This is a genomic window from Streptomyces sp. NPDC086766, from assembly GCF_044746005.1.
Classification (GTDB): Bacteria; Actinomycetota; Actinomycetes; order Streptomycetales; family Streptomycetaceae; genus Streptomyces.
On sequence record NZ_JBIVBI010000001.1, the window covers coordinates 621,716 to 678,447 of the forward strand.

The window sequence follows — 56,732 nt, forward strand, 5'->3', positions numbered from 1 at the left end:
CGTCGACGACACCGCCTCCGCCATGGTCAACTTCGACGGCATCTCCTACGCCAAGGGCGCCTCCGCGCTGCGCCAACTGGTCGCCTGGCTCGGCGAGAAGGACTTCCTCGCCGGCATCAACACCCACTTCACCCGCCACAGGTTCGCCAACGCCGCCCTCGCCGACTTCATCGACTCCCTCGCCCACCACACCGACCGGGACGTCCACGCCTGGGCCGACTCCTGGCTGCGCACCTCCGGCGTCGACACCCTCACCGCCGCCGTCGGCACCCGCCCCGGCGAATGGACCCTCGACCTCGGCCACCAGGGCAACCGCCCCCACCGCGTCACCGTCGGCGTCTACGACCGCGACCTGAGCGACGGCCGCGCCCTCGTCCTGCGCGAGCGCTACGACACCGACGTCCCTCAGGGCGCCGGCCCCGCGGCGCGCCCCGGCGCCCGGCCCGCCCTCGTCGTCCCCAACGACCTCGACCTCACCTACGCCAAGATCCGCCTCGACGAGGACTCCCTGGAGACCGCGCTGCGCGGCCTGTCCGGCCTCCCCGACGGACTGACCCGCGCCGTCGTCTGGAACAGCCTGCGCGACATGGTGCGCGACGGCGACCTCGCCCCCGCCGACTACCTGGCCGCCGCCGCCGCCCACCTGCCCGAGGAGAAGGACCTCGCCATCGTGCAGGGCGTGCTGTCCTTCGCCACCGCGCACATCACGGACCGCTTCCTGCCCGCCGGCCGGCGGACCGCCGCCCTGGACACCCTCACCGACCTGTGCCGCGACCTCATCCGCCGCACCGAGGACGGCGACAACCCCGGCCTGCGCCTGACCGCCGTACGCCACCTCATCGACGTCTCCGCCCGCCCCGGCACGATCGCCGCCTGGCTCTCCGAGGGCACCGTCTCCGGCGGCCCCGAACTCGACCCGGAGCTGCGCTGGCGCATCCTGGCCCGGCTCGCCGTGCTCGGCGCCACCGACGAGGACACCATCGCCGCCGAACTGGCCCGCGACCCCAGCGCCACCGGCCAGGAGGGCGCCGCCCGCTGCCGCGCCGCCCTGCCCGACCCGGACGCCAAACGCGTGGCCTGGGAGGCGATGTTCGCCACCGACGAGCTGTCGAACTACCTGTTCACCGCCACCGCCCAGGGCTTCTGGCAGCCCGAACAGGCCGACCTCGTACGGGAGTACGTGCCCCGCTACTACGAGGACGCGGTCGCCGTCGCCGCCCGCCGCGGCCCCGCCATCGCCGACGCCGCCGGCCGCTACGCCTTCCCCGCGCACGCCGTCGACGCCGACACCCTGGACCTCGGCCAGACCTGCCTGCGCGAGGCCGACCCCATCCCGGCCCTGCGGCGCAAACTCGTCGACCAGCTCGACGACCTGGCACGCGCGCTCCGCGTCCGAGCGGCATAGAACCCCCGGCGCGGCGGCCGCCCCCGAGCCCACGCCCGGCCCAGCCTGCCGTGCCGTACTCGTATCCGGTCCGGACCGCCGTTCCTGCGGTTGCTCAGCCCGCCGTGCCCGACCCCCGGCTCAGCCCGCCCTCACCTGTCCCGGTTCGGCCCTTGGCGACGCGCCCGGCTCAACTGCGCCCGCCATAGAGCCCCTTCGCGCGGTCCGCGTCCCGTGCGGTGGCCGGTTGCCGCTTCCGGCGACCCGTGCGGGCGGCTCCGCCAGGGTGAGGCCCAGGCGCCGCGAGAAGCGTTCCCCCGGCTCCCGGCCGGGCGGGACGCTCGCGTCACCCGGATCACCCCACCGCGCACGCCGGCAGCGACTGAGCCCCCGCACGTCCCACACCCCGGCCCGGGCAGCAGCCCCGCCGCCACGAACCAGTCCTCACACGCCCGGAAAGGGGGCCGGGAGAGCCTCCCGCGTCCCACGGCCCGCCCCCGGACCACAACCCGGCCGCCCGGCACCTGGAGCGCCCCCCGGTCCATCCGACCGAAGACGACGCACCCACCGGCGGGCCCGACACGCTTTCCCCGCACGGCAGTTCCCCCTTTCGGGTTCCGATCGCCGGACTTTCCGGGCGCGTCGGACCCGCCTGCGTACAAGCTGGAAGTCCCTGCCCCCGCGCCACGGAGGACAGTCCATGAGCGCTCCGCCCCTCGCCTCGGGACCCGAAGGCCCCGCTGCCCTGCGGCCGTTGCTCGACACCGTGCTCGACGCCCTGGACAGCGGCCGGCGCGCACGCGGGGGACCGCTGCCCACCGGCGGCCCGGCGGCGGTCGCCGCCCGACTCCGGGAAGCCGTCGGGGAGGTCCTGCCCGACCACGGCGACCCCGAAGCCCTGCGCACCCTCGTGCACGCCCTCGCCGAGGGCGCCGCCGACCCCGCCGACCCCCTGTGCGCGGCCCACCTGCACTGCCCGCCGCTCGCCGTTGCCACCGCCGCCGACCTCGCCGTCAGCGCCCTCAACCCCTCCCTCGACTCCTGGGACCAGGCCCCCGCGGCCTCCGCGCTCGAAGCCCTCCTCACCCGCGAACTCGCCCACGAGACCGGCCTGGCCGACGCCGTCGTCACCACCGGCGGCACCGAGTCCAACCAGCTCGCCCTGCTCCTCGCCCGCGAGGCCCACGACGGCGTCCGGCTCGTCTGCGGCGCCAACGCCCACCACTCCCTGGCCCGCGCCGCCTGGCTGCTCGGCCTGCCCGAACCCGTGACCGTCCCCGCCCCCACCGGCACCCTCGACCTCGGCGCCCTGCACAGCGCCCTCAGCGACCTCGCCGGCCCGCGCGGCTCCCTCCTCGTCGCCGCCACCGCCGGCACCACCGACGCCGGCCTCATCGACCCGCTGCCCGAGATCGCCGGCCTGTGCGCCGCCCACGGCGCCCGCCTCCACATCGACGCCGCCCACGGCGGCGGCCTCCTCTTCAGCGAACGGCACCGCGACAAGCTCACCGGCCTCGAAGCCGCCCACACCGTCACCCTCGACCTGCACAAACTCGGCTGGCAACCCGTCCCCGCCGGCCTCCTCGCCGTCCGCCACCCCCGCGACCTGGCCGTCCTCAACCAGCACACCGACTACCTCAACGCCGACGACGACACCGCGGCGGGCCTGCCCGACCTCCTCGGCCGCTCCCTGCGCACCACCCGCCGCCCCGACATCCTCAAGATCGCCGTCACCCTCAAGACCCTCGGCCGGTCCGGACTCGGCGCCCTCGTCGACCAGGTCTGCGCCCGCGCCCGCGAGTTCGCCGACCTCGTCCGCGACCACCCCGGCTTCGAACTCCACGACCGGCCCACCATCAGCACGGTCCTCTTCCGGCCCACCGGCGCATCCGACGACGCCGTGGCCGCCGTACGCCGCGGACTCCTCACCGACGGCCGCGCCGTCCTCGGCCGCGCCCGCCTCGCCGACCGCCTCTGGCTCAAGGCCACCCTCCTCAACCCCGACACCCGGCCCGACGACCTCGCCGCCCTCCTGAAACTGGTGGAAGGAAGCACCCCCCGATGAGACCGACCCCCTTTCCCCCGGGCCACACCCCCGCCGCCCCCCGCGACCTGGTCGGCATCGGCATCGGACCGTTCAACCTCTCCCTCGCCGCCCTCGCCCACCCGCTCCCCGGCCTCGACACCGCCTTCTACGAACAGCGCCCCGCCTTCGAATGGCACCCCGGCCTGCTCATCGAGGGCGCCCGCATCCAGGTCCCCTTCCTCGCCGACCTCGTCACCCTCGCCGACCCCGCCAGCGACTGGTCCTTCCTCAACTACCTCAAGGCCCGCGACCGGCTCTTCCCCTTCTACTTCGCCGAGCGCTTCCACATCCAGCGCGCCGAATACGACGCCTACTGCCGCTGGGTCTCCCAGAACCTCCCCGCACTCCACTTCGGCCACCAGATCGACGCCGTCCGCTGGAACCCCGAACGCGCCCTGTTCGACATCGACTTCACCCGCCTCGGCACGAACGGCGAAGCCGAGGCCCTCGGCCGCACCCACACCCGCAACGTCGTCCTCGGCATCGGCACCGAACCCCACGTGCCCGAACCGCTCCGCCCCCTCACCAAAGCCCCCGGCGTACCCGTCCTGCACGCCGCCGACTACCTCCACCACCGCGACGCCCTGCTCACCGCAGGCCACATCACCGTCGTCGGATCAGGACAGTCCGGCGCCGAGATCTTCCTCGACCTCCTCCGCCGCCGCCCACCCGGCCGCGAACGACTCCACTGGATCGGCCGCACCGCCGCCTTCGCCCCCATGGAGTACTCCAAGCTGGGCCTGGAACACTTCACCCCCGACTACACCCGCTACTTCCACGCCCTCGCCGAACCCGTCCGCGACCAGCTCATCACCTCCCAGTGGCAGCTCCACAAAGGCATCGACGCCGACACCCTGGCCGCCATCCACGACGAGCTCTACCGCCGCTCCCTGCACAGCGGCTGGCCCGACGCCGTCCTCACCCCCGGCGTCCGCGTCCGCACCGCCGGCCGCGTCGCCGCCACCAAGGTCGAACTCCACCTCGAACACGTCGAACAGGGCACCCGCTCCCGCCTCACCACCGACGCCGTCGTCCTCGCCACCGGCTACCGAGAACGCCCCCTCACCGCACTCCTCGCCGGCCTGGACCCCTACCTGCGCCGCGACAGCCACGAACGGCCCCGCGTCGACGAACATTTCCGCCTCGTCCTCGACCCGTCCGTCACCGCCACCGGCTGCCACGTCTACGTACAGAACGCCGAACTCCACACCCACGGCGTCGGCACCCCCGACCTCGGCCTCGCCGCCTGGCGCAGCGCGACCATCCTCAACGCCGTGACCGGCACCGAGCCCTACCCGCTCCCCGCCCGCACCGCCTTCACCACCTTCGGCCTCACCCCCCAGCCGCAGGTACCGCCCCCGGGACGCCGCGTCACCCTCACCCCCCTCGTCGACCAGCGCTGAGACACCCCCGACGCCGAAGACCGACGCCGCGCGGACACGGCGACGGCGCCGACGCACACCCCGCGCCGACGCCGCCACCCGCACATCCACCGTCACCACGACGGCGACCGCACTAGAACACCGGAGTGCCGTCGCGCGTGAGCCTCCAGTCCACCGACGCGAAGTCCTTCGGGTCCAGCACACCCTTCGCGGTCACCCACTCCGCGATCCGCGTGCGGATCTCCGTCGACTCCGACCACAGCTCCTTCGCCGAGGCGACGTACGGGAAGGCGCCACCGCCGTTGGCCCGGTAGTTGTTCACCGCCAGCACGAACTGCTGCGCGTCGTCCAGCGCCGCACCCGCGTACGTCAGGTTCTTGATCCGCGAACCCGCCGGCTGCGCGATGTCGATGTCGTACCGGAACCCCGACACATAGTCGTAGTTGTAGTCCGGACGGCCGTTCGCGTTCGTCATCTTGTCCACGTCGACCGGCGCACCGGCCGCCGTCTGCACGTAGTACTCCGCCGAGTACTCCAGGTACGCCCGCACCTGCGCGCCCGTCATCAGCTTCGCGACCAGCGTGTTGTCGTACACGTACAGGCTCGACAGGTCCCGGATCGTCACCTCGCCCGCCGGGATCTCCGACGTCCTGGAGAACGGCGAGGCCTGCGCGATCACCGGCAGAGCGGCGTACTCGGTGCCGGCCATCGCGGCCTTCACCACGTCCTCCTGCACCTTGGTGATCAGGTCGATGATCGGGGCGTCCTTGTAGCGCGCCTCGACCGTGGTCAGCGTCTCCGTCGCCCTGCCGACCACCTGGTTGACGTACTTCACCACCGCCTCGTGCTCGTCGGTGAGCAGCTTGGTGATCTTCGGGTCGTCCGCGACCGAGTTGGAGTTGCGCAGCGAGGCCGAGACCGACTCCACCTCCCACCGACCCTTGGCGAACACCAGCTCGATGTCGAACAGGGTCAGCCGCTCCGCGTAGCACAGCGGCTCCGACAGCACGACCGTCTTCCCCGTCTGCTCGTTGACGACCTTCAGCTCCGGGATCTCCACATGCGCGTGGCCCACCAGGATCGCGTCGATCCCCGGCACCTGCCGCGCCACGTTCGCCGCCGAGTTCTCCACGTACGGCAGCTGGTCACCCCACGACGACGTACCCGACGCACCCGAGTGCGCCGACACGATCACCACGTCCGCGCCCATCGACCGCAGCTTCGGCACCCACTTGGCCGCCTGCTCCTCCAGCCCCGGGAACGTCAGCTTCCCCTGCACATAGGCCTTGTCCCAGATGGCGATACCCGGGTTCGTCAGGCCCAGCACGGCCACCTTCACCGGCCGCGCGCCCGGCACCCGGAACGTCTTCATGAAGTACGGCGGGAAGGCCGGAAGCTGCGTCTTCGCGTCCAGCGCGTTCGCACCGAGCAGCGGGAAGTCGCACTGCGACTCGAACTTCCGCAGCGTCTCGATACCGTAGTTGAACTCGTGGTTGCCGATCGCCACCGCGTCGTACCCGATCGCGTTCATCGCCTGCGCCATCGGGTGCACCGGGCCACCCTCGGCGGTGATCGGGTCCACTCTCGCGTAGTAGTACGTCAGCGGAGTGCCCTGGATCGTGTCACCCGCGTCGATCAGCAGCGTGTTGCAATGGCCCTTCTCCTCACGGATCTCGTTCACCAGCGTCGAGATCCGGGACAGACCCAGCGCGTTGCCCGCCTTGTCGACGTACTCCGCGTCCTTGAAGTAGTCCCAGTTGAAGACGTGCCCGTGCAGGTCGGTGGTGCCCATGACGGTCAGGGAGTACCGCTTCGCGGGCCTCCCCGGCTGCTGCGCCTCCTCGGCCTCGGCAGCCCGCGCCGCCGGAGCCGCCGTACCGGCCAGCGCGACCCCAGCCCCCGTCACGGCGGACTTCTTCAGAAACTTCCGACGGTCCAACGGCATGTCTGGCTCTCCTCGTAGAAGGGTCAAGGGCGTCCGAAAGGGTCAACGACGCGCGTAGATTCTGACCCGTCCATGACTAGCCGCAACAGGTCCAGGAGGTTTCGATCTGATGACCGGCAGGAGCGGAAAACCGGTCACCGGTGACAGAGTGGGACGTATGACCACACCCGCACCGGAGGAACCCCCGCTCCCCGCCCCCTACGGCACCCCCGACACCCCCCGCATCGCCGTCCGCGGCGAAGCCCACCTCGAAACCGACCCCGACCTCGCCCGCATCGGCATCACCGTCAGCGCCCGCGGCAAGGACCGCCGTTCCACCCTCGACGACCTCACCCGACGCAACACCGAGGTCCTCGACCTCCTCAAAAGCTACGGACCGGCCGTCGAACGCATCGAGACCGGCCACCTCACCCTCACCCCCGAACTCGCCCAGCGCGGCCGCGGCGAACGCGTCCGCACCCACCACGGCCTCGTCCACCTCACCGCCGAACTCACCGACTTCACCGCCCTCGGCGAACTCACCACCCGCCTGGCCGACTTGGAACTCACCCGAGTGGACGGCCCCTGGTGGACCCTGCGCCCCGACTCACCCGTCCACCGCGACGCCCGCCGGCAAGCCGTCCGCGAAGCCCTCCAGCGCGCCCGCGACTACGCCGAAGCCCTCGGCGCCACCCTCACCGCCCTCGTGGAACTCGCCGACACCGGCGCGGAGAACCCCGAACCCCTCCCGCGGGCCACCACCCGTATGCGCTCCATGGCCGCCTACGCGGGCGCCGGCGAGGACACGCCCGCCCCACCCCTCGACCTCGAACCCCAGAAGCAGCACGTCCACGCGGCCGTCAACGCCCGCTTCACCATGACACCGCCCCGGCTGCCCTGACAGACCACCGACATGCTCATCGGAGCAGGTCCACGCACACTTCAATACTTGTCAACAACCCTTCATTCAAAGGTTGTTGAGCAGTCACCCCACACCAATTCACTACCGACCGGTAAGGCCTAGGCTCAACCCATGCGCCGAGCGAAAATCGTCTGCACACTGGGGCCCGCCACCGACACGTACGACCAGATCAAAGCCCTGGTCGACGCCGGAATGGACGTCGCCCGATTCAACCTCAGCCACGGCAGCCACGCCGAACACGAGGAGCGCTACCAACACGTCCGCAAAGCCGCCGACGAGACCGGCCGCAGCGTCGGCCTCCTCGCCGACCTTCAGGGCCCGAAGATCCGCCTCGGCCGCTTCCGCGAAGGACCCGTACTCCTTGAACGCGGCGACACCTTCACCATCACCGTCGAAGACGGCGCCGAAGGCGACCGCCACACCTGCGGCACCACCTACGCCGGCCTCGCCACCGACGTCGCCCCCGGCGAACGCATCCTCGTCGACGACGGAAAAGTCGCCCTCGAAGTCACCGCCGTCGACGGACCCCGCGTCCGCACCACCGTCGTCGAAGGCGGCGTGATCTCCGACCACAAGGGCCTCAACCTGCCCGGCGTCGCCGTCTCCGTCCCCGCCCTGTCCAAAAAGGACGAGGACGACCTGCGCTGGGCGCTGCGCACCGGCTTCGACGTCATCGCCCTCTCCTTCGTCCGCAGCGGCCGCGACATCAAGGACGTCCACCGCATCATGGACGACGAGGGCCGCCGCCTCCCCGTCATCGCCAAGGTCGAGAAACCCCAGGCCGTCGACGCGATCGACGACATCGTCGCCGCCTTCGACGGCATCATGGTCGCCCGCGGCGACCTCGGCGTCGAAATGCCCCTCGAACAGGTCCCGATCGTCCAGAAGCGCGCGATCAAACTCGCCAGGCGCAACGCCAAACCCGTGATCGTGGCGACCCAGATGCTCGACTCCATGATCGACAACTCGCGCCCCACCCGCGCCGAGGCCAGCGACGTCGCCAACGCCGTCATCGACGGCACCGACGCCGTCATGCTGTCCGGCGAGACCAGCGTCGGCAAATATGCCGTCGAAACCGTCCGCACCATGTCCCGCATCGTCGAAGCCGCCGAAGAGGACATCCTCGCCCAGGGCCTGCCACCCCTCACCGAGAGCAGGAAGCCCCGCACCCAGGGCGGCGCCGTCGCCCGCGCCGCCGCCGAAATGGGCGACTTCCTCGGCGCCAGGTTCCTCGTCGCCTTCACCCAGTCCGGCGACACCGCCCGCCGCCTCTCCCGCTACCGTTCCCCGATCCCGCTCCTGGCCTTCACCCCCGAGCCGGCCACCCGCTCCCAGCTCAGCGCCTCGTGGGGCGTGGAGACGTTCCTGGGCCCGCACGTCGACTCCACGGACGCGATGGTCGACCAGGTGGACGAGCTGCTGCTCAAGTACGGCCGCTGCCGGCGCGGCGACATCGTGGTCATCACGGCGGGCTCGCCCCCCGGCGTCTCCGGCTCCACGAACATGGTCCGCGTCCACCACATCGGCGAGGACGACAGCCCGAAGTAGGGGATCGGCGGCGGTCAGTGCTTGGGACCGACGTGCAGATCCATGAGGGCCACGGAGGCTTTGCGGGCGACGGAGATGTTGTACGGGGTCCCGTTGCGTGTGCACGGGGTCCACTCGACGCCGAGACGGTCGAGTGTGTCTGTGTAGAGCCGCCGGATATCGCCCGAGACGTTGGTGAAGAAGTACCGGGGATATTCGTAGCGCTTGCGTTCACCGCCGACTAGGCGGGTCGTCCAGTTGGTGATCCGGCAGCCGTCGGAGTGGATGAGACCTCGGATTAACTCCCAGGGATGGTCGTCGACGATCTCCTGTTGCCAGGGGTCCAGAGCGATGGTGCGCTCGTGCTTCCTTCCGGGGCCGTGCTGCGGGAAGAGGCACCAGATGTGTTTGGAGTAGAGCTTGACCTCGCGGCAGCCTTTTCGGCGTACGCGGCAGACTGAGTTGTTGGGGAAGACGGACCGCATGGCGTTTTCACAAGCGTCCATGAGGCCGGGCCACGCCTCACCGCATGCGACCGAGAGACTCGGCGATCGCATGGCTCGGTTCTGGATGATGTGTCCGTCGCCGAGGTAGAGGCCCAACAGGTACGCATACGCCGGACGGTTCAGGTCGCCCTCGCAGCGAGGACAAGCCGACTGGTGCGCTCCTGGGCACTCACCGCGCTTGGCGCGATCGATGTGCTTCCAGTAGCTGATCGTTCCAGTGGGGATGTTCAGGGTTCGGGCGACGTCCGCGTTCTTCGCGCCGTTGCGCAGCAGGGTCAGGGCCTTCTGTCGTACTCGTGTTCCGTGGTACATGTGAACACGGTCGGTCGCCCACTGTCACGACATGCAGCGAAAAGCGGATGTTCACCAGAGCGTGGATATCCGCTTTCCAGATCTGACCTTGGAAACTTAGGAAAAGTGCCCCGGGTCGGACTCGAACCGACACTGTATGGGTTTTGAATCCATTGCCTGCTGCCAATTGGGCTACCGGGGCCCAACGAATCGAAGGTTACCCCTGACCCGCTGCCCGACCACCTTACCGCAGCTAGGTAGGCTCTTGGGAGCAGTACCTGCCTGCCCAGGAACCAAGGAGCGCCCCCGTGACCGCCGAGTCGCCCCAGCCCGTTGACGTGCCCGACGAGGACAAGTCGCACGTGCCTCCGCTGACGACCCGTGTCGTCATCGCCGAGGACGAGGCGCTGATCCGGCTGGACCTCAAAGAGATGCTGGAGGAGGAGGGCTACTCGGTCGTCGGGGAGGCCGGTGACGGTGAGCAGGCCGTGGAGCTGGCCCGTGAGCACCGCCCGGACCTGGTGATCCTCGATGTGAAGATGCCGAAGCTCGACGGTATCTCGGCGGCGGAGAAGATCGCTGGGGAGAGTATCGCCCCGGTGCTGATGCTGACCGCGTTCTCGCAGCGTGACCTGGTCGAGCGTGCCCGGGACGCCGGTGCGATGGCGTATCTGGTGAAGCCGTTCAGCAAGAGCGACGTGGTGCCGGCGATCGAGATGGCGGTGTCGCGTTTCACGGAGCTGAAGGCGCTGGAGAAGGAGGTCGCGGACCTCTCCCAGCGTCTGGAGACGCGGAAGCTGGTGGACCGGGCGAAGTCGATCCTGCAGACGGAGTACGGGCTGACGGAGCCGGCGGCGTTCCGCTGGGTCCAGAAGACGTCGATGGACCGCCGTATGTCGATGCAGCAGGTCGCGGAGGCGGTCATCCAGGATTCCGAGGAGAAGAAGGCTTCGAAGGGCGCGAAGGCCGACAAGGACTGAACGTTCCGTTGTGCGAGGAGGCCCGCTTCCCCGGCCGGGGGAAGCGGGCCTCCTCGTTCTCGCCCTGGGTGGGGTCAGTCCTCGCCCAGGTAGGCCTTGCGGACGGATTCGTCGTGCAGCAGGTCCTGTCCGGTGCCGGAGAGGGCGATGCTGCCGACCTCCATGACGTGGCCCTGGTCGGCGAGGGAGAGGGCGGCCTGGGCGTTCTGCTCGACGAGCAGGATGGTGGTGCCCTCGGACTTCAGCTCGGCGATGGTGGCCATGATCTTCTGCATCATGATCGGGGAGAGGCCCATGGAGGGTTCGTCGAGCATGAGCAGTTTGGGCTGGGACATGAGGGCCCGGCCCATGGCGAGCATCTGCTGTTCTCCGCCGGAGAGGGTTCCGGCGGCCTGCTTCCTGCGTTCTCCGAGGATGGGGAAGAGGTCGTAGGCGCGCTGGATGTCCTTCTCGATGCCTGCCTTGTCCTTGCGGAGGAAGGCGCCGAGCTGGAGGTTCTCGGCGATGGTGAGGCGGGGGAAGATGTGCCGGCCTTCGGGGGAGTGGGCGAGCCCGAGGGCGACGATCTTGTGGGCGGCGACGCCGTTGAGGGGCTTGCCGTCGAACATGATCTTGCCGGCGGTGGGCTTGAGGAGGCCGGAGAGGGTGCGCAGGGTCGTGGTCTTGCCGGCGCCGTTGGTGCCGATGAGGGTGACGACCTGTCCGGCTTCGACGCTGAAGGAGATGCCCTTGACGGCTTCGATCTTGCCGTAGGCGACCCTGAGGTCCTCGACCTCGAGCAGTGCGGTCACTGGGTTTCTCCCTTGGTGCTGGCGGGGCCCTCCGTGTCCGCGGCGGGCGTCGCGGTCCCGGCGTCCGCGGTCTCGGTTGGTGCGGCCTCGGTGTCCTCGGCGGCGTTGTCGGCGGTGGCCTCGGTGGGGACGGCGTCGGTGACGGTCTCCGTCGCGGGGGCGTCCTCCGGCTCGGTCTGCGCGGGGTCGCCCTCGAAGGGTTCGCCGAGGTAGGCGGCGACGACGCGTTCGTCGGCCTGGACGACCTCGGAGGTGCCTTCGACGAGCTTCTCGCCCTGGACGAGGACGGCGACGCGGTCGCAGAGGTTGAAGATGAACCGCATGTCGTGCTCGATGACGAGGACGGCGACGCCCTTGTCGCGGATGGCGAAGACCAGTTCTTCGGTGGCCCGTGTCTCCTGCGGGTTCATGCCGGCCGTGGGTTCGTCGAGGAGCAGCAGGCCGGGTTCGCTGGCGAGGGCGCGGGCGATCTCCAGCTTGCGCTGTTCGCCGTAGGGGAGGTTGCGGGCGAGGTGGTCGCGCTTGTGGGCGAGGCCGATGAACTCCAGGAGTTCCATGGCCCGTTCTTCGCTGGCCTTTTCGGCTTTCTTGAAGCCGGGGCCGCGCAGGAGGGCGGACCAGAGGCCTTCCTTGGTGCGGGTGTGGCGGCCGACGAGGACGTTCTCCAGGACGGTCATGTTGGCGAAGAGCCGGATGTTCTGGAAGGTGCGGGCGATGCCGGCCTTGGTGACGAGGTGGGGCTTGGGCGGGAGGACCTGTCCCTGGTAGGAGACGGTGCCTTCGGTGGGGACGTAGAGACCGGTGAGGCAGTTGAAGAAGGTGGTCTTGCCGGCGCCGTTGGGGCCGATGAGGCCGACGATCTCGCCGCTGTTGACGGTGAAGTCCACGGAGCGTACGGCGGTGAGGCCGCCGAAGCGCATGGTGACGTCGCGGGCTTCGAGTACGGGTGTCGTCATGGTTCGTTACGCCCCTGCCTTGGTGACGGCCGGTTCGTCGGTCAGCGTCGTTTGTTCTGGTACGTCGAGTTGGCCGGTCTCGTGGAATTCGAGCTGGCGGCGGCGGTTGGCGATGATGCCTTCCGGGCGGAAGCGCATGAGCAGGATGAGTGCGATGCCGAAGGCGAGCAGCGACTTGTCCTGGAGGAAGACGAGCTTCTCGGGGAGGAGGTAGAGCAGGGCGGCGCCGAGGAGGGGGCCGGCGACGGTGCCCATGCCGCCGAGGACGACGGCGGCGAGGAGGAAGGCGGAGTTGGGCGGTGCGGCGCCGGCGAACTGGTAGGGGTTGGGTACGACGCTGTAGGTGACGTGGGCGCTGACGGTGCCGGCGAGGCCGGCGAGGGTGGCGCCGAGGGCGAAGGCGATGAGCTTGACGCGGAAGCCGTTGATGCCCATGGCGGTGGCGGCGGTCTCGTCCTCGCGGATGGCGATCCAGGAGCGGCCGATGCGGGAGTCGGCGGCGCGGGTGTAGACGAGGACGACGATGGCCATGATGAGGACCATCAGCAGGTAGTAGTTGGCGAACCGGCCGAGGGAGAAGCCGCCGAGGTCGTGTGCTTCCCCGAAGTTGAATCCGAAGAAGTTGAGGTCGGGGATGGACGGGATGCCGTTGGGGCCGTTGGTGATGTCGGGGCCGGAGACGCCGTCCATGTTGTTGACGGCGATGCGGAAGATCTCTCCGAAGCCGAGGGTGACGATGGCGAGGTAGTCGCCGCGCAGTCGCAGGGTCGGGGCGCCGATGAGGACGCCGAAGACGAGGGAGGCGGCGGCGCCGGTGAGGGCGGCGGCCCAGAAGGGGAACTGGACGCCGGAGAACTTGGAGAACTCGGAGCCGGAGACGAGGGCGGCGGTGTAGGCGCCGACGCCGAGGAAGGCGACGTAGCCGAGGTCGAGGAGGCCGGCGAGGCCGACGACGATGTTCAGGCCCAGGGCGACGGTGCCGAAGATGAGGATGTTGACGCCGATGTTGGCGTAGTGGTCGTCGGTCTGGGTGAAGGGGAAGAGGATGGCCGCGACGAAGCCCATGGCGAGGGTGAAGCTGCGGTTGGCGGCGACGAGGCGGGAGAACCGGTCGAGGAGGCCGGCGCTGTGCAGGGCCCACATCGCGAAGACGACGACGATGAGGTAGCCGATGAAGAGTTCGCCGTATTCGGTGTCGATGCCGTAGGTGAAGATGCCGAGGCCGGCGAGGGTGACGGCGGTGATGGCGAGCCGCTGGATCCAGGGGGCGGTCGGCTGGGCGGGGCGGATGTGCTCGGGCTTGCCGATGTACGCGTTCAGGAACTTGACGCCGCCGATGGCGAGTCGGAGCCTGGAGCGTCCGTGGGTGTTGAGGTAGGCGGTGAAGGTCTCCTTCGCCCTGCGGGTCTCGTCGGCGCCGGCCGGCAGGCCGAATGCGCCGATGACGGTGGCGAGGGAGGCGAGGGCCGCTACGTAGCCGCCCGGTTCGAGGTTGACGAGCCCGCCGAGTTTCACGGCGATGGCGATGACGGTGTACCAGGTGACGCCGAGGGCGCCCAGCGCGGTCAGGACGGTGGGGCCGGTGGGCCCGGCGGGTGCGAGCCAGTCGAGGCCGCGGATGCCGTATCCGGCGAGGGCGAAGAGGGCCACCAGAGCTCCGCCTACGAAGGTGAGCCACTGCAGGCCGCCGGGGTAGCCGTAGACGGTCAGGTCGCCGGGGAAGTCGGCGGTCCAGGTCCAGGCGAGGAACGCGGAGGCGGCGGTGGCGATGCCGCCGACGAGTGTGAGGGCGCGGGCTGCCGCGGTCGGGAGGGGGATGAGGCCCTGGGGGGCCGGCGAGGTCGCGGCGTCCGCGGGCGGGGTGGCGGGGGTCTTGGTCGTCTCGGTCATGTGATCACGCCCTGTCCGCGACGCGCTCGCCGAGCAGGCCCTGTGGCCTGAACAGCAGTACGAGGATGAGGAGGCAGAAGGCCCAGACGTTGGCCCAGCTCTGGCCGCCGAGTTGGTTCATGCCGGGGATCTCGTCGATGTAGGCGGAGGCGAGGGTTTCGGCGATGCCGAGGACGAGTCCGCCGAGCATGGCGCCGTAGATGTTGCCGATGCCGCCGAGGACGGCCGCGGTGAAGGCCTTGAGGCCCATCAGGAAGCCCATGCGGTAGTCGATGTTGCCGTACTTGAGGCCGTAGGAGACGGCGGCGACGGCGGCGAAGAATCCGCCGATGGCGAAGGCGACGACGATGATGCGGTTGGTGTCGATGCCCATGAGCTGGGCGGTGTCGGGGTCCTGCGCGGTGGCCTGCATGGCGCGGCCGGTGCGGCTTTTGCGGACGAACCAGGCCAGGGCGGACATGCACACGATGGCGGCGAGGATGAGGAAGATGTCCGCGTCCTTGATGGTGACCGAGCCGAGGTCGTGGGTGGTGTCGAGGCTCGGGAAGGAGCGGGCCTTGTCGGCGCCGGGGTAGAAGTTGCGGACGACCTCCTGGAGGGCCAGGGAGAGGCCGATGGCCGTGATGAGGGGGGCCAGTCGTGGCGCCTGCCGCAGGGGCCGGTAGGCGAATCGTTCCGCTCCCACCGCTACGAGGACGGCGACGATCCCGCCGCCGACGAGCATCAGGGGCACCGCCGCCCACATCGTGGTGCCGTCGGGGAGGATGTAGAAGTAGACCGTGAGCGCGCCGAAGGCGCCGGTCATGAAGATCTCGCCGTGTGCGAAGTTGATGAGCTGGACGATGCCGTACACCATCGTGTAGCCGATGGCGATCAGCCCGTACATCGAGCCTAGGAGCAGCCCGTTGGCCAGCTGCTGCGGCAGGGTGTTCACCGCGTGGCCTCCATGTCACTGGTGGTCGTGTGCACTGTCGTGTGCGGGGTCTGGGTGTGGAAAGGGCCGCGCGGTCGGGGTCCTCCTTCCGCGCGGCCCGTGCTGCGTGTTGCTGGCGGCTGGCGATCAGCCGTTGAAGGTGCCGGTCTTCACAGCCTTCCACTTGCCGTTCTCGACCTGGTAGACCGTCAGCTGCTTGTTGGTGGTGTCACCGAACTCGTCGAAGGCGACCTTGCCGGTGATGCCCTCGAAGTCGGACTTCTGGACGGCGTCGACGACCTTGCTGCGCAGGTCGTTCTTGATGTCGCTGGGGAGCTTGCCGCCGTTGGCGTCCGTGGCGGCCTTCACGGCCTTGATGATGGCGGTGGCGGCGTCGTAGGCGTAGGCGCCGTAGGCGGCGTAGTCGCCCTTGTAGCCCTTGGACTTGTAGGTCTCGATGAACTGCTTGGCGGCGGGCAGGGTGTCCGCGGGGACGCCGACGGAGGTGGCGAGGTCGCCCTCGGAGGCCTTGCCGGCGGTGTCGATGTAGGTGGAGGCGAACATGCCGTCGCCGCCGAACAGCGGGATCTTGACGCCGGCGTCCTTGAGCTGCTTGGTGATCAGCGCGGACTCGTCGTACTGACCGCCGTAGTAGAGGATGTCGGCGCCCGAGTTCTTGATCTTGGTGACCAGGGAGCCGAAGTCCTTGTCGCCGGTGTTGACGTGGTCGGTGCCGGCCACCTTGCCGCCGAGCTTCTTGAAGGACGCGTTGAAGATCTTGGCCAGGCCGGCGCCGTAGGTCTGCTTGTCGTCGACGACGAAGGCCTTCTTCTTCTTGAGGCCGTTGTAGGCGTAGTCGGCGGCGAAGCCACCCTGCAGGGCGTCGGTGGTGGCGGTGCGGAAGTACGACTTGTACGGCCGCTTCTTGCTGGTCTGCCAGTCCTTGCCCTGGGTCAGCTCGGGGTTGGTGTTCGAGGGGGAGATCTCGACCATGTTGGCCGAGTTGAACACCTGCTGCATCGACTGGGCGACGCCCGAGTTCAGCGGGCCGACGGCGCCGACGGTGGTGTTGTCGCCGACGAGGGCGGTGGCGTTGGACTGGCCGGTGGCGGGCTGCGCCTTGTCGTCCAGGGCCTTGACCTTGAATTTCACGCCGGGGACCCAGTTGTTCTTGTTGGCGTCGTCCACCGCGATCTGGACGCCGTACTGGATGCCGAGGCCGGTGGTGGAGTTCTCACCGGACAGGGGCGCGTCGACGCCGATCGTCAGCGTGGTGCCGGACCCGCTGTCGCCGCTCTTGCCGTTGTCGCGGGAGCCGCAGGCGGTGAGAGTCAGAGCTCCGGTGGTGAGAACGGAGGTAAGAATCACCAGAGAACGCTGTCGCACAATCAGTCCTTTCAGCAGGCAACGTCGGCCCCTGTGGGGGGACGGCAGGTGCTGCGCTGGTACCGAACTCCCGATGGAGCGGTGACTGGCCGTGACTCTAAGCCCGGTATGCGGACATGGGCAGCGCCGCGAGCTCCCTTGTGACTTTCTTGTTATGACGTGCCCCGGGATGCGCCGGATCGAAGGAGGCTCTCGGCCGGTTTGGCGGAATTTCCCCTCGGTCCACATTTTGAGAATCCGCACTTCCGGTTGGGCGCGGGCCGGGAGGGGCCGATGGCTGGTCGCAGGCGGCGTGAAGCACCCGAAAAGGGGCGGCGGGACGGGTGCCGTCGGAGGGGAGGTCAGGGGGCCGCATTGCGCCCGTGTTACGCAGCGTTACGTGCAGAAAGGGAAGGTCCGCATTCAGGGGCAGTCCCGAACAGTCGGATACGGATATCTCCACGGTGATCTTGTGGGTTCTCCCCGCTTTGACGGGAAGTCGGGCCGGGGGAGGTCCGGTCCGTGAGACGCGTGAATGCGGCACCCGCGGCGTTCCGGGGGACTTTTCTGCCGTCGTCGACGGTGACCGTGGAGTGGAAAAGACCTTGCGCGGTAGGGGAGTTGACGGGTCGGCCGGTCCGGTTCCGCCCGTGGCCGCAGTCTCCTGGGGAGACGGTGGGGGAGGGGTACGAATCGGGGCAAATGGCGCGGAGGGGAACGGAGAAGGGGCGGGGGTGGCGGGCCGGCGCGGTGCCGCGGACCGCCACCCCCGCCCCGTCCCCGGAGGGGGTGTGTGTCGTGGGCGCGGCTCAGTCGGCGGTGCGCACGTGGGCCTCGTCGCCCGGCCGCACGTCCCGCAGCATGCAGGTCAGCCGCGCGGTGCAGACCCGGCGGCCCTCCTCGTCGCTGATCACGATCTCGTACGTCGCCGTGGAGCGGCCCTGGTGCACGGGAGTGGCGACGCCGGTGACCAGGCCCGAGCGCACCCCGCGGTGGTGCGTGCAGTTCAGGTCGACGCCGACGGCGATCTTCGAGGTGCCGCCGTGCAGCATCGACCCCACCGATCCCAGGGTCTCGGCGAGCACTGCGGAGGCGCCCCCGTGCAGCAGCCCGTACGGCTGGGTGTTGCCCTCCACCGGCATCGTCCCGACCACGCGCTGGGCCGACGCCTCCAGGATCTGCACACCCATCCGCGTGCCCAGGTGGCCCGCCGAGAACAGAGCCTGCAGGTCGACGCCGAGCGTGGCGTACTCGTCGACGACTTCCTGCGGGAACTTCACGTGCTGCTGCTCGCCCATGGACAGGCTCCGTTCGTCGGCATCGGCCACTCGTCACTGAGCAAACGCTCAGTCGGCCGCCGATTGTTCCAGACGCACCACCACGGACTTGCTGGCCGGGGTGTTGCTGGTGTCCGCGGTGGCGTCCAGCGGTACCAGCACATTGGTCTCCGGGTAGTACGCCGCCGCGCACCCCCGCGCCGTCGGGTAGTGCACGACCCGGAAGCCGGGCGCCCGCCGCTCCACGCCGTCCTTCCACTCGCTGACGAGATCCACGTACGACCCGTCGGCGACGCCGAGCGCGGCGGCGTCCTCGGGGCTGACGAGCACCACCCGGCGGCCGCCCCGGATGCCGCGGTAGCGGTCGTCGAGACCGTAGATCGTGGTGTTGTACTGGTCGTGCGAGCGCAGCGTCTGCAACAGCAGCCGCCCCTCGGGCAGTTCGGGGTGCTCGACCGGCGCGGCGGTGAAGTTGGCCTTGCCGGTGGCGGTCGGGAAGCGGCGCTCGTCGCGCGGGGCGTGCGGCAGGGCGAACCCGCCGGGCCGGGCCACGCGCGCGTTGAAGTCCTCGAAGCCGGGGACCACCCGGGCGATCCGGTCGCGGATCGCGGCGTAGTCCTTCTCGAACTCCTCCCACGGCACCGCGCTGCCCTCGCCGAGCACCCGGCGCGCCAGCCGGCACACGATGGCCGGCTCGGACAGCAGGTGCGCGCTCGCCGGCTCCAGCCGGCCCCGGGAGGCGTGCACCATGCCCATGGAGTCCTCGACGGTGACGAACTGCTCGCCGCCGCCCCGCAGATCGCGCTCGGTGCGGCCGAGCGTGGGCAGGATCAGGGCCCGCGCGCCAGTGACGACGTGCGAGCGGTTGAGCTTGGTCGACACGTGCACGGTCAGCCGGGCCCGGCGCATGGCCGCCTCGGTGACGTCGGTGTCGGGCGAGGCGGAGACGAAGTTGCCGCCCATGGCGAAGAAGACCTTCGCCTCTCCGTCGCGCAGCGCGCGGATGGCCCGTACGACGTCGTAGCCGTGCTCGCGCGGCGGGGCGAAGCCGAACTCCCGCTCCAGGGCGTCCAGGAAGGCCGGGGCGGGGCGCTCGAAGATGCCCATCGTGCGGTCGCCCTGCACGTTGGAGTGGCCGCGCACCGGGCACACGCCCGCGCCCGGGCGGCCGATGTTGCCGCGCAGCAGGAGGAAGTTGACGACCTCGCGGATGGTGGGCACGGAGTGCTTGTGCTGGGTGAGGCCCATCGCCCAGCACACGATGGTGCGCTCGGAGGCGAGCACCATGCGCAGGGCCTGCTCGATCTCGGCGCGGGTCAGTCCGGTCGCCGCGAGCGTCGCGTCCCAGTCGGCGGCTCGGGCGGCCTCGGCGAACTCCTCGTACCCGTGGGTGTGTTCGCGGACGAACTCCTCGTCGACCGCGCCCCGCGTCTCCAGGATCAGCTTGTTGAGCAGGCGGAAGAGGGCCTGGTCGCCGCCGATGCGGATCTGCAGGAACAGGTCGGTGAGCGCGGCGCCGGCGGTCAGGCCCTTGGGCGTCTGCGGGTTCTTGAACCGCTCCAGGCCCGCCTCGGGCAGCGGGTTGACGCTGATGATCCTCGCGCCGCCCGCCTTCGCCTTCTCCAGGGCCGAGAGCATGCGCGGATGGTTCGTCCCCGGGTTCTGCCCGGCGACGATGATCAGGTCCGCCCGGTGGAGGTCCTCCAGCAGCACGCTGCCCTTGCCGACGCCGATCGTCTCGGACAGGGCCGAGCCGGAGGACTCGTGGCACATGTTCGAGCAGTCGGGCAGGTTGTTGGTGCCGAGTTCGCGCGCGAACAACTGGTACAGGAACGCGGCCTCGTTGCTGGTGCGGCCGGAGGTGTAGAAGACGGCCTCGTCGGGGGAGTCGAGGGCGGCGATCTCCTCGGCGACGATGTCGAAGGCGCGCTCCCAGGTGACCGGTTCGTAGCGGTCCCCGCCCTCGGGCAGGTACATGGGGTGCGTCAACCGCCCCTGCTGCCCCAGCCAGTAGCCGCTGCGGGTGGCGAGGTCGGCGACGGTGTGCGCGGCGAAGAACTCGGGGGTGACCCGGCGCAGGGTGGCCTCTTCGGCCACCGCCTTGGCGCCGTTCTCGCAGAACTCCGCCGTGTGCCGGTGCTCCGGCTCCGGCCAGGCGCAGCCCGGGCAGTCGAAGCCGTCCTTCTGGTTGACCCGCAGCAGGGTCAGCGCGGTGCGCTTCACCCCCATCTGCTGCTGCGCGATGCGCAACGTGTGCCCGATCGCGGGCAGTCCCGCCGCAGCGTGCTGCGGCGCGGCGACCTGCGGCGCGTCCTGAACCGGATCGGCCTTGGGCGGCCTCGTTGCCATCGCGCGCTCTCCTTCGCCGGCACGTGTGAAGTACGTCTCCGCATACTCCCACGTGGTACTGACACCTATCCCGGCCGGGCCGGGGGCCCGGGCGTCGGGGCTTGCGGTGCCGGGGCGTTGCCGTTGCCGTTGCCGTGCCGGCGTCGCAGTCGCCCGGCTCGCGTCGCCGGCGCCCGCGCCGCCGGCGTCCGGACCCGCGTCGGGGGCCGCGCCGGGGTCGCCCGCGCCGTGCCGGCGGGGCGCCCGCCCTGGGCCGGGTGCCCGGGTGGGGCCGCCGGAGCACCCGCCCCGGGCCGGGCACCCGAGCGGGGCCGGGCGGCCCCGGCCGGTGCGTGGGGTCGGCTGTCAGTGGAGCGTGGCAGGATCGGGGGCGTGGCAGAAACAGCATCGAAGACGACCGACAAGACCCCCGGCGGCGCCCGCCCCCGGCTGATGCTCATGGACGGGCACTCGCTGGCCTACCGCGCGTTCTTCGCGCTGCCCGCGGAGAACTTCACGACCGCGACGGGCCAGCCGACGAACGCGATCTACGGCTTCGCGTCGATGCTGGCCAACACCCTCCGTGACGAGGCGCCCACGCACTTCGCGGTCGCGTTCGACGTCTCGCGCAAGACGTGGCGCTCGGAGCAGTTCACGGAGTACAAGGCGAACCGCTCCAAGGCCCCGGACGAGTTCAAGGGGCAGGTCGAGCTGATCGGCGAGCTGCTCGACGCGATGCAGGCCCCGCGCTTCGCCGTCGAGGGGTTCGAGGCGGACGACGTCATCGCCACCCTCGCCACCCAGGCCGAGGCCGAGGGCTTCGAGGTGCTGATCGTCACCGGCGACCGCGACTCCTTCCAGCTGGTCTCCGAGCACACCACGGTGCTGTATCCCACCAAGGGCGTCTCCGAGCTGACCCGGTTCACCCCGGAGAAGGTCGTGGAGAAGTACGGGTTGACCCCGGCCCAGTACCCGGACTTCGCGGCGCTGCGCGGCGACCCCTCCGACAACCTCCCGGGCATCCCCGGCGTCGGCGAGAAGACCGCCGCGAAGTGGATCAACCAGTTCGGCTCCTTCGCGGAACTGGTCGAGCGGGTCGAGGAGGTCAAGGGCAAGGCCGGGCAGAACCTGCGCGACCACCTGGAGGCGGTCAAGCTGAACCGCCTGCTCACCGAGCTGGAGCGGCACGTCGAGCTGCCGAAGACGGTCACGGACCTCGCGCGCCTCCCGTACGACCGCAAGGCCGTCGCGATGGTCCTGGACACCCTGGAGATCCGCAACCCCTCGCTGCGCGAGCGGCTCTTCGCCGTCGACCCGGGCGCCGAGGAGGCCGAGACCACCCCGATCGCGGCGGAGGGCGTGGAGCTGGACGGCACCGTGCTCGGCACCGGCGAGGTGGCCCCCTGGCTCGCCGAGCACGGCACGCAGGCCCTCGGCGTCGCCACCGTCGACGCCTGGGCGCTGGGCACGGGCTCGGTCGCCGAGATCGCCCTCGCCGCGTCCGGCGGCGCCGCCGCCTGGTTCGACCCGTCCCAGCTGGACGAGGCCGACGAGACCGCGCTCGCGTCCTGGCTGGCCGACGCGGACCGCCCCAAGGTCTTCCACGACGCCAAGGGCGCCATGCGGGTCTTCGCCGAGCACGGCTGGCGCGTCGAGGGCGTCACCATGGACACCGCGCTCGCCGCCTACCTGGTCAAGCCGGGCCGCCGCTCCTTCGACCTGGACGCGCTGTCCCTGGAGTACCTGCACCGGGAGCTGGCGCCCGCCGCCGCGGCCGACGGGCAGCTCGCCTTCGGCGCGGACGACGGCGCCGAGGCCGAGGCGCTGATGATCCAGGCCCGCACGATCCTCGACCTGGGCCAGGCCTTCGAGGACCGGCTGCGGGAGGTCGGCGCGGCGGACCTGCTGCGCGACGTGGAGCTGCCCACCTCCGCCCTGCTCGCCCGCATGGAGCGGCACGGCATCGCCGCGGACCGGGCCCACCTGGAGGCCATGGAGCAGATGTTCGCGGGCGCGGTGCAGCAGGCCGTGAAGGAGGCGCACGCGGCGGCCGGGCACGAGTTCAACCTCGGCTCGCCCAAGCAGCTCCAGGAGGTCCTCTTCGGCGAGCTGGCCCTGCCGAAGACGAAGAAGACGAAGACGGGCTACACCACCGACGCCGACGCCCTGGCCTGGCTCGCCGGCCAGACGGACAACGAGCTGCCGGTGATCATGCTCCGCCACCGCGAGCAGGCGAAGCTGCGCGTCACCGTCGAGGGCCTGATCAAGACGATCGCGGCGGACGGCCGCATCCACACCACGTTCAACCAGACCGTCGCCGCCACCGGCCGCCTGTCGTCCACGGACCCGAACCTGCAGAACATTCCGGTCCGCACCGACGAGGGCCGGGCGATCCGCCGCGGCTTCGTCGTCGGCGAGGGTTTCGAGTCGCTGATGACGGCGGACTACAGCCAGATCGAACTGCGGGTGATGGCCCACCTCTCCGAGGACGCGGGCCTCATCGAGGCGTTCACCTCCGGCGAGGACCTGCACACCACGGCGGCCTCCCAGGTGTTTGGGGTGGAGCGCTCGGCGGTGGACGCGGAGATGCGCCGCAAGATCAAGGCGATGTCGTACGGCCTGGCGTACGGGCTGTCGGCCTTCGGCCTCTCCCAGCAGCTGAACATCGAGGCGGCCGAGGCCCGTGCCCTGATCGACGCCTACTTCGAGCGCTTCGGCGGGGTCCGGGACTATCTGCGCCGGGTGGTCGACGAGGCGCGGGCGACCGGCTACACGGCGACGCTGCTGGGCCGCCGCCGCTACCTGCCCGACCTGAACAGCGACAACCGCCAGCGCCGCGAGGCGGCGGAACGCATGGCCCTGAACGCGCCGATCCAGGGCACGGCGGCGGACATCGTCAAGATCGCCATGCTGAACGTGGACCGGGCGCTGCGCGAGGCCGGCCTCACCTCGCGGATGCTGCTCCAGGTCCACGACGAAATCGTCCTGGAGATCGCCCCGGGGGAGCGGGCGGCGGCGGAGGAACTCGTCCGCCGCGAGATGGCCGGCGCGGTCCGGCTCAGGGCACCCCTGGACGTCTCCGTGGGCGTGGGCCCGGACTGGGAGTCCGCGGCGCACTAACCCCGCCGCCCCGCCGCCCGGCGGAGGGGGCCTCGCGGCACCGGGTGCCCGGGGCCCTCCGCCCGGTCCGGTGTGCCGGTACGTGGCCTCGGCGCCGGGCTCGGCGCGGACCCTCCGCCCAGGCTTGGTGGGCGGCTCGGGGCGCCTCCGCCTCTCGCGGCGTCCTGCCCGGGGGCGGGCCCGGCTCGGATTCGGCGTGCTGCCCGGGGGCGCCTTCGTCCGGCTCGGCGCCTGCCCGTGACCTTTCCCTCGGCTGCCGCACGAGCTCCGCTCCCGGATCCCCGGTGGCGCCCGGGAGGCGGGTCCGGCGACGCTCGGGCAGCGAGCCCGGTGACGCCCCCGCCGCCGCAGACCCCGTCACTCACGTGGCCCCCGCAGAAACGCAGCCGCAACCCCCGCCCGACAGGATGCGGGCATGGGTATACGCATGCTCAACCACCGGCCGACGGTGTCCCGGGCAGACGGCGGTGCGGACCCCGCCGCACCGCCTGAGCCGGTCCCCGCCCTCGCGGCCGACGCAAGCACCGCCCGCATCCCCACCGACCTGGCGGCGACCCTGCGCCGCGCCGCGACCGCCCTCCGGCGCCGCCTCACCCCCCGCGAGCCCGGCCCCGGCGGCACGGCCCCTTGGCGGCTGTGGGCCGACGTGGCCCGCGGCTACCTCGCGCTCGTCCTCGCCCGGCTGCCCCGGAGACCCCGGCTGGCCCGCACGCCCCGGCGGTCCTCGAGGCGCGGCCTGACCGTCTTCGTCGTGCCCGCGACCCCCGTCAGCGACGGACCGGACGGACCGCCCGCGCACCGGCCCCGCCGGGACCGCCAGGATCCGCGGCCCGGCCACGGCGACCCCCGGGGACCCGAGCCGGACGCCACGCCCTGACGCCCAGGGCGTACAGCAGCAGCCCCGGCACCAGTCCGGCGCCCGCCCCGAAGCACAGCGTCGGCACCAGCTCCCACGGCTTGGCGGAGGTCCCGCCGAGGGCCCACTGCGCCGCGGCCCGCTGCGCCGCCCCGGCCACCGCGCACCCGCCGATCAGGGCCCCGGCCCGCCGGCGGTCCCGGGCCGACAGCCGCGCCACCCCCACCGCCTCCCCGGCCGGAGCCCGCCGCAGCGCGTACACCAGGAACCAGGCGATCCCGGCCGCGGCCACCACCGAGCCGCCGTACTGCAGGTACCAGTACAGGGGCGCGCCCGCCAGGAGGCTGCCCAGCACCGGGAACACCCGCATCCCCCACCGGTCGAGGTGCGTGAACGCGTCCCACACCACATGCGTCGACGCGCCCAGCGCCGCGGAGGCGTACCACCACGACACCGCCGACGGCCGCGGGCGCGCGCGGGGCGCCCCGCACCGCGTCAGCGCCGCCACCGGCCCCTGCCGGTGCCGCGGCAGCAGCCCCACCAGCGGCTCGCGCACCACCAGCCACAGCCCCACCAGCGCCCAGGCGATGAGCACATCCACGGTGAAGACCCCGGGGAAGGAGTGCGTGACGGTGCCGAACTCCATCGCGCCGGGCAGCACGCTCGCCGCGTAGTAGGTCATGTCGGGCGCGAAGGAACCCGCCACGAGCACCGCGGGCACCAGCCGCCCCCGCCCTGACCCGTCCCTGCGCACCGCCGGCAGTACGGCCGCCGCATGGCTCAGTGTGAACGGCAACGTGCCCCTCCCCGAGGACTCCGCCCGGGTCTGGAAGGCCCGGCTGATCACCGAAGTCCAGTATGCGGGAGGCGCGTCCGCGACGCTTCGGGCAACAGCACGTGGCCAACCGGTGAAAACCGGGCGCGAACGGGTCCCGGCGCAAAGGAAGTTGCCGTAGGGTCACCTGGATCGCTCTGTCCACCGCCGCGGTCGAAGAGGCGAACGGCCCACTCGACGGCGCGGACAGAACACCCGAAGTGCCCCACCAGGGCAACCAGTAGCACGAGTCAACCGTCACAACAGGGCGTACAGGCAGACACGGACGGACGCTCGGGCGTCCACGGGAGGAGTTCACTCCATGGCGGCGCATTTCGGCAGGAGGCTGCGCAAGGGAGCGGCGACCACCGCCGTGGCCGCGGCAGCGGTCGCGGCCCTGTCCGCATCCCAGGCCCCGGACGTCACGGCCGACGACCACGGCAGACAACCCACCGCCGGCGCCGTCCCCTCTCCCGACGTGAGCGCCGACGGCAGCGCGACCGGCAACTCGCCGTACTACACGGACCTGCCGCCGCTCAAGAGCCCGAGCCCGGCGCCCACCATCGGCACTCCGGTCTCCCGCGGTCCGGCCGAGTCCGGCATCCCCGCCACCGTCCTCGACGCCTACAAGAAGGCCGCGGACGAGCTGCGCGGCTCCAAGCCGGGCTGCAACCTGCCCTGGGAACTCCTCGCCGCCATCGGCAAGGTCGAGTCGGGTCAGGCCCGCGGCGGCCGCGTCGACGCCTCCGGCACCACCCTCTCGCCGATCCTCGGCCCGGTCCTCGACGGCAAGGGCTTCGCGCACATACGCGACACCGACCACGGCGCCTACGACGGCGACAGCACCTACGACCGCGCGGTCGGCCCCATGCAGTTCATCCCGTCCACCTGGGACTGGGCGGGCCGCGACGGCAACGGCGACGGCAAGAGGGACCCCAACAACGTCTACGACGCCGCCCTCGCCGCCGGGCACTACCTGTGCCGCAACGCCTGGGACCTGTCCGTCGACGCCGACGTCAAGCGCGCCATCCTCAGCTACAACCAGTCCCAGGACTATCTGCACACCGTTCTGACCTGGCTGGACTACTACCGCAAGGGCACCCACTCCGTCCCGGACGGCACGGGCACCCTGCCCTCGGGCCGCAGCGACGACACGCCCGGCGCCGGCTCCGGCCTGCCCACGCCGAAGCCGTCCCACTCCAACAGGAGCCACAAGCCCGGCAGGTCCGGCAAGCCCGGCAAGGGCAAGCCCGGCGAGCCGAGCGCTCCCGGCACGCCCCCGCCGTCCACGCCGGCACCGCCGTCCTCGCCCAACCCGCCGTCCGGCCCGTCCTCGCCGACCCCGTCACCCACGCCCACCGAGACGGTGGACCACCTGGCGGACGCGGGCACGGCGAAGCTCACCGCGATGGCCGGGCACGATTTCGCCCAGAAGATCGGCACACGCGCCGAGACCAAGGACGGCAAGGGCGTCGGCAAGGTCCGGATCCGCTTCACGATCAGCGGCGACACCGACACCGTCTTCACGGGCGGCGAGAAGGTCGCCACGGTCGTGACCGACAGCGCGGGCGTCGCCACCGCGCCCACGCTCCAGGCCGGGGAGACGACGGGCGGCTTCACCGTCCGCACCCTCGTCGTGGGCCGGACCGTCCACGGCGTCGACTACTCGGCCACCGTCACCCCGCGCGCCGCCGACACCCTCACCCGCACCGACGGCAATGCGTCGACCTGCACCCCGGGCGGCGAGTTCGCCGGACAGGTCCAGGTGAAGGCCACCTACAAGGGGGCCGTCGCGGACAAGGTCGCGGCGACCGCCACCCTGATCAAGTCGGCCGACGACCCCGCCGAGAACGACAAGGGCCCCTTCTTCAAGGATGCCGACGGCAACCCCGTCCGCTCCCTGAAGGACCTCCGGACCGACGGCGACGGGCTGCTCACGCTGCCGAAGCTGTACGCGGACGACACCACCGGCACCTTCCTGCTCCGCATCGAGACCACCGGCGGCGCCGCGCTGACGGTGGAGCTGAAGGTCGAGGCGGCGGACTCCTCGGCCGACCCGTCGCCCAGCCCTTCCACCAGCCCGTCCGCCAGCCCCTCCGCCTAGGACCGGCCCCGGACCTGAACACCGGCCAGGTTCCGGACACGCGGCACCGCGAGGGCGCCTCTCCGCCACCACGGCGGAGGGGCGCCCTCGCGCGTACGTAGGGCACGACGTGTTCTCCTCTCGCCCGCCGTCGCCAGGCTGCCGGCGCTGACGACGCATCAACTCAGGCGCGCCCGCTTGTCGGGCAGCCGGCCGGCTACGGCTCAGGCGCCGGAAGCGGAGCCGGGCCGACCGGGCGCCGGAGCCGGTCAGCGCCTGAGCCGGGCGTTGGTGTGCCGGGTGGGCTCCGCGCCCGCCGGGTCCTCGGGCCAGGGGTGCTTGGGATACCGTCCGCGCAGCTCGGCCCGCACCGACCGGTAGCCGTCCCGCCAGAACGAGGCGAGGTCGGCGGTGACCGCGGCGGGCCGTCCGGCGGGGGAGAGCAGATGCACCAGCACCGGCACCCCCGCGACGGCCGGCGACCTCTCCAGCCCGAACATCTCCTGCAGCTTCACCGCGAGCACGGGCTGCTCGGGGTCCGCGTAGTCGACCCTGATCCTGGACCCACTGGGTACGGTGATCCGCTCGGGGGCGAGCTCGTCCAGCCGGGCGGCCTCGCCGGACGCCCAGGGCAGCAGCCGGGCCAGCACCTGGCCGGCGTCGATCCGCGCCAGGTCCGCCCGCCGCCGGGCGCGGCCCAGTTCGGGCTCCAGCCACTCCGCCACGCGCGCGTGCAGCGCGTCGTCGCCCACGTCGGGCCAGGGCTCCCCGAGGTGCCGGTGCAGGAACGCCAGCCGCTGCCGCAGCGTGTCCGCCTCCGGCGACCACCGCAGCAGCCGCCACCCCTCCCGCCGGAGCCCGTCGAGCAGCGCCTCGCGCACGAGAGCGGGGGCCGGGTCCGCCAGAGGGCGCGCCTCCAGCTCGACCGCGCCCAGCCGCGTCACCCGGCGCGCGACGACGTCACCGTCGCCCCATCGGACCTCGTCCCGCTCCTCCAGCAACGCCCCGGCCGCACACCGCGCGACCTCCTCGTCCACCACGGCGGCGAGCCGCACGCGCGCGTGCGCCCGCCCCACCGGACGGTCGGCCACCGCCACCGCGGCCCAGGGCACGCCCCGCAGCGCGGAACCCTCCGCGATCTCGGCCCGCGTCCCGGACACCATCAGATACGACCCCGCGTCGAGCCGGGCGACCCGCTCGGGAAACGCGAGCGCGGCGACCAGCCCGGCGACGTACTCGTCCGTAGCCGGCTGCCCCCCGCTCGGAGCCCCGCCCCCGCCCGCCCCCGCGGCGCCGAACCGTCCACCGGCCGCTCCCGCCCCTGCCACCCCGGCCCGCCGCCCGGCAGCAACCTCCCGTCCCGCCCCGCCGCCCGGATCGACCCCCTGCCGTCCCGTGCCGCCACGCCGGTCCGTCACCTTCGGCCCCGTGCCGCCACGCCGGTCCGTCGCTTCCGGCCCCGTCGGGCCGTCCCGCTCCGTCTCCTCCCGTCCGGAGTCGCCGCGTCCGTCCGTCACCTCAAGTCCGGACCCGCCCGGCCGATCGACCCCCTGCCGTCCCGTGCCGCCACGCCGGTCCGTCACCTTCGGCCCCGTGCCGCCGCGCCGGTCCGTCGCTTCCGGCTCCGTTCCGCCGCGCCGGTCCGTCGCTTCCGGCTCCGTTCCGCCGCGCGGATCCGTCCCCCGGCGGCCGGAGCCGACCGGGTCGGTCCCCGCCTCGTCCCGCGCAGGGGCGTGGGGGACGTCCGTCAGGACGGCGCGCAGGCGCCGTACCTCCGCGCGCCAGCGCGCCGCGTAGGCGTCCCCGGGGCCGCCGCGCCGCGCGCCGCGCACCGCGGACGCGAGGTCGTCTCCGTACTCCCGGGGCGCCTCTTCGCCGAGCAGCGCGACCACCTCGGCGGCCCGCTCGGCACCGACCAGCGGCGCCGCGTCGAGCAGCGCCCGCCTCAGCCGCGGATGCACCCCGAGCCGCGCCAGCCGCACCCCCCGCTCCGTGGCCCTCCCGGCCGGGTCCACGGCCGCCACCGCCGTCAGCACCGACCGCGCCGCCGCCATCGCCCCGCCCGGGGGCGCGTCCAGCAGGGCGAGCCCGGACGCGTCCGGATCGCCCCAGCAGGCCGCCTGCAGGGCGAACGCCGTCAGGTCGGCCACCTTGATCTCCGGCGCCGGGAACCGCGGCAGCCTTACGTCCTCGGCCTCCGCCCAGCACCGGTACACCGTGCCCGGCGCCTCACGTCCGGCGCGCCCCGCCCGCTGCCGCCCAGCCGCCTGCGAGGCCCGTACGGTCGTCAGCGCGCTCAGCCCCCGCGCATGGTCCACCCGGGGCTCCCGGGCCAGCCCCGAGTCCACCACCACCCGCACCCCGGGCACCGTCAGCGAGGACTCGGCCACCGACGTCGCGAGGACGACCCGCCGCCGCTGCCCAGCGGCCAGCACCGCGTCCTGCACGGCCGCCGGCGCCCGGCCGTGCACTTGGAGCACCTCCACCCCGCCGAGATCCCCCAGCCGCCCGGCGACCCGCGCGATCTCGCCCACGCCCGGCAGGAAGCAGAGCACGTCCCCCGTCCGTTCGGCGAGCGCCCGCCGCACCACCGACGCCACGTGCGCGAGCAGCGCGGGGTCCACGCGCATCCCGTGCGGCGGCCGTACGGGACGCGGCGGCGGAGACCACACCACCTCCACCGGATACGCGGCACCCGCGGCCTCGACCACCGGCGCCCCGCCCAGCAGCCGCGCCCAGCCCTCCGCGTCGGTGGTCGCCGACGCGGCCACCAGCCGCAGCTCCGGGCGCAGCGTCTCCCGCACGTCCCACACGAAGGCCGCCACCGTGTCGGCGTCCAGATGCCGCTCGTGGCACTCGTCGAGCACGACGACGTCGACGCCGGCCAGCTCCGGATCCCGCTGCAGCCGTTGCAGCAGCACCCCGGTGGTGACGACCTCCACGCGCGCGTCGGGCCCGACGACGCGCTCGCCGCGCACGGTGTGGCCGACGCTCCCACCGGGCTTCTCGCCCAGCAGCCACGCCATCCGGCGCGCCGCCGCCCGCGCCGCGATCCGCCGCGGCTCGGCCACGACGACCCGCCGCGCGGGCCCCTCGCCCAGCAGCCCGGCCAGCGCGAGCGGCACCAGCGTCGTCTTGCCGGTGCCGGGCGGCGCGACGAGCACCGCGGTGCCGTGACCGTCGAGGGCGTCGTTCAGGGCGGGCAGCGCGCCGCGCACGGGCAGCGCGTCCAGGGCGTCGTAACGGATCACGTCCCCAGTGTCGTACGCCGGCCGAGCGGGGCGTCCCGCGCGTGCCCCGTGCCCGGCCGGCGGGGCCGTACGCGCGCGTGCCGCCCGTTCAGTCCCGCTGGCACACGAAGACGGCCGTCCCCGGGATCAGGCTGCCGCGCAGCGGGGACCAGCCGCCCCACTCCGAGGTGTTCCAGGCCGGCCACTCCGGCTCGACCAGGTCCACCAGGCGGAAGCCCGAGGACACGACGTCCCGGACCCGGTCGCCGAGGGTGCGGTGGTGCTCCACGTACACCGCGCGCCCGTCCTCGTCCTGCTCGACGTAGGGCGTGCGGTCGAAGTAGGAGCCGGACACGGAAAGCCCCTCCGGGCCGGGCTCGTCCGGGAAGGCCCACCGGATCGGATGGGTCACCGAGAAGACCAGACGGCCGCCCGGCCGCAGCACCCGGCGCACCTCGCGCAGCACCAGCCGCGGGTCGGCGACGAAGGGCAGCGCGCCGTACGCCGAGCACGCCAGGTCGAAGGAGGCGTCCGCGAACGGCAGCGCGGCCGCGTCGGCGCACACCAGGGGGAACGAGCCGCCGATGCGCAGCGCGTGCTGGAGCTGGCGGTGGGAGATGTCCAGGGCGATCGGGCGCGCTCCCTGCGCGGCCAGCCAGCGGGAGCACTGGGCCGCGCCGGCGCCGATCTCCAGGATCTCCTTGTTCTTCAGCTCCTCGGGCGGGCCGAGGAGCTCGGCCTCCACCTCGTCCAGGCCCTCGGGGCCCCACACGAAACGGTCGTCGCCCAGGAAGGTGCCGTGGTCGGTCTGGTACTCGTCCGCGTTCCGGTCCCACCAGCCCCGGTTGGCCCGGGCGCTCTCCGCCACATCGGCCTCGCGGCGGGTGGCCTCCGGTTCGAACGGTTCGGGCTCTTGGATGATCGGCTCCCTCGTCGTACTCTTCCGTCCAACCCGTCCGGGGGTGTCGCGACACGGTCGCCGTGGGACACGCGTGGCCTCGGGAGACAGGTTTTGTGCCGGGTATGCGGCGATCCGCCCCGGGTGTGCGCCTTCGCGCATTGACCCTGCCCGGCTGCCCCCGTATGCTACAAGTTGCGCTGCGGGCCTGCGCACCTCAGACGTAGCAGGCTGCGCTCGCATCTGTTGTATGTCCCCTCGGTTGTCGAGGCGCCACCGTTTTCTGCGTGGCGCTTCCTTGGCTGTCCGGCTTCTACAGAGCGAAACGGGCTCCCGGCGTAAGCAGTACCTACGACTCAATGTCCGTACCGGAGCCCTTTCCCACATGACGAGCAGCACCGAGACCACCGCCACCACCCCGCAGGTTGCGGTCAACGACATCGGTAACGAGGAAGCCTTCCTCGCCGCGATCGACGAGACGATCAAGTACTTCAACGACGGCGACATCGTCGACGGCGTCATCGTGAAGGTCGACCGGGACGAGGTCCTGCTCGACATCGGTTACAAGACCGAAGGTGTCATCCCGAGCCGCGAGCTCTCGATCAAGCACGACGTCGACCCCAACGAGGTCGTCGCCGTCGGTGACGAGATCGAAGCCCTTGTTCTCCAGAAGGAGGACAAGGAAGGCCGCCTGATCCTCTCGAAGAAGCGCGCCCAGTACGAGCGTGCCTGGGGCACCATCGAGAAGATCAAGGAAGAGGACGGCATCGTCACCGGTACCGTCATCGAGGTCGTCAAGGGTGGTCTCATCCTCGACATCGGCCTCCGCGGCTTCCTCCCCGCGTCTCTCGTCGAGATGCGCCGCGTCCGCGACCTCCAGCCCTACGTGGGCAAGGAGCTCGAGGCGAAGATCATCGAGCTGGACAAGAACCGCAACAACGTGGTCCTGTCCCGCCGTGCCTGGCTGGAGCAGACCCAGTCCGAGGTCCGCCAGACGTTCCTCACGACCCTCCAGAAGGGTCAGGTCCGCTCCGGTGTGGTCTCCTCGATCGTCAACTTCGGTGCCTTCGTGGACCTGGGTGGCGTCGACGGTCTGGTCCACGTCTCCGAGCTGTCCTGGAAGCACATCGACCACCCCTCCGAGGTCGTCGAGGTCGGCCAGGAGGTCACCGTCGAGGTCCTCGACGTCGACATGGACCGCGAGCGCGTCTCCCTGTCGCTGAAGGCGACCCAGGAAGACCCGTGGCAGCAGTTCGCCCGCACCCACCAGATCGGCCAGGTCGTGCCCGGCAAGGTCACGAAGCTGGTTCCGTTCGGTGCGTTCGTCCGCGTGGACGAGGGCATCGAGGGTCTGGTCCACATCTCCGAGCTGGCCGAGCGCCACGTGGAGATCCCGGAGCAGGTCGTCCAGGTCAACGACGAGATCTTCGTCAAGGTCATCGACATCGACCTCGAGCGCCGTCGCATCAGCCTCTCGCTGAAGCAGGCCAACGAGGCCTTCGGTGCCGAACCGGCGTCGGTCGAGTTCGACCCGACCCTGTACGGCATGGCCGCGTCCTACGACGACCAGGGCAACTACATCTACCCCGAGGGCTTCGACCCCGAGACCAACGACTGGCTCGAGGGCTACGAGAAGCAGCGCGAGGAGTGGGAGCGCCAGTACGCCGAGGCGCAGCACCGCTTCGAGCAGCACCAGCAGCAGGTCATCAAGTCCCGCGAGGCGGACGCCCAGGCCGCTGCCGAGGGTGGCGAGGCCGCCGCTCCGGCCGCGTCCGGCGGTTCGTACTCGTCCGAGGGCGGCGACAACTCCGGCGCCCTGGCGTCGGACGAGGCGCTGGCTGCCCTGCGCGAGAAGCTCGCCGGCGGCCAGAGCTGACGCTCGCCCAGGCGGTAGCTGAATAAGCGGCTGCGGCCCGCACCCCCGAGCCGGGGGTGCGGGCCGCAGCCGTTGCCGCGGTCGTGCGGCAAGAAGCCGTGAAAGGGAGCCTGTTGGGAATGCGGGCGCCCCGCACCACGTTGTTCCGGAGGAACACGAGGAGGAGCGGTCACAGTGCTTGATCCGCAGGGTTTGTACGCATGGGAACCGAAGGGCCTGGCCGTCGTCGACACGGCGCTCGCGCAGGAGTCGGCGGGACTCGTCATGCTCTACCACTTCGACGGATACATCGACGCGGGGGAGACCGGCGACCAGATCGTCGAACGCCTGCTTGACTCGATGCCCCACCAGCTCGTGGCCCGTTTCGACCACGACCGGCTCGTGGACTACCGCGCCCGCCGCCCGCTGCTGACCTTCCAGCGCGACCGCTGGACCGGCTACGAGGACCCCGCCATCGAGGTGCGCCTCGTCCAGGACGCCACGGGCGCGCCCTTCCTGCTGCTCTCCGGGCCCGAGCCGGACGTGGAGTGGGAACGCTTCGCGGCCGCCGTGCGCCAGATCGTGGAGCGGCTCGGCGTGCGCCTGTCGGTGAACTTCCACGGCATCCCGATGGGCGTGCCGCACACGCGGCCGGTGGGACTGACCCCGCACGGCAACCGCAGCGACCTCGTCCCGGGTCACCGCAGCCCCTTCGAGGAGGCCCAGGTGCCCGGCAGCGCCGAGGCGCTGGTGGAGTACCGCCTGATGGAGGCCGGGCACGACGTCCTCGGCGTCGCCGCGCACGTCCCGCACTACATCGCCCGGTCGCCGTACCCGGACGCGGCGCTGACCGTCCTGGAGGCCATCACCTCCGCCACCGGGCTGGTGCTGCCGGGCATCGCCCACGCCCTGCGCACCGAGGCCCACCGCACGCAGACGGAGATCGAGCGGCAGGTCCGGGAGGGCGACGAGGAGCTCACCGCCCTCGTCCAGGGCCTGGAGCACCAGTACGACGCGGCAGCGGGCGCCGAGACCCGGGGCAACATGCTCGCCGAACCCGCCGACATCCCCTCGGCGGAAGAGATCGGCCGCGAGTTCGAGCGCTTCCTGGCGGAGCGGGAGGGCGACGCCTGATCCGCTACGCTGCCGGATGACCGCCCCGCCCGTCCCCGCCGTCGCGGGGGCGTCCGGCGGGCCCGACCGGCGGTATCGGAGACGGCAAGTCGTCCCCGCCGCTGCGGGGGTTGTGAGGTGGAGGCGCGTTCATGTTGTCCGTGGGTCTGACCGGCGGCATCGGCGCCGGCAAGAGCGAGGTGTCCCGGCTGCTCGTGGAGTGCGGGGCCGTCCTGATCGACGCCGACCGCATCGCACGCGAGGTCGTCGCCCCGGGCACGCCCGGCCTCGCGGCGATCGTCCAGGCGTTCGGCCCTGAGGTGCTCGCCGAGGACGGCGGCCTGGACCGCCCCAGGCTGGGCTCCGTCGTCTTCGCCGACCCGGAGAAGCTCGCCGTCCTCAACGGGATCGTGCACCCCCTGGTGGGCGCCCGCTCCCGCGAACTGGAGACGGCGGCCGCCGAGGACGCCGTGGTGGTCCACGACGTCCCGCTCCTCGCGGAGAACGGCCTCGCGCCGCTGTACGACGTCGTGATCGTCGTCGACGCCGCTCCCGAGACCCAGCTCGACCGGCTCCTCCGGCTGCGCGGCATGACCGAGGAGGACGCCCGCGCGCGCATGGCCGCCCAGGCGACGCGCGAGAAGCGCCTGGAGGTCGCGGACATCGTCATCGACAACGACGTACCGCTGGAGCGGCTCCACCGCCGGGTGCGGGAGGTGTGGGCCGAACTCGAGCGCCGGGCCCGCGCGCCGCGAGGCGGACCCCGGGAATAGCGTGGCCGTCGCGGGGCGTTGAAGTCCTCCCGCGAGGGAAGGAATTTTCTGTGCCCGAGATCAGCGGTTCCAGCGGACCCTCACCGGAGACGCATGTCATCGACTTCCGTGCGGCCGAGCAACTGCTCGCCGCCCGGGACCCGCGGGGCGCGGTGAAGCTGCTCGACGGGGTCATCGCCGCCCACCCGGAGAACACGGCCGCCCGCCTGCTGCGTGCCCGTGCCTTCTTCGCGGCCGCCCAGCTTCGTCCGGCGGAGCTGGAGTTCACGGTCGTACTGGAGCGCGAGCCGGACAACGCCTTCGCCCACTTCGCGCTCGCCCGCACCTACGAGCGGCAGGGCCGCCCCGACCAGGCCAAGCGCCACTTCCGGCTGGCGGCCGCCCTCGACCCGAAGCCGCAGTACCTGCAGCGCGCCCAGTTCGACTCCTGAGCCGATCGGCGGCTCGAGCGGATCGGCGACTCAGCGGGCCGGCGCCTGAGCGGATCGGGGTCCGAGGACCGGTCGCCGTCGCCTTCCGCGTCCGTTCCCCCGCGAGCGCGGGTGTCACGGCGGCCAGTACGGCGGGACGTCGCGGCCCGGCTGGTAGTGCGGGCCCTGCCGGATGTGCCGGACGATCACCGCCAGATCGACCCCGACCACCAGCAGCAGCACTCCGCAGGCGGCCGCCCAGCCGGGCCTTCCGACCAGCGCGAACACGGTCGTACCGAAGGCCGCCCAGACCAGCCCCCACACACTCAGCCAGAACCGCGCCCGCAGGGCGCTGCGGGCGGTCCTCGGCTCACTGCCCGTACGCATCGCCGGTCACCACTCCTGCCTGCAACGTACTCCCCGGCGGCGAGTTCACCAACGGGGGAGCGCGCCGTGCCCGCCCGAGGGCGATGAGTTCGGCGGCGAGGACCGGTCCACCTCTGCGACAGCACGACGGACCGCGTCCCCCAGGAGACACCCATGCCCAGGAACACCGCTTCCCGTCGGCCGGCCGGCGCGGCGTCCGCCTCCGCGACGGCCACCGCACCGGACGGCGCCGCCCGGACCACGAGCGCCCGAGACCGCGTCGGCACCGCCTCCGGGGGCCGCCGCCTGGCCCGCGCCGCTCTGCGGGTGGTCCAGGTGCTGCTCGCACTCTTCTACGCGGGCGCAAGCGCGCTGCCCAAGCTGATCGCCCACCCGTCGGCCGTCGAGTCCTTCGACCGGATCGGCTGGGGCAGCACCGGGATGTACGTCATCGGGGCCCTGGAACTGGCCGGGGCCGTCGCGCTGCTGATCCCGGTGCTGCAGTCGGTCGCGGCGACGGCGCTGAGCGCGCTGATGGTGGGCGCGTTCGTGGTCCAGCTCACCGTCTTCGACGGGCAGTACGCGGCGACACCGCTCCTGCTCATCGTGCCGCTCGCCCTGATCGCCTGGGCACGGCGGAGCCACAACGCCGAGCTGCTGCGGCTGCTCCGACGCCGCGGGTGACGGTGGGGCCGCCGGCCGCGCGGCCATCGGGCCGCGATCCCGGGACACACCCGACCACCGGGCCGTGCCGCGACCCCGGACACACCGGCGGGCGCCGACCCGCGAGCCCGGCACGCACATGGTCACCGTCCTTCGGGGGACGGACCCTCCATGCCCCGCAGGCGCTCCAGTTCGCGGCGGTCGCGCTTGGTGGGGCGGCCCGTTCCACGGTCGCGGATGCCGATGGGGGCGACGGTCTCGCGCGGCGGAGGCGGCGGGGAGTCGTCGATGTAGCACTGGGCGGCCACCGGGGCGCCGACACGCTTGCGGATCAGCCGCGTCACGACCACGACCCGCTCGCGGCCCTCGTGCCGCAGGCGCACCTCGTCGCCGACGCGCACGGAGTGGGCGGGCTTCACTCGCTCACCGTTCACCCGCACGTGCCCGCCCCGGCAGGCCGTGGCGCCGACCGACCGGGTCTTGACCAGGCGCACGGCCCAGATCCAGCTGTCGATCCGCACGGTCTCACCGCTCGCCGGACCGGCCGCCTCGGCGGCCGCGACAGCGGCGGCGACCTTCGGGTCCACGGCCGGTGCGGGGGCAGCGGTCCGAGCCGGGCCGCCCGGGCCGGAGCCCTCCGTCCCGGCGGACCCCGGTCCCGGTCCGTTCCTGTCCTGGTCACCCTCGGAAGCCATGCATCCGACCTTAGCCGCCGAGGCCCCGGCGCCCCCGAGGATTTCGCCCCAGCCGCCACCGGGCCCGGCATCCGGCGTCCTCTTGCGCGAGACCGGCCACCCGTCCCGTCCCGGCGCCCGGGCGGCCCTACCGTGAAGACATGGACAGCAGCATCGCCGCCCTCGACCGGAGGATCGCCGGGTGCCGGGCCTGCCCGCGCCTGGTCGCCTGGCGCGAGGAGGTCGCCCGCACCAAGCGCGCCGCCTTCGCCGACTGGACGTACTGGGGCCGTCCGGTGCCGGGCTTCGGGCCGCCGGACGCCCGGCTGCTGATCGTCGGCCTCGCCCCCGCCGCGCACGGCGGCAACCGCACCGGCCGCATGTTCACCGGCGACCGCTCCGGCGACGTGCTCTACGAGGCGCTGTACGACGTGGGGCTCGCCTCGCAGCCCACCTCCGTCTCCGCCGACGACGGCCTGGAGCTCTACGGCGTGCGGGTCACCGCGCCCGTGCACTGCGCGCCGCCCGCCAACAAGCCCACGCCCGGTGAGCGGGACACCTGCCGGCCCTGGCTGGTGCGGGAACTGCTGCTGCTGCGGCCGACGCTGCGTGCCGTCGTCGTGCTCGGCGCCTTCGGCTGGCAGGCCGCGCTGCCCGCGTTCGCCGAGGCGGGCTGGACGGTGCCCCGCCCGCGGCCCGCCTTCGCCCACGGAGCGCGGATGCCGCTGGACGGGCTCACCCTCTTCGGCTGCTTCCACGTCAGCCAGCGCAACACCTTCACCGGCAGGCTCACCCCCGCGATGCTCCGGGACGTCCTGACCACGGCGGCGGACGCGGCGGGCCTCCCGCACCACCGACCGTGACGCGCCGGCCCGGGGCCACGGCTCCGGCACCCCGGCTACGACGTCCGGCACGAGGCCGGCCCGCCCTCAGGGCCGCCACACGTACCGGACGTCCGGCTCCCGCTCCTCGTTCCCGCTGCCGTCCGTGTACTCGGCGGCGACGAAGCCGTGACGCTCGTAGAAGCGCCGGGCGGGTCCGTTGACCTGGAAGGTCCAGAGGGTCAGGCCCCGCGGCCCGCGCTCCTTGGCCAGCGCGACGAAACGGTCGCCGACGCCGCGCCCCCGCCAGTCCGGGTCGAGGTAGAGCTGGGAGAGCTCGTCACCGGCGAGCACCATGACGCCCACGACCCTGCCGTCGTCGGCCGACTCGGCGACCCACGTCTCGTGCGACGGCACCACGACGTCGCGGAAGTAGGCGCGCACCGCGTCGTCGGAGTGCGCCCGGACGACCGTCGGCAGCGCGGTGGAGAAGGAACGCAGCCAGACATCGGCGGCGGGCGTGGCGTCCGCCGCGCCGGCCCGGCGCAGGACCACCGGCCCAGGCGCCGCCGTCATCCGCGTGCCTCCGGCCGAAGCGGACCGGGCACGGTGGGGCGCAGGATCATGAGGGCTCCTGGAAGGGGAGGCGGGGGATGCGGGGACGCACACAACTCCCCGATCATCCCGGCCCGCTGACGCGGCCGCACCCGGATATTCCGTGGAGGCGCCGGCGCCGTACCGCGTAGGCTCCGGGCACCTCGCCACGGCCCCGAAGGAGCCCTCGAACTTTCGAAACCCGGCCGTTCGCTTCCCTGCCCCCGCCCCCTGGAGCCGCACCCGTGCCCCGCCTCACGGACGAGACCTTCCTCGACACCACGGCCGACCGGCTCGCCGCCCTCCCCGGAGTCCGGGCCGTGGCCCTCGGCGGTTCCCGGGCCCAGGGCACGCACCGGCCGGACAGCGACTGGGACCTGGCCGTCTACTACCGCGGCCGCTTCGACCCCGCGGACCTGCGCGCCGTCGGCTGGGAGGGCGAGGTGTCCGAACTCGGCGGCTGGGGCGGCGGGGTGTTCAACGGCGGCGCCTGGCTGACGATCGACGGACGCCGCGTCGACGTGCACTACCGCGACCTCGACGTCGTCGCGCACGAGTGGGCGGAGGCGGAGCAGGGACGCTTCCGGGTGGAACCGCTGCTCTTCCATCTCGCCGGAATCCCCAGCTACCTGGTCGTCGCCGAACTCGCCGTCAACCAGGTGCTGAGGGGAGAGCTGAACCGCCCCACCGCCTATCCGCGGGCGCTGCGCCGGTCCGCGCCCGGGCACTGGTACGGCCTGGCCACCGCCACCCTCGGGTACGCCGAGGCGGGCCACGCGCCGCAGGGCTCCCTCACCCAGGTCGCGGGCGCGATCGCCCTCGCCGCGACCCAGACGGCCCACGCGGTGCTGGCCGCGCGGGGCGAGTGGACCACCAACGACAAGGGCCTCCTCGTACGCGCCGGACTGCGCGAGGTCGACGGACTCCTCGGCACACTGACGGCTGACCCCGCGGCACTGACCCGGGCGGTCACGGACGCCGGGGCGCTGCTCGGCCGCGCCGTACGGCGGGCGGCGGAACGGTCCTGAGCGGCACCGGCCGCGTCGGCCTTCCCGAGAACGCGCGACCCGGCCGGAACGTCACACGCCGGAAATACGGCCGTTCCCTCGCCTCCAAGAACGCGATCTAGCGTGGGCACCACACCTCGCACCACCCCTCGCACCGCACAGCGCAGCCCGGTCACCGTCGCCCGAAGGCACCAGCCACGCCCTCGTCCCGACGTACAGGAGCCCCGTGACGCGCCGCACCATCCGTGCCGCCACCCGCACCCGCCGTAGTGCCGCTGTCCGTAACGCCTCGGACCCGACCGGTCCCGCGCGCCCCCACCCGCACTCCGCCCTCCTCACCCTGCCGCCCTGGCTGGCCCACGCCCTGCGCGCCCAGCGCGGGCCCGTGCCCTGGAACGCCGTCACCCGCGGCGCCCTCGCCGCCGGACCGCTGCTGCTGCTCGCCCTGCACACCGGCCACACGGCCCTCGGCGTGGTCGCCGCCCTCGCCGCCATGCTCGCCGGGATCAACGACCGGCCCGGCAGCAGGCGCGCGTCCGTCGAGCGGCTCGGGGTGCCCGCGCTCGCCGGGGCGGCCGGCCTCGTCGTCGGGACCTACGGCGGCCGCCACCTGTCCGCCGTACCGCTGACCCTGCTGCTCACCCTCCTCGCACTGGGCGCCGGGAGCGTCAGCGCGGTCGGGCCCGTCGCCTCCGGGGCGGGCACGCAACTCCTCGTCGCCGCGGCCGTCGGCGCCGGAATGCCCCTGTCCGGGCCCGGATGGCTGAGGGCGCTCGCCTTCCTCGCGGGGGCCGGGTGGCTGCTCGCCCTGCGGCTGGCGCTGCCCACGCCGGGGGCCCTCGCCGGCGACTTCCGGTTCGACGGGGAACGGGCCGCCGTGGCCGCCGTGTACGACGCGGTCGCCGGTCTCCTCGACGCCGTCGGCGGCCCCCGTGCCACCGCCCGGCGTGCCGCGCTCACCGCCGCCCTCGATCACGCGCAGGACGCCCTGACCGGACCCCGGCTGCGGCGTCACACCGGTTCCGCGGCCGAGCGGCGCCTGCACGCCCGGTACGCCGCCGCGCTGCCCCTGGCCGAGGCCGCCACCGCGCTCGCCTGGGCCGGGGACACGAGCGCCGGACGCGCCTCGGCCGGACCGCGCCGCCTGGCCGCCGCCGTCCGCGCAAGCGGCACCGCCGGTCCGCTGCCGGCCCCCGACCGGTCCGCGCCCGGCCTGCGCGCCCTCGACGACGCCCTGCTGCGCGCCGCGGAGGCGTTCGACCGCGCGGAGGGCGGGGGAGACCTGCACACCCGGCGCCGCACCGCCCGCGACCTGCTGCGCACCGCGCTCGGCGCCGCCGGACGCGAGTACGGAGCCCGGGTCGCCCTCTGTTTCGGCGTGGCCGCCGCGGTCGCCCAGGCACTGCACCAGACCCGCTGGTACGGGCCGCACGCGCACGGGTACTGGCTGCCCGCCACCGCGGTCTTCCTGGTCAAGCCCGACCTCGGGCCGCTGCTCTCCCGTGTGCTGTGCCGGGCCGCGGGGACCGTCCTCGGCGCCCTGCTCTTCGCAGCCCTCGCCGCCGTGCTGCCGCGCCCGGAGGGGCTCGTCGCGCTCGTCGCCGTCTGCGGCGCCCTCCTGCCCGTCGCCACCCGGCACTTCGCCGCGCAGACCGCCGTCGCCACCGTGCTGGTCCTCGCCCTCGTCATGGCCGGCGGAGAACCGCAGGCCTCCGTCAGCCGGATCGGCGAGACGCTGCTGGCCTGCGCGATCGTGCTGATCGTGGGCCACGTTCCGCTGCCGGGCGGGCGCGGCGGGGCGGTACGCGCCCGGCTCGCCTCGGCCACCGACGCCGCGCACTCCTACCTCGCCCACGTCCTCGGCGAGTCCGGCGACCACGCCGCCCGCTGGACACTGCGCCGCGAGGCCTACCGCACCCTCGCCGAGGCCCGCGCGGCCGTCACCCTCGCCGCCGCCGAACTCCCGGCGCCGGCCCGGCACGCCGAGGGCTCGGACGACGTCGCCGCCACCCTCGAACACCTCGTCGACACCACCACCGCCTGTGCGGTGCACCTCGACCACTCGGGCAGCCTCACCCCCCGGCACACCGAACGCCTCACCGAACTCCTCGACGTCCTGGGAAGGGCCGGCGAGCACACCGGCCCACGAGCCGGGCGCGAGCCCCGGACGCCCCCGCCGGCCGAGGCCTTGGCCCGTACCGGCCTCCGCCCGTAGAGGCCGAGCGGCGCAGGCTGCCCATGGTGGAGATGGAGGCGGAGTACACCTTCGAGGGAGGCGACGGCAAGGCCACCCTCCTGGACCTGTTCCAGGGGCGCGACCAACTCGTCGTCCACCACTTCATGTTCGCGCCGGACTGGGACACGGGCTGCCGCGGATGCGCCGCCTTCCTCGACCAAATCGGGCATCTCACCCATCTTCACGCCCGGGGAACCTCGTTCGCGGCCGTGTCCCGGGCGCCGTACACCCGGCTGTTGCCGTTCAAGGCGCGGATGGGCTGGACGCTGCTTTGGTACTCGTCCGGCGACGGCGACCTCAACCGCGACTTCGAGGTCACCGTGGAGCGCGACGGCGAGCCGCTGGAGCGGCCGGGCCTCAGCTGCTTCCTGCGGGAGCGCGACCGCGTCTTCCACACCTACTCGACGTACGGGCGCGGCCTGGACGGCCTCGGCTCCACCGCCGGCCTGCTGGATCTGACCGCGCCGGGCCGCCGGGAGGGGTGGGAGAAGCCCACGGGGCGCGCCTCGGCCCTCGGCGCGCCCGCGGGCGGCGACCGGATCCGGTTCCACGACGAGTGCGAGTAGCCGGCGCGGGCGGAAAGGCCCGATGGACGCGAAGTGAACACCGGGTGGGCCGCCGCCGGACGGACACGAGATGTGCGCAGGTCGGAGCGTTGAGTGAGCGGATGGGCCGCAAGTGTGATCTTCTTCTCACGGATGGCGTTGAACGCGTGTCAACTGCGTCTCAGTACCGTTACTTCGCGGGGTGTTCACCCCATGCTTGGCGTTTAACTCTACGAGTACAGCGCTACATGGAGGTGCAGGGTGAACGGGCGAACGGTGCTCGAACGCTTTCCCGCCGGCGGGCCGCGCGGGTCGTGGCCGGCGGAGGAGTTCGCGCATGCGCGGCGTCTGGAGGGCCTGCCCGCCGAGGTCGTGATGGATCTCGCGACGGACACCTTCCTGGTGATCGTCCGCGCGGTCGACGGAGCCGGTGACGCGACGGCGTGACGGCGTGACGGATGCGGTCAGCCCGCCTCAGGGGCGGGCACCCTCCCCGTGAACTGCTCCGCCTGAAGCGCGTACAGCTCCGCGTAGAGGCCCCCGGTGGCCAGCAGTTCGTCGGGCGTGCCGGACTCCACCAGCCGCCCCTGGTCGAGGACGTGCACCACGTCGGCGTGGCGGACGGACGCCAGCCGGTGGGTGATGAGGACGACCGTCTGACCGCTGCCGGCCAGCCCCCGGATCCGCTCGAAGACCTCCAGCTCGGCGCGGGCGTCCAGCGCCGCCGTCGGCTCGTCGACGATGAGGATGCGGCCGCGCCGGTAGGCGGCCCGGGCGATGCCGAGCCGCTGCCACTGGCCACCGGACAGTTCGTGCCCGCCGCTGAAGTTGCGCGCCAGCAGGGTGTCCAGGCCCCGGGGCAGGTCCGCGACCACCTCCTCGGCGCCCGCGTCGGCGACCGCGCCCGTCACGCGCTCGTCGGTGAGGGGCGCCGACGAGCGGCCCACCGCGACGTTCACCCTCGCCGTGAACGGCCAGCGCTTGAAGTCCTGCGCCACCATCGCGACCCGCTCGGCGAGCTGGTGCCGGTCCGCGTCCGCCGCGTCGACTCCGTCCCACAGGATCCGCCCCCGGTCCGGGGTGTAGAGACCCGCGAGCAGCTTCACCAGGGTCGTCTTGCCGGAGCCGTTCTCCCCGACGAGCGCGACGATCCGGCCCGTGGGCACGGTGAGGGTGACGTCGTCCAGGGCCGGCCGGGACGCGTCGCCGGGGTAGCGGAAGGTGACGTTCTCGAACCGGATCTCCCGCGGGTTCTCCGGCAGGGGCCGCCCGCCGACCGGGATCGCCCGCTCGGCCGCCTCGGCGTACAGACGGTGCAGATCACCCACGAAGAGGGCCTCCTCGTGCAGCGAGTTGATCTCCAGCACCAGCGTGTCCAGGCTCGCCGAGCCGGTGCGGATCGCGATCACCGCCGTACCGGCCACCGACAGCGCCATCGCCCCGCTCAGCAGCAGCCCGCCCAGGGTCGCGTACGTCGCCACGGTCGCCAGTCCCGTCCAGGCCGCCGCGAACAGGCCCGTACGGGCCGCGAGCCGCGCCAGCCGGGCCTGTTCCGCCTCCGCGGTCTCCGACATCGCCCGGTAGTGGCGCAGCAGGAACGGGCCCACGCCGTGGACGCGGATCTCCGGGGCGGCAGCCGGCTCGGTGAGCAGGCCGCTGAGCAGATGTCCCGCGCGCGCGTGCTGGACCCAGGTGTGGAAGGACTCGTAGCGGCGCCGGGCGTTCGTCAGCGCGCTCCACGCGCTCGGCAGCGTCATGGTGGCCAGCAGCGGGAGCAGCGCGGGATGCAGGACCGTGAGGACGCCGGCCGCCGCGACCAGCGAGATCATCGCGTTCACCACCCGCGTGCCGTACATGATCATCCGGCGGGCCGAGGAGGCGCCGTACTGCGCGGTGTCCAGCAGCTTGTGGAAGGCGTGGTCCTCGATCGCGGCCAGCTCCACGGCTGCCGCCCGCTCCAGGTACAGCTCGGTCGCCACCCGCTCCACCTTGGGCTCCAGCCGGCCGGTCGCGTACGTCGACGCGGCCCGCAGCAGCGCGCCCACCAGCATCACCGCCGTCATGGTGACCAGCGCGGGCACGGTGCCGCGCAGCCGGTCCTCCAGGGGGCCGGCCGCGAGCACCCGGCCGAGCACGCTGTTCACCGCGAGCAGGCTCACCGCCTGCGCGGCGCCCCGGCCGGTCTCGGCGGCCAGCACGGTCCGCGCGGCGCGCCGGTCGGCCTGCCAGGCGAGCCGGAAGCTGGACGCGAGCAGGCCCGGCAGCCGGGTCACCATGCCGCGGAGGTTCAGCTCCAGGAAGGCGTCCCGGTGCTGGTTCCAGCCCATGTCGTAGCGCAGTGGGCCGCCGAAGAGCAGCCGTTCCGACTCCGAGACCTCGGGCCCCTCCGCCTCATCCCGTCGCCCCCGCCGCTTCCTCACCGTCGACCTCCCCCGATCGTGGACGGACGGCCACTATCGCGGGGCGGGAACCCCCAGGGCAGGGCGCGCGACGCGGCAGGAGAGGCGCGCGGGCGCACACCGCGCCGGACGCGGGGGCACACGCGCGACACACGGGGCTCGGTCTTGCGTACGTCCTACGCGCTGACCGGTCGTGACCACGCCGGAGTCGCCCCGAGCGCGCGGCACACCGCCAGGTACAGGGGGATCGGCGGGGTGTACGGAACCGTGTCGTCCGACCGGTGGACGAGCCCGGGAACCCGCGGTGTGTCGTGCAGGACCGCGCCGGTGGCGTAGTGCGCCGGGGCGGGCCACCGGAGCGCGTAGTCCGAGTCGGACGGCACGATCCACCACCAGTGCGCCTCATCGGCGTAGACGCATCCGACGCGCGGCAGGCGCGGCATCACCAGCGGCCCGAACCGGGCGGGCACCGCCACCGCGTCGCAGCCCAGCGGGGCGGTCATGCCGTCGGGCACCGTCAGCCGCGGCGGGGAGGCGGACCCGCCCGGCGCGGCCGGCCGGCGCACGCCGCGCCCCAGGCGCACCAGCGTCTCCAGGCTGAGCACCCCACCGGCGCCGGAGCCGACGCTCACAGCCATGCGGCCCCCGTCCCCTCACGTGCCTGCGTGTCGTCCTCGTCGTCCGGGCCGCGCGCGGGGCCCTGCTTGGGGCGGGCGCCCCAGCCCAGGTCGTCGCGCGGCGCGCCGGCGTCGCCCGGCCGGTCCGCCCGACGCGGCAGCTCCGCCCACACCACGAGCCCCGGACCGTGCTCCTGCGTGCCCCAGGCCCGGCACAGGGCGTCGACGAGGAGCAGTCCCCTCCCGTGCTCCTCCTCCGGACCCCGCTGGGACGGGTGCGGCTCGCTCGGCGCGCACCCCTGGTCGCGCACGGCTATGCGCACCAGATCGTCGCCGTCGTGCAGCTCGCAGACGATCCGGCTGCTCGCGGTGTGCACGACGGCGTTGGTGACCAGTTCGGAGATGACCAGAGCCGCCGTGTCGCAGGTGTCCTCGCACACCGACCATCCGGTCAGCCGGGCCCGCGTCAGATGTCGGGCCCGAGCGGGGGAACCCGGGTGCGCGGCCAGCTCGAAGCGGAACCGGCGCCGGGCGACGGTGCCGTCGGGGCCCGCTCCGGTGGCGGCACCGGGGCCGGAAGGGTCCGCGGCGGCGTCTGTTCCTAAGGGCGGGGACGGAATCACGCTTGCCACTATCTCCCCGGCGTGAACACTTGGCAAGTGTCACTATGAAAAGTGCAGAGTGCTGTGTGACGCGGTGAAAGGCCGTGGCACACTGCTCGCAACAGCACGTCGAGCGGCGCCAGTTGGGATCGCCGGGGATCCGCCGGATCTTCGAGGAGATCTTCGAATGGCGCCGTAGGGCTGTCAGGAAACTTTGTGGAGGTGGAGCGTGAGCGAACCGCGGTCCGCGCCTACCGTCGGGCAGGTCGTGCTCGGCCGGCGCCTGCTGGACCTGCGGGAACGCGCGGGGCTCAAACGCGAGGAGGCGGCCCGCATCCTCCGCGTCGCCCCCGCCACGGTCCGCCGCATGGAGACGGCCGAGGTCGGCCTCAAGATCCCGTACCTCCAACTGCTGCTCAAGGCCTACGGCATCGGCGACGACGAGGCCGAGGCCTTCGTCCAGCTGGCCGAGGACGCCAACAAGCCGGGCTGGTGGCAGCGGTTCCACGACATCCTGCCGGGCTGGTTCTCCATGTACGTCAGCCTGGAGGGCGCGGCGAGCCTCATCCGTTCCTACGAACCGCACTTCGTCCCCGGACTGCTGCAGACCGAGGACTACGCGCGCGCGGTCCTCACCTCGGGCGCCGTCGGCCAGACCCAGCCCGAGGACATCGAGCGCCACGTCGCGCTGCGCATGCAGCGCCAGGAACTGCTCACCCGTCCCGACGCGCCCAGGTTCTGGGCCGTCATGGACGAGACCGCGCTGCGCCGCCCGGCCGGCGGGCCGGAGGTGATGCGTGCTCAGATCGACAAGCTGCTCGAGGCCACGAAGCTGCCCAACGTGACCCTCCAGGTCGCCCCGTTCTCCTCGGGGCCCCACCCCGGCACGTACGGGCCCTTCGTGCTGTTCCGATTCGCCATGCCCGAACTGCCGGACATGGTCTACAGCGAGTACCTGACCGGCGCCGTCTACCTGGACGCCCGCCAGGAGGTGGCGGCCCACCTCGAGGTCATGGACCGCATGGCGGCGCACGCCGCCACAGCACATCGCACGAAGGAGATCCTCCGGGGTCTCCGCAAGGAGCTGTAATGGATCGCACCCTCTCCCCCTCCGCGCCGCGGATCCGCACCGAGCGGATCTACAACGGCATGCCTGCCCGTGAACTGGGCAGCGAGGGGTGGCACAAGCCGTGGAGCGGCGGCAACGGCGGCAACTGCCTGGAGGCGATGAAGCTGGCCGACGGCCGGATAGCCGTGCGTCAGTCCACCGACCCGGACGGTCCCGCCCTCATCTACACCTCCGACGAGATGACCGCCTTCATCCAGGGCGCCAAGGCGGGGGAGGCCGACTTCCTCCTGTCCTGACCGCCGCCCGGCCACCGGGGACGCCTCTTCTCCCGTCCCTCCTCACGCCCGACCGGTCGATTCCTGTTCCGGCACCGGCTTGACCACTTCCGGTACCGACTTGACCACGTTCACCCTCCTTCCCGACTTCCACGTCAACCACCACTTCAGACACTCACGGGGTGCCGCATGACCGCGCAGGACGCCGACCGCAACGACCTCGGGATCGACACCGGCAGGCCGCATCCCGCGCGAATGTACGACTGGTATCTCGGCGGCAAGGACAACTACCCCGTCGACGAGGCCATGGGGCGCCAGATGCTCGCCCTCGATCCGCGGGTGCCGGTGATGGCCAGGGTCAACCGCGCCTTCATGCACCGGGCCACGCGCTGGCTGGCCCAGCACGGCGTACGGCAGTTCCTGGACGTCGGCACCGGCATCCCCACCGAACCGAACCTGCACCAGGTCGCCCAGCGGATCGCGCCCGACGCCCGCGTCGTCTACTGCGACAACGACCCGATCGTGCTGGCCCACGCGGCGGCCCTGCTGCGCGGCACGCCCGAGGGCGTGACCGAGTACCTCCAGGCCGACGTGCGCGATCCCGCGGCCGTCGTCGAGGGCGCCAGGAAGGTGCTGGACCTCGGCCGGCCCGTGGCCCTGTCCCTCGTCGCCCTGCTCCACTTCGTCTCCGACGAGGACGGAGCCCACGAGCTGGTGAACCGGCTGCTCGCCGAACTCCCCTCCGGCAGCTACCTGATGATGACCCACGCGACCGCCGACTTCACCCCCGAGGAGTCGGCGGCCGCCACCGAGAAGCTCAAGGCGGCCGGCGTCACCCTGGCCCTGCGCTCCCGCGCGGAGTTCGCCCGCTTCTTCGACGGGCTGGAACTGGTCGAACCCGGCGTCGAGGTGGTCCACCGCTGGCACCCGGAACTGGGGGACCCGGTCCCGGGCCAGGACGACGGCGTCATCCCGGGCTACGGGGCGGTGGCACGCAAGCCCTGATCCGGGCAGGCGGGCGGCGCTTCGTCTAGACGGCCATCGGCCGGTCGTAGGGCCCGATCGGCGCCGGCAGCCGCGAACTGCCCGTCAGATAACGGTCGACGGCCGCCGCCACCGCCCGTCCCTCCGCGATCGCCCACACGATCAGCGACTGCCCGCGCGCCGCGTCCCCCGCCGCGAACACCCCGGAAACGTTCGTCGCGAAGTCGGACCCGCGGGCGATCGTCCCCCGAGGCATCAGCTCCAGCCCCAACTGATCGACGAGCCCGTCCTCCCGGTCGGGCCCGGAGAAGCCGAGCGCGAGCAGCACGAGGTCGGCCGGCAGCGTCCGCCCGGTGTCCGGCACCGGCTGCCGGGCGGCGTCCACCTCGACCAGGTGCAGCGACCGCACATGCCCGTCCGCGTCACCGGTGAAGCGGAGCGTCGACGCCGCGAACAACCGCGCGTCCGCATCCGCGGCCGGCGCCGTCCGCAGATCCCGAGCCTCCTCGTGCGCGGCCGACAGCCGGTAGATCTTCGGATACGTCGGCCACGGCTCGACGTCCTCGTCCCGCTCCCCGCCCGGCTGCGCGTAGATGTCCAGCTGGGTCACGGACGCGGCCCGCTCCCGCACCGCCGTGCCGAGGCAGTCCGCCCCGGTGTCACCGCCGCCCACGATGACGACATGGCTGCCCGCGGCGCACAACGGCGACCTCTCCAGATCCCCCTCGCACACCCGGTTGGCCAGCGGCAGATACTCCATCGCCTGATGTATCCCGGCCAACTCCCGCCCCGGTACGTCCAGTTCCCGCCACGCCGTGGCACCCGTGGCGATCACCACGGCGTCGTAGCGCCCCCGCAACTCGGCGGCCCCGACGTCCCGCCCGACCGCCGTCGACGTACGGAACCTCGTCCCCTCGGCCCGCATCTGCTCCACCCGCCGCTCCAGATGGTGCTTCTCCATCTTGAACTCGGGGATGCCGTACCGCATCAGCCCGCCGATCCGGTCGTCCTTCTCGTACACGGCGACGGTGTGCCCCGCACGGGTCAGTTGCTGGGCCGCGGCGAGCCCGGTCGGGCCCGACCCGATCACCGCGACCGTCCAACCGGACAGCCGCTCCGGCGGCCGCGGCCGGACGAACCCGTCCTCCCACGCCCGGTCGGCGATGGCGCACTCGACGTTCTTGATGGTCACCGCCGGCTGGTTGATGGCGAGCACGCACCCCGCCTCGCACGGCGCCGGACACAACCGGCCGGTGTACTCGGGAAAGTTGTTCGTCGCGTGCAGCCGGTCGCTCGCCGCCCGCCAGTCCTCGCGCGAGACGAGGTCGTTCCACTCCGGGATCAGATTGCCCAGCGGGCAGGCCTCGTGGCAGAACGGGATGCCGCAGTCCATGCAGCGGTCCGCCTGCTTGCTGATGATCGGCAGCAGCGCGCCCGGAACATAGACCTCGTCCCAGTCCCGGGTCCGCTCCTCCACCGGCCTGCGCGGCCACTCCTGGCGGGGCGTGCTCATGAAACCCTTGGGATCGGCCATGGCCGTCCCCCTTGCGTACGCGGACGACGCGCCGTGCGACTTCGGGCGGCACTCTTTCGGCCACGATACGTCCCCCCGGCCCGCATCGCAGAGGGGTGACAGCGCTTTCTCACAGGTGAGCGGCGGTGCGGGAGAGAGCTGTGCGCGGTGTGAGAGGGGGAGGGGGTGGAGCGGGAGAGGGGACGTGGGAGGGCGTGCGGTTGGTTCGGGGCCCGGCCGTCCTTCCGCTCCCGGTGCCGCTCTTGTCTCCCCCTCCCCCTGGCCCCCGCCCCCCACCCGCCCCCGCCTCAGCCGACCCCCGCCTCCGGCTCCCGCCACGCCCGCAGTACCGACTCCACCCCGGCCGCGATCCGCCGCCGCGCCTCGTGCCGCGCCACCCCTCCCATCAGCAGCCCGTCGTACGGCGTGTCCAGATGCCGTACGGACGCCACGACCGCCGAGATCACCGCACCCTCGGACAGCGCCCGCCCCGCCGCGCTGCGCCCGACCCGCCCGCTGCCGCGCAGCGAGGCGTGCTCGGCGATGCTCCGGGCCCGGTCGGCCGGGCAGCCGGGGAACAGCCGCCTGATCTCCGCCGCGAACGCGTCCGCGAACCTCACGTCCTCCGCCGCCCGCCGCCGTGCGTCCCGCGCCCGCCGTCGGCGGCGGGCCTCCGCGTCGGCCAGGCACCGTGCCTCGGCCCGGGCGAGTCCCGCCTCCTCGACGAGCACACCCTGCCGCTCGTAGCGCCCCTTGCGCCGGTTGAACCGGACCACCACCGCCGACAGCGCGCTCTCCTCCCGCGACCTGCGGGTGAGCGCGGTGTCGCCGCGCGGCAGGAACACCAGGTGCCCGAGGTCGGCGCAGTCCAGACAGCGGGGCGCACCCTCCTCGATCACCAGCAGCGACAGTGGCCCCCGGCGGCACTCGGCGCAGTGCTTGCGTCTGAGGGGCTGCACGACGAGGAGCCCGGAGCGGGCCAGAGGGGGCGGGGGAGCCGTCATGGCTGCTTCATTCCCGCCCACGGCCCCGGACCCACGCCGCCCCGCCCGGCCGAGCCCCCACGACCAGGTGAGCGCGGCCGTCCCGGCAGGCGTGGCGTCGGTGGGCGCGCGGCATCATGGGCCGTGTGCGACTCGAAGCGATCACCTGGGAACGGCTCGGCGATCTCCTGGCCGAGCGTCTGCTCGACCTGAAGCCGGCCGACGGCAGCCCGTGGCCGCGTGTCGCCGTCGACGGCGCGCCCGCCGCCCGCACGGGCGACCTGGCCGAGCGTGTCCGCGAAGCCCTCCGCCTCCGGGGCCGCTCCTCCCTCGTCGTGGCCGCCGGGGGTTTCCTGCGCCCCGCCTCCCTCCGCCTCGAATACGGCCACCGCGACGCGGAGTCCTACTACAGCGGCTGGTTCGACACCGGTGCCCTGTGGCGGGAAGTCTTCGGCCCGCTCGATCCCGGGGGCGACGGCCGTGTCCTGCCCGACCTGTGGGACCCGGTCGCCGACCGTGCCACCCGCAGTTCCTACGTCCACCTCCCGCCCGGCGGCGTGCTGTTGCTGCACGGCCCCTTTCTCCTGCGCCACTGGTTCCCCTTCGACCTCACCGTCCACGTCTCCCTCTCCCCGGGCGCCCTGCGCCGCCGTACGCCGGAGCCGGAGCAGTGGACGCTGCCCGCCTTCGAGCGCTACGAGGCCGAGACCGACCCTGCCGGTACGGCCGACGTCCTGGTGCGTGCCGACGACCCGCGCCATCCGGCCTGGAGCGGCTGAGGCTTCGGCAGGCGCCAGGCGGTCAGAGCCAGCCGTTGCGCCGGAAGCCGCGGTACAGCACCAGGCAGGCGACGGATATGACGCCGATGACGAGCGGATAGCCGAACCGCCAGTGCAGCTCCGGCATGTGGTCGAAGTTCATGCCGTAGACCCCGCAGACCATCGTCGGCACGGCGATCACCGCGGCCCAGGCCGTGATCTTCCGCATGTCCTCGTTCTGCGCGACCGTCACCTGAGCGAGGTGCGCCTGCAGGATCGAGTTGAGCAACTCGTCGAAGGAGGCGATCTGCTCCTTCGCCCGCATCAGGTGGTCGAGGACGTCCCGGAAGTACGCCTGTATCTCCAGGTCGACCACTCGTATCGGCCGGGTGGCCAGGTCCTCCACCGGGCGGGTGAGCGGGACCACCGCGCGCTTCAGCTCCAGCAGTTCACGCTTGAGCTGGTAGATCCGCCCGGGATCGACCCGGGCGCCGTTCTCCGCGAAGACGTCGGTCTCGACCTGGTCGATGTCCGCCTGGACCGAGTCGGTGACGGAGAGGTAGTCGTCGACCACGTGGTCCGCGATCGCGTGCAGCACCGCCGCCGGCCCCTTGGCGAGCTGCTGCGGCTCGGACTCCAGCTCCTCGCGCAGGGGGCCGAGCGAGCCGTGCCGGCCGTGCCGCACGGTGATCACGAAGTCCTGGCCGACGAACAGCATGATCTCGCCGGTGTCCACCACCTCGCTGGTCGCCGTCAGCTCCTCGTGCTCGACGTAGCAGACCGTCTTGAACACCGCGAACAGCATCTCGCCGTACCGCTCCAGCTTCGGGCGCTGGTGCGCCTCGACCGCGTCCTCGACAGCCAGCGGGTGCAGGTCGAAGAGTTCGGCGATGCCCGCGAACTCCTGGTCCGTCGGCTCGTGGAGCCCGAGCCACACGAAACCGTCACCGGCCTTGCGGACCCGCGCCACGGCCTCCACCACGTCGCCGGCCTCCGGAACGCGGGAGCCGTCCCGGTACATCACGCAGTTCACCACCGAGGAACCCAGCGGTGACCGGGCGGGGTGGCTCAGGTCGACCCGGAGGCGTCGCCGGGCGAGCCGTGCCACTCCGCGGAGGCCACCGACCTTGCCGAGGCCTGTGACCTTCCGCAGGTTCCCTGCCATGGACATCTGGATCTCCTCGTGTGGATCTCCTCGCGTCGCGCTGGTCGCGCCTTGGCCCGTCAGTCTGCCAGGCCGCCGGGAGCGGCGAGCAAGCCTGTGGAAAGGGGAGATTCCGCTTTGTTCCCGCCTGTGGACGGAGACGGCTCGGCCTTCGGCGCGCTCCCCGTTCCCCGCTCCCCGGCTGCCGGTGTCATCCCGCAGTCGGCGGCCTCCCTCCCACGCGCGCCACCGCCCGGGCACCCGCCCTGCACCCCTCCGCCGCCGCGGCCTCCGGCCCGGCGCCCGTGAGCAGCGTGGCGAGGAACGCTCCGGTGAAGGCGTCGCCGGCGCCCGTGGTGTCGTGCGGGGTCGCGGGCACGGCGGGGACCCGGGCGCACACGGCCCCCGCGCGGGCCACGACGGCTCCGTCGGCGCCCTGTTTGGCGACCACCAGCGGGACACGGCGGCTCAGTTCGGCCGCCGCCTCGGCCGGATCGGGCACACCCGTCAGCAGACACGCCTCGTCCCGGCTGGGCAGCAGCACGTCGACCTCTCCGGCCAGCGCCAGGAACCGCTCCACGCCCAGACCGGCGAGGAAACCGGCCGACGCCGGGTCCAGGCTCACCGGCACCCCGCGCGCCCGGGCCGACGCGACGAGCAGCGGCACCAGCGCCCGGCCCGGCTCGGAGAACAGCAGGTAGCCCGACAGATGGAGCCGCGCGACCCCGTCCAGCCAGGTGTCCGACCAGTCCGCCGCCGCCAGCCGCAGGGACGCTCCGCTGTCGGTGAGGAACGTGCGCTCCGCCGCGGCCCTCGCGTCGACGAGGCAGATCACCGTGCCGGTCGGCGCCTCCGGATCGACCAGGAGCCGGGGACGCACCCCCGAGGCGATCAGCTCCCGCTCGTGCCAGGCGGCCGCGTCCGCGCCCACCCGCCCGACCAGCCGGACGTCCCGGCACCCCCAGTGGGCCGCCCAGCAGGCCACGTTGGCGCCCGCGCCGCCCGGCACCATCCGGATCGCCGCGGCCGTGTCGGTACCGGAAGCCAGCGGCCCCCGGTAGCGCGCGATGACGTCGGTGACGACGTCCCCGACGACCAGCAGTGCTCCTCCGTCAGCGCGCGCCGTGTCCCTCGGGCCCGCCGTCACACCCTGGTCCAGGCCGCCGCGATCCGCGCGGCCAGCCGTACGTTGCCGCGCACGGCCGCCAGGTTGGCGCGCAGCGAGGCGCCGTCCGTGTGCCGCACCAGGTAGTCGAGCAGGAACGGTGTCACCGCCTGCCCGGTGATGCCCTCCTCCCCGCACGCGCGCAGCGCGTCGGCGAGCACGCGCGCGTGCAGCCCCGGATCGAGCTGCTCGTCCTCCGGCACGGGATGGGCGACGATCAGCGCCGAATCCGGCCCACCGAGCGTGTCCTGCGCCCGGATGACCTCGGCCACCTCCTCGGGCGTCCGCAGCGTCCAGTCCACGGGATGTCCCGAGTCGGAGAGGTAGAAGCCGGGGAAGCGTTCCGTGCCGTACCCGGCGACGGCGACCCCCAGCGTCTCCAGCCGCTGAAGCGTCGCCGGCACGTCCAGGATCGACTTCACCCCGGCGCACACGACGGCGATCCGGGTGCGGGCCAGCAGGCCCAGGTCGGCGGACTCGTCCTGCGTGACCGTCCACTCCCGGTGCACACCACCGAGTCCACCCGTGGCGAACACGCGGACGCCCGCCAGGGCCGCGAGCATCGCGGTCGCCGACACCGTGGTCGCCCCGCTCGCCCGAGCCGCCACGGCGAGCGGCAGGTCCCGGTGACCCAGCTTGCGGATCCCCTCCTCGTTCGCGACCCGCTCCAACTGCTCCTTGTTCAGCCCGACGTGCGGCTGACCGTCCAGCACCGCGATCGTCGCGGGAACGGCGCCCTCCAGCCGCACCACCTGCTCGAGTTCCCGCGCCACCTGGAGATTGCGGGGGCGCGGCAGCCCATGAGCGATGATCGTGGACTCCAGGGCCACCACCGGGCGGCGCGCGGCGAGCGCCTCCCGCACCTCTTCGGACACCACCAGCACGCGCCTGCCTCCCGTCTGTCGGTCTTCCCTCATCCCTGGCGGGCGCCGCGCCCGGTCAAACCCTTGCGGCCGGGGACGCCCGACACCAGCCTGGTGGCATGACCGACAACACGACACGTCTCGACCACGTCGTCCTCTGGGTCCGCGACCCCGCCGCCGCGGCCGGCTTCTACGAAAGAGCGGTCGGCCTGGAGCCGCTGAGGCTCGCCGAGTTCGCGGAGGGCACGGTGTCCTTCCCCTCGGTGCGCGTCAACGACGAGACGATCCTCGATCTCGCACCGCTGGGCCTGGCACCGCGGATGGACGTGCTGCCCGGCGCGTCCGGCAGCGCCGGTCATCCCGTCAACCACGTCTGCCTGTCCCTCCCGGCCGCCGGCTTCGACGTGCTGCGCGCCCGCCTCCAGGAGCACGCCGTCCCCGTCTCGAAGCTCTCCTACGACTCCTACGGCGCCCGGGGAGAGGCCCGGCGCAGCTTCTACTTCCGCGACCTGGACGGCAACATCCTCGAGGCCCGGCACTACGACTGAACCCGCGGGTCCCCGGGGGACGGGGCCCGGCTCAGAACAGCGGCTCGGGGAGCACGCCCTCCAGCGCGAGCAGCCTGCGCTTGGTCTCCAGGCCGCCGCCGAATCCGCCGATGCCCCCGTCGCTCTCGACGACCCGGTGGCACGGCACCACGACCGGCAGCGGATTGGCCCCCATCGCCATGCCCACCGCCTGGGCGGCGCCGGGCTGTCCTACCCGGCCGGCCAGATCGCCGTACCCGACGACCGTGCCGAACGGGACGTCGGAGGCCAGGACGCGCAGCACCTGACGGTTGAAGCCCGTGACGAGGGACCAGTCCAGCGGCAGTTCGAAGTCGTGCCGCTCACCCGCGAAGTACGCCTCCACCTGGCGTATCGCCTCCGCGAGCAGCGGGGAGCCGGGCGCCTCGACGGGCTCGGTGCCCAGCCGGGACGCCAGCCCGGCGAGGGCCTCGTCGCGCACCGCGTCGCCGGCGTGGAACACGACGGTGACCAGGCCCTCGCCGGTCGCCGCCAGCAGCAGGGGTCCGATACCGGTGCCGACGACGGCCCACACGACCTGCTGCTCGTACTGCCCGTGGCTGTCCATGCGACCACCGTACGGCCGGCCACTGACAACGCCCGGGCCCGCGGCCGCCCCGGACGGACGGGCGGGCCCCGGCGGTCCGGCTCAGGGCCGGTTCAGCGCGTCACGCACCACGTCCGGCTTGTCGGTGATGATCCCGTCGACCCCGTAACCGGCCACCGTCCGGGCACGGGTCGCGTCGTCGACGGTCCAGGCGAAGACCCGCAGCCGCCTGCCGTGCGGCCCCGTGAACGCGTGGACGGCCGTGACGTAACCGGCGGAGAGCGTGCCGTGAGAGGGGTTGATCAGGTCCGCGAAGCCCGCGTACCGGGGCAGGTCCCCCGGCTCCGGCCGGCCGAGGAAGCCGGTGGTGACGCCCGGCTTCAGGTCGTGCACGATCCGCAGACTGCCGGCGCTGAAGCTCTGCACGATGAGCCGCCCGTCCAGGTGCCGGCGGTCCAGCCAGCCCTCGTTGCCGAGGAGCTTGAGGATCTGCCGCTCGATGCCCGGATACAGTTCCGGGTTCTTGATCTCCAGGAGCAGCCTCTGGTGGTTGCGCTCCACCCGGCGCATGTACTGCGCGAGGGTCGGCACGCGGGTGCGCGCGTACGCGCGGCCGAACCAGCTCCCCGCGTCCAGGCGTGCGATCTCGGCGGCGGTGAAGTCCTTC

48 protein-coding genes, 1 tRNA gene and 1 pseudogene (2 of these 50 running past the window's edge) are annotated in these 56,732 nt (G+C 72.7%); 24 read left to right on the plus strand and 26 right to left on the minus strand.

The features are described from left to right. The 3 genes from pepN to ACIPM1_RS02785 form a co-directional block, all read left to right on the plus strand. Positions 1-1,405 carry the 3' portion of an aminopeptidase N gene (gene pepN / locus ACIPM1_RS02775; RefSeq protein ID WP_402427945.1) on the plus strand. Its footprint begins 1,100 nt before the window's first position, so the window shows 1,405 of its 2,505 coding nt (coding positions 1,101-2,505); its start codon lies off the left edge, out of view; it ends in the stop codon at positions 1,403-1,405. Between the two features lie 679 nt (positions 1,406-2,084). Continuing rightward, complete coding sequence (locus ACIPM1_RS02780) at positions 2,085-3,449, plus strand: pyridoxal phosphate-dependent decarboxylase family protein (protein WP_402427948.1); 1,365 nt, start codon at positions 2,085-2,087, stop codon at positions 3,447-3,449. Then, a complete protein-coding gene (locus ACIPM1_RS02785; RefSeq protein WP_402427951.1) occupies positions 3,446-4,873 on the plus strand; it encodes a lysine N(6)-hydroxylase/L-ornithine N(5)-oxygenase family protein in 1,428 nt (475 codons plus the stop codon). The genes ACIPM1_RS02780 and ACIPM1_RS02785 overlap by 4 nt, the downstream gene beginning before the upstream one ends. A gap of 112 nt (positions 4,874-4,985) precedes the next feature. Here the strand turns inward: ACIPM1_RS02785 and ACIPM1_RS02790 are convergent, their stop codons facing one another. Continuing rightward, on the minus strand, positions 4,986-6,797 hold the full coding sequence (locus ACIPM1_RS02790; protein WP_402427954.1) for a bifunctional metallophosphatase/5'-nucleotidase: 1,812 nt from the start codon (positions 6,795-6,797) through the stop codon (positions 4,986-4,988). 157 nt (positions 6,798-6,954) lie between these two features. Here ACIPM1_RS02790 and ACIPM1_RS02795 point away from each other — a divergent pair, with 157 nt between their 5' ends. Then, positions 6,955-7,677 carry an SIMPL domain-containing protein gene (locus ACIPM1_RS02795; RefSeq protein WP_402427957.1) on the plus strand — a complete coding sequence of 241 codons (723 nt, stop codon included), beginning with the start codon at positions 6,955-6,957 and terminating at the stop codon, positions 7,675-7,677. A 132-nt stretch (positions 7,678-7,809) separates the two neighbouring features. Further along, on the plus strand, positions 7,810-9,246 hold the full coding sequence (gene pyk, locus ACIPM1_RS02800; protein WP_402427960.1) for a pyruvate kinase: 1,437 nt from the start codon (positions 7,810-7,812) through the stop codon (positions 9,244-9,246). Between the two features lie 14 nt (positions 9,247-9,260). On the opposite strand, the gene ACIPM1_RS02805 is transcribed toward pyk, so the two are convergent. Together ACIPM1_RS02805 and ACIPM1_RS02810 are read right to left on the minus strand one after the other, a co-directional pair. Further along, positions 9,261-10,043 (minus strand): helix-turn-helix domain-containing protein, encoded by a 783-nt coding sequence (locus ACIPM1_RS02805; RefSeq protein WP_402427963.1) that lies wholly within the window; start codon positions 10,041-10,043, stop codon positions 9,261-9,263. A 106-nt stretch (positions 10,044-10,149) separates the two neighbouring features. Beyond that, positions 10,150-10,224, minus strand: a tRNA-Leu gene (locus tag ACIPM1_RS02810). Between the two features lie 106 nt (positions 10,225-10,330). On the opposite strand from ACIPM1_RS02810, the gene ACIPM1_RS02815 reads away from it, so the two are divergent. Next, positions 10,331-11,002: an ANTAR domain-containing response regulator gene (locus ACIPM1_RS02815; protein ID WP_402427966.1), complete on the plus strand. Its 672-nt coding sequence runs from the start codon at positions 10,331-10,333 to the stop codon at positions 11,000-11,002. A 74-nt stretch (positions 11,003-11,076) separates the two neighbouring features. Here ACIPM1_RS02815 and ACIPM1_RS02820 read toward each other — a convergent pair whose 3' ends face one another. The 7 genes from ACIPM1_RS02820 to ACIPM1_RS02850 form a co-directional block, all read right to left on the minus strand. Continuing rightward, on the minus strand, positions 11,077-11,793 hold the full coding sequence (locus ACIPM1_RS02820; protein WP_356195512.1) for an ABC transporter ATP-binding protein: 717 nt from the start codon (positions 11,791-11,793) through the stop codon (positions 11,077-11,079). Next, positions 11,790-12,749: an ATP-binding cassette domain-containing protein gene (locus ACIPM1_RS02825; RefSeq protein WP_402427969.1), complete on the minus strand. Its 960-nt coding sequence runs from the start codon at positions 12,747-12,749 to the stop codon at positions 11,790-11,792. The genes ACIPM1_RS02820 and ACIPM1_RS02825 overlap by 4 nt, the downstream gene beginning before the upstream one ends. 6 nt (positions 12,750-12,755) lie before the next feature. Beyond that, entirely contained in the window at positions 12,756-14,639 is a 1,884-nt protein-coding gene (locus ACIPM1_RS02830) for a branched-chain amino acid ABC transporter permease (RefSeq protein ID WP_402427972.1), read from the minus strand. Between the two features lie 4 nt (positions 14,640-14,643). Next, positions 14,644-15,573, minus strand: coding sequence for a branched-chain amino acid ABC transporter permease (locus tag ACIPM1_RS02835; RefSeq protein ID WP_402427975.1), 930 nt, complete (start codon positions 15,571-15,573; stop codon positions 14,644-14,646). 126 nt (positions 15,574-15,699) lie between these two features. After that, positions 15,700-16,923 (minus strand): branched-chain amino acid ABC transporter substrate-binding protein, encoded by a 1,224-nt coding sequence (locus ACIPM1_RS02840; RefSeq protein ID WP_356195526.1) that lies wholly within the window; start codon positions 16,921-16,923, stop codon positions 15,700-15,702. An 803-nt stretch (positions 16,924-17,726) separates the two neighbouring features. After that, complete coding sequence (locus ACIPM1_RS02845) at positions 17,727-18,215, minus strand: hotdog fold thioesterase (RefSeq protein ID WP_356195522.1); 489 nt, start codon at positions 18,213-18,215, stop codon at positions 17,727-17,729. 48 nt (positions 18,216-18,263) lie between these two features. Further along, complete coding sequence (locus ACIPM1_RS02850) at positions 18,264-20,543, minus strand: FdhF/YdeP family oxidoreductase (RefSeq protein ID WP_402427978.1); 2,280 nt, start codon at positions 20,541-20,543, stop codon at positions 18,264-18,266. 372 nt (positions 20,544-20,915) lie between these two features. Between ACIPM1_RS02850 and polA the strand changes: the two genes are divergently transcribed. Both polA and ACIPM1_RS02860 read left to right on the plus strand, forming a co-directional pair. Continuing rightward, positions 20,916-23,642, plus strand: a complete 2,727-nt coding sequence (polA, locus tag ACIPM1_RS02855) for a DNA polymerase I (RefSeq protein WP_402427981.1) — start codon at positions 20,916-20,918, stop codon at positions 23,640-23,642. A gap of 415 nt (positions 23,643-24,057) precedes the next feature. Continuing rightward, positions 24,058-24,519: a hypothetical protein gene (locus ACIPM1_RS02860; RefSeq protein ID WP_402427984.1), complete on the plus strand. Its 462-nt coding sequence runs from the start codon at positions 24,058-24,060 to the stop codon at positions 24,517-24,519. On the opposite strand, the gene ACIPM1_RS02865 is transcribed toward ACIPM1_RS02860, so the two are convergent. Continuing rightward, the gene (locus tag ACIPM1_RS02865) at positions 24,410-25,294 is read right to left on the minus strand and encodes a DUF4184 family protein (RefSeq protein WP_402427987.1); all 885 of its coding nucleotides are present in this window, start codon (positions 25,292-25,294) and stop codon (positions 24,410-24,412) included. The two genes, ACIPM1_RS02860 and ACIPM1_RS02865, sit on opposite strands and share 110 nt — an antisense overlap. A gap of 340 nt (positions 25,295-25,634) precedes the next feature. On the opposite strand from ACIPM1_RS02865, the gene ACIPM1_RS02870 reads away from it, so the two are divergent. Then, complete coding sequence (locus ACIPM1_RS02870; RefSeq protein ID WP_402427990.1) at positions 25,635-27,416, plus strand: lytic transglycosylase domain-containing protein; 1,782 nt, start codon at positions 25,635-25,637, stop codon at positions 27,414-27,416. A gap of 248 nt (positions 27,417-27,664) precedes the next feature. On the opposite strand, the gene ACIPM1_RS02875 is transcribed toward ACIPM1_RS02870, so the two are convergent. Further along, positions 27,665-30,646 (minus strand): ATP-dependent helicase C-terminal domain-containing protein, encoded by a 2,982-nt coding sequence (locus ACIPM1_RS02875; protein ID WP_402427993.1) that lies wholly within the window; start codon positions 30,644-30,646, stop codon positions 27,665-27,667. An 88-nt stretch (positions 30,647-30,734) separates the two neighbouring features. Next, entirely contained in the window at positions 30,735-31,685 is a 951-nt protein-coding gene (locus tag ACIPM1_RS02880) for a class I SAM-dependent methyltransferase (protein WP_402427996.1), read from the minus strand. 223 nt (positions 31,686-31,908) lie between these two features. On the opposite strand from ACIPM1_RS02880, the gene rpsA reads away from it, so the two are divergent. The 4 genes from rpsA to ACIPM1_RS02900 all read left to right on the plus strand — a co-directional run bounded on the left by rpsA (position 31,909) and on the right by ACIPM1_RS02900 (position 35,695). After that, positions 31,909-33,399 (plus strand): 30S ribosomal protein S1, encoded by a 1,491-nt coding sequence (gene rpsA, locus ACIPM1_RS02885; RefSeq protein WP_356191480.1) that lies wholly within the window; start codon positions 31,909-31,911, stop codon positions 33,397-33,399. 174 nt (positions 33,400-33,573) lie between these two features. Next, positions 33,574-34,512, plus strand: coding sequence for a PAC2 family protein (locus ACIPM1_RS02890; RefSeq protein ID WP_356191483.1), 939 nt, complete (start codon positions 33,574-33,576; stop codon positions 34,510-34,512). Between the two features lie 131 nt (positions 34,513-34,643). Next, positions 34,644-35,264 (plus strand): dephospho-CoA kinase, encoded by a 621-nt coding sequence (gene coaE, locus ACIPM1_RS02895; RefSeq protein ID WP_402427999.1) that lies wholly within the window; start codon positions 34,644-34,646, stop codon positions 35,262-35,264. A 50-nt stretch (positions 35,265-35,314) separates the two neighbouring features. After that, positions 35,315-35,695 carry a tetratricopeptide repeat protein gene (locus ACIPM1_RS02900; protein WP_356191489.1) on the plus strand — a complete coding sequence of 127 codons (381 nt, stop codon included), beginning with the start codon at positions 35,315-35,317 and terminating at the stop codon, positions 35,693-35,695. Between the two features lie 114 nt (positions 35,696-35,809). Here ACIPM1_RS02900 and ACIPM1_RS02905 read toward each other — a convergent pair whose 3' ends face one another. After that, entirely contained in the window at positions 35,810-36,061 is a 252-nt protein-coding gene (locus ACIPM1_RS02905; RefSeq protein WP_356191491.1) for a DUF6343 family protein, read from the minus strand. 153 nt (positions 36,062-36,214) lie between these two features. Here ACIPM1_RS02905 and ACIPM1_RS02910 point away from each other — a divergent pair, with 153 nt between their 5' ends. Further along, complete coding sequence (locus ACIPM1_RS02910) at positions 36,215-36,724, plus strand: DoxX family protein (protein WP_402428003.1); 510 nt, start codon at positions 36,215-36,217, stop codon at positions 36,722-36,724. A 122-nt stretch (positions 36,725-36,846) separates the two neighbouring features. Here ACIPM1_RS02910 and ACIPM1_RS02915 read toward each other — a convergent pair whose 3' ends face one another. Further along, the gene (locus ACIPM1_RS02915; protein WP_402428006.1) at positions 36,847-37,398 is read right to left on the minus strand and encodes an RNA-binding S4 domain-containing protein; all 552 of its coding nucleotides are present in this window, start codon (positions 37,396-37,398) and stop codon (positions 36,847-36,849) included. Between the two features lie 140 nt (positions 37,399-37,538). On the opposite strand from ACIPM1_RS02915, the gene ACIPM1_RS02920 reads away from it, so the two are divergent. Then, on the plus strand, positions 37,539-38,240 hold the full coding sequence (locus ACIPM1_RS02920) for a uracil-DNA glycosylase (protein WP_402428009.1): 702 nt from the start codon (positions 37,539-37,541) through the stop codon (positions 38,238-38,240). Between the two features lie 66 nt (positions 38,241-38,306). Here the strand turns inward: ACIPM1_RS02920 and ACIPM1_RS02925 are convergent, their stop codons facing one another. Then, entirely contained in the window at positions 38,307-38,774 is a 468-nt protein-coding gene (locus ACIPM1_RS02925; protein ID WP_402428012.1) for a GNAT family N-acetyltransferase, read from the minus strand. A gap of 263 nt (positions 38,775-39,037) precedes the next feature. On the opposite strand from ACIPM1_RS02925, the gene ACIPM1_RS02930 reads away from it, so the two are divergent. The 4 genes and pseudogenes from ACIPM1_RS02930 to ACIPM1_RS02945 all read left to right on the plus strand — a co-directional run bounded on the left by ACIPM1_RS02930 (position 39,038) and on the right by ACIPM1_RS02945 (position 43,027). Next, complete coding sequence (locus ACIPM1_RS02930) at positions 39,038-39,820, plus strand: nucleotidyltransferase family protein (RefSeq protein ID WP_402428015.1); 783 nt, start codon at positions 39,038-39,040, stop codon at positions 39,818-39,820. Between the two features lie 364 nt (positions 39,821-40,184). Then, positions 40,185-42,014: an FUSC family protein gene (locus ACIPM1_RS02935; protein WP_402428179.1), complete on the plus strand. Its 1,830-nt coding sequence runs from the start codon at positions 40,185-40,187 to the stop codon at positions 42,012-42,014. Continuing rightward, positions 42,011-42,601 (plus strand): annotated as a pseudogene (locus ACIPM1_RS02940) (DUF899 family protein); the annotation flags it as partial. The gene ACIPM1_RS02935 and the pseudogene ACIPM1_RS02940, both read left to right, overlap by 4 nt. Before the next feature lie 240 nt (positions 42,602-42,841). Further along, positions 42,842-43,027: a hypothetical protein gene (locus ACIPM1_RS02945; RefSeq protein WP_356191504.1), complete on the plus strand. Its 186-nt coding sequence runs from the start codon at positions 42,842-42,844 to the stop codon at positions 43,025-43,027. 17 nt (positions 43,028-43,044) lie between these two features. Here ACIPM1_RS02945 and ACIPM1_RS02950 read toward each other — a convergent pair whose 3' ends face one another. From ACIPM1_RS02950 to ACIPM1_RS02960, 3 genes are all read right to left on the minus strand, one after another. After that, positions 43,045-44,907 (minus strand): ABC transporter ATP-binding protein, encoded by a 1,863-nt coding sequence (locus ACIPM1_RS02950; protein WP_402428182.1) that lies wholly within the window; start codon positions 44,905-44,907, stop codon positions 43,045-43,047. 248 nt (positions 44,908-45,155) lie between these two features. Further along, on the minus strand, positions 45,156-45,617 hold the full coding sequence (locus ACIPM1_RS02955) for a hypothetical protein (protein WP_402428019.1): 462 nt from the start codon (positions 45,615-45,617) through the stop codon (positions 45,156-45,158). After that, positions 45,608-46,228: an ATP-binding protein gene (locus ACIPM1_RS02960; protein WP_402428022.1), complete on the minus strand. Its 621-nt coding sequence runs from the start codon at positions 46,226-46,228 to the stop codon at positions 45,608-45,610. Before ACIPM1_RS02960 ends, ACIPM1_RS02955 begins: the two co-directional genes overlap by 10 nt. Positions 46,229-46,427: 199 nt before the next feature. Between ACIPM1_RS02960 and ACIPM1_RS02965 the strand changes: the two genes are divergently transcribed. The 3 genes from ACIPM1_RS02965 to ACIPM1_RS02975 all read left to right on the plus strand — a co-directional run bounded on the left by ACIPM1_RS02965 (position 46,428) and on the right by ACIPM1_RS02975 (position 48,547). Then, the gene (locus ACIPM1_RS02965; protein ID WP_356191512.1) at positions 46,428-47,288 is read left to right on the plus strand and encodes a helix-turn-helix transcriptional regulator; all 861 of its coding nucleotides are present in this window, start codon (positions 46,428-46,430) and stop codon (positions 47,286-47,288) included. Further along, positions 47,288-47,563, plus strand: a complete 276-nt coding sequence (locus ACIPM1_RS02970; RefSeq protein WP_356191515.1) for a DUF397 domain-containing protein — start codon at positions 47,288-47,290, stop codon at positions 47,561-47,563. The genes ACIPM1_RS02965 and ACIPM1_RS02970 overlap by 1 nt, the downstream gene beginning before the upstream one ends. A 168-nt stretch (positions 47,564-47,731) precedes the next feature. Continuing rightward, positions 47,732-48,547 carry an SAM-dependent methyltransferase gene (locus ACIPM1_RS02975; RefSeq protein WP_402428025.1) on the plus strand — a complete coding sequence of 272 codons (816 nt, stop codon included), beginning with the start codon at positions 47,732-47,734 and terminating at the stop codon, positions 48,545-48,547. A gap of 25 nt (positions 48,548-48,572) precedes the next feature. Here ACIPM1_RS02975 and ACIPM1_RS02980 read toward each other — a convergent pair whose 3' ends face one another. Both ACIPM1_RS02980 and ACIPM1_RS02985 read right to left on the minus strand, forming a co-directional pair. Further along, positions 48,573-50,060 carry a glutamate synthase subunit beta gene (locus ACIPM1_RS02980; RefSeq protein WP_402428028.1) on the minus strand — a complete coding sequence of 496 codons (1,488 nt, stop codon included), beginning with the start codon at positions 50,058-50,060 and terminating at the stop codon, positions 48,573-48,575. 287 nt (positions 50,061-50,347) lie between these two features. Next, positions 50,348-51,043, minus strand: a complete 696-nt coding sequence (locus ACIPM1_RS02985) for a DUF2293 domain-containing protein (RefSeq protein ID WP_402428031.1) — start codon at positions 51,041-51,043, stop codon at positions 50,348-50,350. Between the two features lie 125 nt (positions 51,044-51,168). On the opposite strand from ACIPM1_RS02985, the gene ACIPM1_RS02990 reads away from it, so the two are divergent. Next, entirely contained in the window at positions 51,169-51,801 is a 633-nt protein-coding gene (locus ACIPM1_RS02990) for a uridine kinase (protein WP_402428034.1), read from the plus strand. Positions 51,802-51,823: 22 nt separating this feature from the next. On the opposite strand, the gene ACIPM1_RS02995 is transcribed toward ACIPM1_RS02990, so the two are convergent. The 3 genes from ACIPM1_RS02995 to ACIPM1_RS03005 form a co-directional block, all read right to left on the minus strand. Then, positions 51,824-52,951 (minus strand): magnesium and cobalt transport protein CorA, encoded by a 1,128-nt coding sequence (locus ACIPM1_RS02995; protein WP_402428037.1) that lies wholly within the window; start codon positions 52,949-52,951, stop codon positions 51,824-51,826. Between the two features lie 184 nt (positions 52,952-53,135). Then, complete coding sequence (locus tag ACIPM1_RS03000; protein WP_402428185.1) at positions 53,136-54,083, minus strand: carbohydrate kinase family protein; 948 nt, start codon at positions 54,081-54,083, stop codon at positions 53,136-53,138. Beyond that, positions 54,068-54,973 carry a pseudouridine-5'-phosphate glycosidase gene (locus ACIPM1_RS03005; protein WP_402428040.1) on the minus strand — a complete coding sequence of 302 codons (906 nt, stop codon included), beginning with the start codon at positions 54,971-54,973 and terminating at the stop codon, positions 54,068-54,070. The genes ACIPM1_RS03000 and ACIPM1_RS03005 overlap by 16 nt, the downstream gene beginning before the upstream one ends. A 98-nt stretch (positions 54,974-55,071) precedes the next feature. On the opposite strand from ACIPM1_RS03005, the gene ACIPM1_RS03010 reads away from it, so the two are divergent. Continuing rightward, the gene (locus ACIPM1_RS03010; protein WP_402428043.1) at positions 55,072-55,500 is read left to right on the plus strand and encodes a VOC family protein; all 429 of its coding nucleotides are present in this window, start codon (positions 55,072-55,074) and stop codon (positions 55,498-55,500) included. Between the two features lie 31 nt (positions 55,501-55,531). Here the strand turns inward: ACIPM1_RS03010 and ACIPM1_RS03015 are convergent, their stop codons facing one another. Together ACIPM1_RS03015 and ACIPM1_RS03020 are read right to left on the minus strand one after the other, a co-directional pair. After that, entirely contained in the window at positions 55,532-56,086 is a 555-nt protein-coding gene (locus ACIPM1_RS03015; RefSeq protein WP_402428045.1) for a methylated-DNA--[protein]-cysteine S-methyltransferase, read from the minus strand. Positions 56,087-56,167: 81 nt separating this feature from the next. Next, on the minus strand, positions 56,168-56,732 hold the 3' portion of the coding sequence (locus ACIPM1_RS03020; RefSeq protein ID WP_402428048.1) for a glycerophosphodiester phosphodiesterase. The gene runs 305 nt beyond the window's last position; only the last 565 of its 870 coding nucleotides appear in the window; its start codon lies beyond the right edge, outside the window — the gene reads right to left on this strand; its stop codon occupies positions 56,168-56,170.

What these genes read in the sequence shown, in the direction of transcription:
- ACIPM1_RS02880 (WP_402427996.1), bottom strand. Translation starts at nt 31,685, where the DNA reads ATGCGCGAAGGCGCACACCCGGGGCGGATCGCCGCATACCCGGCACAA.
- ACIPM1_RS02830 (WP_402427972.1), bottom strand. Translation starts at nt 14,639, where the DNA reads ATGACCGAGACGACCAAGACCCCCGCCACCCCGCCCGCGGACGCCGCG.
- ACIPM1_RS02915 (WP_402428006.1), bottom strand. Translation starts at nt 37,398, where the DNA reads ATGGCTTCCGAGGGTGACCAGGACAGGAACGGACCGGGACCGGGGTCC.
- ACIPM1_RS02925 (WP_402428012.1), bottom strand. Translation starts at nt 38,774, where the DNA reads ATGACGGCGGCGCCTGGGCCGGTGGTCCTGCGCCGGGCCGGCGCGGCG.
- ACIPM1_RS02980 (WP_402428028.1), bottom strand. Translation starts at nt 50,060, where the DNA reads ATGGCCGATCCCAAGGGTTTCATGAGCACGCCCCGCCAGGAGTGGCCG.
- ACIPM1_RS02825 (WP_402427969.1), bottom strand. Translation starts at nt 12,749, where the DNA reads ATGACGACACCCGTACTCGAAGCCCGCGACGTCACCATGCGCTTCGGC.
- ACIPM1_RS03010 (WP_402428043.1), top strand. Translation starts at nt 55,072, where the DNA reads ATGACCGACAACACGACACGTCTCGACCACGTCGTCCTCTGGGTCCGC.
- pyk (WP_402427960.1), top strand. Translation starts at nt 7,810, where the DNA reads ATGCGCCGAGCGAAAATCGTCTGCACACTGGGGCCCGCCACCGACACG.
- ACIPM1_RS02850 (WP_402427978.1), bottom strand. Translation starts at nt 20,543, where the DNA reads ATGGCAACGAGGCCGCCCAAGGCCGATCCGGTTCAGGACGCGCCGCAG.
- ACIPM1_RS02955 (WP_402428019.1), bottom strand. Translation starts at nt 45,617, where the DNA reads ATGGCTGTGAGCGTCGGCTCCGGCGCCGGTGGGGTGCTCAGCCTGGAG.
- ACIPM1_RS02950 (WP_402428182.1), bottom strand. Translation starts at nt 44,907, where the DNA reads ATGGGCTGGAACCAGCACCGGGACGCCTTCCTGGAGCTGAACCTCCGC.
- ACIPM1_RS02780 (WP_402427948.1), top strand. Translation starts at nt 2,085, where the DNA reads ATGAGCGCTCCGCCCCTCGCCTCGGGACCCGAAGGCCCCGCTGCCCTG.
- ACIPM1_RS02985 (WP_402428031.1), bottom strand. Translation starts at nt 51,043, where the DNA reads ATGACGGCTCCCCCGCCCCCTCTGGCCCGCTCCGGGCTCCTCGTCGTG.
- ACIPM1_RS03015 (WP_402428045.1), bottom strand. Translation starts at nt 56,086, where the DNA reads ATGGACAGCCACGGGCAGTACGAGCAGCAGGTCGTGTGGGCCGTCGTC.
- ACIPM1_RS02785 (WP_402427951.1), top strand. Translation starts at nt 3,446, where the DNA reads ATGAGACCGACCCCCTTTCCCCCGGGCCACACCCCCGCCGCCCCCCGC.
- ACIPM1_RS02920 (WP_402428009.1), top strand. Translation starts at nt 37,539, where the DNA reads ATGGACAGCAGCATCGCCGCCCTCGACCGGAGGATCGCCGGGTGCCGG.
- rpsA (WP_356191480.1), top strand. Translation starts at nt 31,909, where the DNA reads ATGACGAGCAGCACCGAGACCACCGCCACCACCCCGCAGGTTGCGGTC.
- ACIPM1_RS02995 (WP_402428037.1), bottom strand. Translation starts at nt 52,951, where the DNA reads ATGTCCATGGCAGGGAACCTGCGGAAGGTCACAGGCCTCGGCAAGGTC.
- ACIPM1_RS02860 (WP_402427984.1), top strand. Translation starts at nt 24,058, where the DNA reads ATGGGTATACGCATGCTCAACCACCGGCCGACGGTGTCCCGGGCAGAC.
- coaE (WP_402427999.1), top strand. Translation starts at nt 34,644, where the DNA reads ATGTTGTCCGTGGGTCTGACCGGCGGCATCGGCGCCGGCAAGAGCGAG.
- ACIPM1_RS02970 (WP_356191515.1), top strand. Translation starts at nt 47,288, where the DNA reads ATGGATCGCACCCTCTCCCCCTCCGCGCCGCGGATCCGCACCGAGCGG.
- ACIPM1_RS02795 (WP_402427957.1), top strand. Translation starts at nt 6,955, where the DNA reads ATGACCACACCCGCACCGGAGGAACCCCCGCTCCCCGCCCCCTACGGC.
- ACIPM1_RS02870 (WP_402427990.1), top strand. Translation starts at nt 25,635, where the DNA reads ATGGCGGCGCATTTCGGCAGGAGGCTGCGCAAGGGAGCGGCGACCACC.
- ACIPM1_RS02910 (WP_402428003.1), top strand. Translation starts at nt 36,215, where the DNA reads ATGCCCAGGAACACCGCTTCCCGTCGGCCGGCCGGCGCGGCGTCCGCC.
- ACIPM1_RS02975 (WP_402428025.1), top strand. Translation starts at nt 47,732, where the DNA reads ATGACCGCGCAGGACGCCGACCGCAACGACCTCGGGATCGACACCGGC.
- ACIPM1_RS02790 (WP_402427954.1), bottom strand. Translation starts at nt 6,797, where the DNA reads ATGCCGTTGGACCGTCGGAAGTTTCTGAAGAAGTCCGCCGTGACGGGG.
- ACIPM1_RS02845 (WP_356195522.1), bottom strand. Translation starts at nt 18,215, where the DNA reads ATGGGCGAGCAGCAGCACGTGAAGTTCCCGCAGGAAGTCGTCGACGAG.
- ACIPM1_RS02805 (WP_402427963.1), bottom strand. Translation starts at nt 10,043, where the DNA reads ATGTACCACGGAACACGAGTACGACAGAAGGCCCTGACCCTGCTGCGC.
- ACIPM1_RS02905 (WP_356191491.1), bottom strand. Translation starts at nt 36,061, where the DNA reads ATGCGTACGGGCAGTGAGCCGAGGACCGCCCGCAGCGCCCTGCGGGCG.